The sequence below is a fragment of the Sneathiella sp. genome (assembly GCF_029233945.1).
Classification (GTDB): Bacteria; Pseudomonadota; Alphaproteobacteria; order Sneathiellales; family Sneathiellaceae; genus Sneathiella.
Genome location: NZ_JARGOQ010000003.1, coordinates 1 through 56,487, shown reverse-complemented (window position 1 = coordinate 56,487; position 56,487 = coordinate 1). Strand labels below are relative to the sequence as shown.

The 56,487-nt window shown below is 54.7% G+C and carries 58 protein-coding genes and 1 tRNA gene (1 of these 59 only partly in view); 27 read left to right on the top strand and 32 right to left on the bottom strand.

What is annotated here, in order from left to right; all coding sequences use genetic code 11:
• The 6 genes from P1U71_RS02120 to dndA form a co-directional block, all read right to left on the bottom strand.
• Positions 1–723, bottom strand: the 5' portion of a protein-coding gene (locus P1U71_RS02120; protein WP_301103899.1) for a DUF262 domain-containing HNH endonuclease family protein. The gene continues 1,116 nt to the left of window position 1, outside the view; 723 of the gene's 1,839 nt are visible here — the first part of the coding sequence; its start codon is at positions 721–723; the stop codon falls past the left edge of the window.
• Positions 720–1,208 carry a hypothetical protein gene (locus tag P1U71_RS02115; protein WP_301103898.1) on the bottom strand — a complete coding sequence of 163 codons (489 nt, stop codon included), beginning with the start codon at positions 1,206–1,208 and terminating at the stop codon, positions 720–722. Before P1U71_RS02115 ends, P1U71_RS02120 begins: the two co-directional genes overlap by 4 nt.
• Positions 1,208–3,187 (bottom strand): AAA family ATPase, encoded by a 1,980-nt coding sequence (locus tag P1U71_RS02110; RefSeq protein ID WP_301103897.1) that lies wholly within the window; start codon positions 3,185–3,187, stop codon positions 1,208–1,210. The genes P1U71_RS02115 and P1U71_RS02110 overlap by 1 nt, the downstream gene beginning before the upstream one ends.
• Positions 3,187–3,399 carry a CxC ATPase DNA modification system associated small protein gene (locus tag P1U71_RS02105; RefSeq protein ID WP_301103896.1) on the bottom strand — a complete coding sequence of 71 codons (213 nt, stop codon included), beginning with the start codon at positions 3,397–3,399 and terminating at the stop codon, positions 3,187–3,189. Before P1U71_RS02105 ends, P1U71_RS02110 begins: the two co-directional genes overlap by 1 nt.
• Positions 3,389–5,290: a DEAD/DEAH box helicase family protein gene (locus P1U71_RS02100; RefSeq protein WP_301103895.1), complete on the bottom strand. Its 1,902-nt coding sequence runs from the start codon at positions 5,288–5,290 to the stop codon at positions 3,389–3,391. Before P1U71_RS02100 ends, P1U71_RS02105 begins: the two co-directional genes overlap by 11 nt.
• 199 nt (positions 5,291–5,489) lie before the next feature.
• Positions 5,490–6,659 carry a cysteine desulfurase DndA gene (gene dndA / locus P1U71_RS02095; RefSeq protein WP_301103894.1) on the bottom strand — a complete coding sequence of 390 codons (1,170 nt, stop codon included), beginning with the start codon at positions 6,657–6,659 and terminating at the stop codon, positions 5,490–5,492.
• Positions 6,660–6,728: 69 nt separating this feature from the next.
• On the opposite strand from dndA, the gene dndB reads away from it, so the two are divergent.
• From dndB to P1U71_RS02035, 12 genes are all read left to right on the top strand, one after another.
• Entirely contained in the window at positions 6,729–7,841 is a 1,113-nt protein-coding gene (gene dndB / locus P1U71_RS02090; protein WP_301103893.1) for a DNA sulfur modification protein DndB, read from the top strand.
• Positions 7,816–9,348: a DNA phosphorothioation system sulfurtransferase DndC gene (gene dndC, locus P1U71_RS02085; protein WP_301103892.1), complete on the top strand. Its 1,533-nt coding sequence runs from the start codon at positions 7,816–7,818 to the stop codon at positions 9,346–9,348. Before dndB ends, dndC begins: the two co-directional genes overlap by 26 nt.
• Complete coding sequence (gene dndD, locus P1U71_RS02080; RefSeq protein WP_301103891.1) at positions 9,345–10,409, top strand: DNA sulfur modification protein DndD; 1,065 nt, start codon at positions 9,345–9,347, stop codon at positions 10,407–10,409. The genes dndC and dndD (P1U71_RS02080) overlap by 4 nt, the downstream gene beginning before the upstream one ends.
• A 23-nt stretch (positions 10,410–10,432) precedes the next feature.
• On the top strand, positions 10,433–11,308 hold the full coding sequence (dndD, locus tag P1U71_RS02075) for a DNA sulfur modification protein DndD (RefSeq protein ID WP_301103890.1): 876 nt from the start codon (positions 10,433–10,435) through the stop codon (positions 11,306–11,308).
• Positions 11,308–11,682 carry a DNA sulfur modification protein DndE gene (gene dndE / locus P1U71_RS02070; RefSeq protein WP_301103889.1) on the top strand — a complete coding sequence of 125 codons (375 nt, stop codon included), beginning with the start codon at positions 11,308–11,310 and terminating at the stop codon, positions 11,680–11,682. The genes dndD (P1U71_RS02075) and dndE overlap by 1 nt, the downstream gene beginning before the upstream one ends.
• A gap of 694 nt (positions 11,683–12,376) precedes the next feature.
• Complete coding sequence (locus P1U71_RS02065) at positions 12,377–13,744, top strand: DNA methyltransferase (protein WP_301103888.1); 1,368 nt, start codon at positions 12,377–12,379, stop codon at positions 13,742–13,744.
• The gene (locus P1U71_RS02060) at positions 13,741–14,145 is read left to right on the top strand and encodes a DUF5681 domain-containing protein (RefSeq protein WP_301103887.1); all 405 of its coding nucleotides are present in this window, start codon (positions 13,741–13,743) and stop codon (positions 14,143–14,145) included. The genes P1U71_RS02065 and P1U71_RS02060 overlap by 4 nt, the downstream gene beginning before the upstream one ends.
• On the top strand, positions 14,135–14,539 hold the full coding sequence (locus P1U71_RS02055; protein ID WP_301103886.1) for a hypothetical protein: 405 nt from the start codon (positions 14,135–14,137) through the stop codon (positions 14,537–14,539). Before P1U71_RS02060 ends, P1U71_RS02055 begins: the two co-directional genes overlap by 11 nt.
• 320 nt (positions 14,540–14,859) lie before the next feature.
• Positions 14,860–15,798 (top strand): hypothetical protein, encoded by a 939-nt coding sequence (locus tag P1U71_RS02050; RefSeq protein ID WP_301103885.1) that lies wholly within the window; start codon positions 14,860–14,862, stop codon positions 15,796–15,798.
• A gap of 187 nt (positions 15,799–15,985) precedes the next feature.
• Entirely contained in the window at positions 15,986–16,324 is a 339-nt protein-coding gene (locus P1U71_RS02045) for a DUF3489 domain-containing protein (protein ID WP_301103884.1), read from the top strand.
• Positions 16,321–16,812: a DUF2924 domain-containing protein gene (locus P1U71_RS02040; protein ID WP_301103883.1), complete on the top strand. Its 492-nt coding sequence runs from the start codon at positions 16,321–16,323 to the stop codon at positions 16,810–16,812. The genes P1U71_RS02045 and P1U71_RS02040 overlap by 4 nt, the downstream gene beginning before the upstream one ends.
• Positions 16,805–18,547 (top strand): recombinase family protein, encoded by a 1,743-nt coding sequence (locus P1U71_RS02035; protein ID WP_301103882.1) that lies wholly within the window; start codon positions 16,805–16,807, stop codon positions 18,545–18,547. The genes P1U71_RS02040 and P1U71_RS02035 overlap by 8 nt, the downstream gene beginning before the upstream one ends.
• A gap of 264 nt (positions 18,548–18,811) precedes the next feature.
• Here the strand turns inward: P1U71_RS02035 and P1U71_RS02030 are convergent.
• The 12 genes from P1U71_RS02030 to folK all read right to left on the bottom strand — a co-directional run bounded on the left by P1U71_RS02030 (position 18,812) and on the right by folK (position 27,701).
• Positions 18,812–18,904: transfer RNA gene (locus P1U71_RS02030), tRNA-Ser, on the bottom strand.
• 80 nt (positions 18,905–18,984) lie between these two features.
• Positions 18,985–19,254 carry a hypothetical protein gene (locus tag P1U71_RS02025; protein ID WP_301103881.1) on the bottom strand — a complete coding sequence of 90 codons (270 nt, stop codon included), beginning with the start codon at positions 19,252–19,254 and terminating at the stop codon, positions 18,985–18,987.
• A 207-nt stretch (positions 19,255–19,461) separates the two neighbouring features.
• On the bottom strand, positions 19,462–20,382 hold the full coding sequence (gene era / locus P1U71_RS02020; RefSeq protein ID WP_301103880.1) for a GTPase Era: 921 nt from the start codon (positions 20,380–20,382) through the stop codon (positions 19,462–19,464).
• Positions 20,375–21,076, bottom strand: coding sequence for a ribonuclease III (rnc, locus tag P1U71_RS02015; protein ID WP_301103879.1), 702 nt, complete (start codon positions 21,074–21,076; stop codon positions 20,375–20,377). Before rnc ends, era begins: the two co-directional genes overlap by 8 nt.
• Positions 21,076–21,825, bottom strand: coding sequence for a signal peptidase I (gene lepB / locus P1U71_RS02010; protein WP_301103878.1), 750 nt, complete (start codon positions 21,823–21,825; stop codon positions 21,076–21,078). Before lepB ends, rnc begins: the two co-directional genes overlap by 1 nt.
• Positions 21,826–21,920: 95 nt before the next feature.
• The gene (gene acpS, locus P1U71_RS02005) at positions 21,921–22,331 is read right to left on the bottom strand and encodes a holo-ACP synthase (protein WP_301103877.1); all 411 of its coding nucleotides are present in this window, start codon (positions 22,329–22,331) and stop codon (positions 21,921–21,923) included.
• A gap of 16 nt (positions 22,332–22,347) precedes the next feature.
• A complete protein-coding gene (locus P1U71_RS02000) occupies positions 22,348–23,088 on the bottom strand; it encodes a pyridoxine 5'-phosphate synthase (protein ID WP_301103876.1) in 741 nt (246 codons plus the stop codon).
• Entirely contained in the window at positions 23,085–23,675 is a 591-nt protein-coding gene (locus tag P1U71_RS01995; RefSeq protein WP_301103875.1) for a DUF2062 domain-containing protein, read from the bottom strand. The genes P1U71_RS02000 and P1U71_RS01995 overlap by 4 nt, the downstream gene beginning before the upstream one ends.
• A 51-nt stretch (positions 23,676–23,726) precedes the next feature.
• On the bottom strand, positions 23,727–24,314 hold the full coding sequence (gene pyrE, locus P1U71_RS01990) for an orotate phosphoribosyltransferase (RefSeq protein ID WP_301103874.1): 588 nt from the start codon (positions 24,312–24,314) through the stop codon (positions 23,727–23,729).
• A gap of 29 nt (positions 24,315–24,343) precedes the next feature.
• Positions 24,344–26,497, bottom strand: coding sequence for a bifunctional (p)ppGpp synthetase/guanosine-3',5'-bis(diphosphate) 3'-pyrophosphohydrolase (locus P1U71_RS01985; RefSeq protein ID WP_301103873.1), 2,154 nt, complete (start codon positions 26,495–26,497; stop codon positions 24,344–24,346).
• A gap of 153 nt (positions 26,498–26,650) precedes the next feature.
• Positions 26,651–27,055 carry a DNA-directed RNA polymerase subunit omega gene (gene rpoZ, locus P1U71_RS01980; protein WP_301103872.1) on the bottom strand — a complete coding sequence of 135 codons (405 nt, stop codon included), beginning with the start codon at positions 27,053–27,055 and terminating at the stop codon, positions 26,651–26,653.
• 127 nt (positions 27,056–27,182) lie between these two features.
• Positions 27,183–27,701: a 2-amino-4-hydroxy-6-hydroxymethyldihydropteridine diphosphokinase gene (folK, locus tag P1U71_RS01975; protein WP_301103871.1), complete on the bottom strand. Its 519-nt coding sequence runs from the start codon at positions 27,699–27,701 to the stop codon at positions 27,183–27,185.
• A 181-nt stretch (positions 27,702–27,882) separates the two neighbouring features.
• Here folK and P1U71_RS01970 point away from each other — a divergent pair, with 181 nt between their 5' ends.
• Entirely contained in the window at positions 27,883–28,488 is a 606-nt protein-coding gene (locus tag P1U71_RS01970) for an NYN domain-containing protein (protein ID WP_301103870.1), read from the top strand.
• Positions 28,489–28,781: 293 nt separating this feature from the next.
• Positions 28,782–30,134, top strand: a complete 1,353-nt coding sequence (locus P1U71_RS01965; RefSeq protein WP_301103869.1) for a DUF2235 domain-containing protein — start codon at positions 28,782–28,784, stop codon at positions 30,132–30,134.
• Between the two features lie 5 nt (positions 30,135–30,139).
• On the opposite strand, the gene smpB is transcribed toward P1U71_RS01965, so the two are convergent.
• Both smpB and dapA read right to left on the bottom strand, forming a co-directional pair.
• Complete coding sequence (gene smpB / locus P1U71_RS01960) at positions 30,140–30,592, bottom strand: SsrA-binding protein SmpB (RefSeq protein WP_301103868.1); 453 nt, start codon at positions 30,590–30,592, stop codon at positions 30,140–30,142.
• A gap of 17 nt (positions 30,593–30,609) precedes the next feature.
• Complete coding sequence (gene dapA, locus P1U71_RS01955) at positions 30,610–31,488, bottom strand: 4-hydroxy-tetrahydrodipicolinate synthase (RefSeq protein WP_301103867.1); 879 nt, start codon at positions 31,486–31,488, stop codon at positions 30,610–30,612.
• 268 nt (positions 31,489–31,756) lie between these two features.
• Between dapA and pepN the strand changes: the two genes are divergently transcribed.
• From pepN to P1U71_RS01930, 5 genes are all read left to right on the top strand, one after another.
• Positions 31,757–34,387, top strand: coding sequence for an aminopeptidase N (gene pepN, locus P1U71_RS01950; protein WP_301103866.1), 2,631 nt, complete (start codon positions 31,757–31,759; stop codon positions 34,385–34,387).
• 93 nt (positions 34,388–34,480) lie between these two features.
• Positions 34,481–36,670, top strand: a complete 2,190-nt coding sequence (locus P1U71_RS01945; RefSeq protein ID WP_301103865.1) for a lytic transglycosylase domain-containing protein — start codon at positions 34,481–34,483, stop codon at positions 36,668–36,670.
• Positions 36,671–36,751: 81 nt separating this feature from the next.
• The gene (locus P1U71_RS01940; protein WP_301103863.1) at positions 36,752–37,441 is read left to right on the top strand and encodes a haloacid dehalogenase type II; all 690 of its coding nucleotides are present in this window, start codon (positions 36,752–36,754) and stop codon (positions 37,439–37,441) included.
• A 21-nt stretch (positions 37,442–37,462) separates the two neighbouring features.
• Positions 37,463–38,323 (top strand): alpha/beta hydrolase, encoded by an 861-nt coding sequence (locus P1U71_RS01935; RefSeq protein WP_301103862.1) that lies wholly within the window; start codon positions 37,463–37,465, stop codon positions 38,321–38,323.
• Entirely contained in the window at positions 38,298–39,302 is a 1,005-nt protein-coding gene (locus P1U71_RS01930) for a threonine/serine dehydratase (protein ID WP_301103861.1), read from the top strand. The genes P1U71_RS01935 and P1U71_RS01930 overlap by 26 nt, the downstream gene beginning before the upstream one ends.
• Here the strand turns inward: P1U71_RS01930 and P1U71_RS01925 are convergent.
• The 8 genes from P1U71_RS01925 to P1U71_RS01890 all read right to left on the bottom strand — a co-directional run bounded on the left by P1U71_RS01925 (position 39,296) and on the right by P1U71_RS01890 (position 47,769).
• A complete protein-coding gene (locus P1U71_RS01925; protein ID WP_301103860.1) occupies positions 39,296–42,970 on the bottom strand; it encodes a hypothetical protein in 3,675 nt (1,224 codons plus the stop codon). The genes P1U71_RS01930 and P1U71_RS01925 overlap by 7 nt on opposite strands.
• Before the next feature lie 4 nt (positions 42,971–42,974).
• Positions 42,975–43,703 (bottom strand): flagellar motor protein MotB, encoded by a 729-nt coding sequence (locus P1U71_RS01920; protein WP_301103859.1) that lies wholly within the window; start codon positions 43,701–43,703, stop codon positions 42,975–42,977.
• Positions 43,700–44,374, bottom strand: a complete 675-nt coding sequence (locus P1U71_RS01915; protein ID WP_301103858.1) for a hypothetical protein — start codon at positions 44,372–44,374, stop codon at positions 43,700–43,702. The genes P1U71_RS01920 and P1U71_RS01915 overlap by 4 nt, the downstream gene beginning before the upstream one ends.
• A gap of 182 nt (positions 44,375–44,556) precedes the next feature.
• Positions 44,557–45,258 carry a hypothetical protein gene (locus tag P1U71_RS01910; RefSeq protein WP_301103857.1) on the bottom strand — a complete coding sequence of 234 codons (702 nt, stop codon included), beginning with the start codon at positions 45,256–45,258 and terminating at the stop codon, positions 44,557–44,559.
• A gap of 14 nt (positions 45,259–45,272) precedes the next feature.
• The gene (locus P1U71_RS01905) at positions 45,273–45,752 is read right to left on the bottom strand and encodes a DUF6468 domain-containing protein (RefSeq protein ID WP_301103856.1); all 480 of its coding nucleotides are present in this window, start codon (positions 45,750–45,752) and stop codon (positions 45,273–45,275) included.
• A gap of 7 nt (positions 45,753–45,759) precedes the next feature.
• Positions 45,760–46,767 (bottom strand): flagellar motor switch protein FliM, encoded by a 1,008-nt coding sequence (fliM, locus tag P1U71_RS01900; RefSeq protein WP_367281101.1) that lies wholly within the window; start codon positions 46,765–46,767, stop codon positions 45,760–45,762.
• A gap of 212 nt (positions 46,768–46,979) precedes the next feature.
• Positions 46,980–47,507, bottom strand: a complete 528-nt coding sequence (locus P1U71_RS01895) for a flagellar basal body-associated FliL family protein (RefSeq protein ID WP_301103854.1) — start codon at positions 47,505–47,507, stop codon at positions 46,980–46,982.
• Positions 47,508–47,538: 31 nt separating this feature from the next.
• Entirely contained in the window at positions 47,539–47,769 is a 231-nt protein-coding gene (locus P1U71_RS01890; protein WP_301103853.1) for a hypothetical protein, read from the bottom strand.
• Between the two features lie 50 nt (positions 47,770–47,819).
• Here P1U71_RS01890 and flgF point away from each other — a divergent pair, with 50 nt between their 5' ends.
• From flgF to flgH, 4 genes are read left to right on the top strand one after another with little or no spacing between them, the layout of a single operon-like run.
• Positions 47,820–48,542 (top strand): flagellar basal-body rod protein FlgF, encoded by a 723-nt coding sequence (gene flgF / locus P1U71_RS01885; protein ID WP_301103852.1) that lies wholly within the window; start codon positions 47,820–47,822, stop codon positions 48,540–48,542.
• 15 nt (positions 48,543–48,557) lie between these two features.
• Positions 48,558–49,346 (top strand): flagellar basal-body rod protein FlgG, encoded by a 789-nt coding sequence (gene flgG, locus P1U71_RS01880; protein WP_301103851.1) that lies wholly within the window; start codon positions 48,558–48,560, stop codon positions 49,344–49,346.
• Between the two features lie 27 nt (positions 49,347–49,373).
• On the top strand, positions 49,374–50,345 hold the full coding sequence (flgA, locus tag P1U71_RS01875) for a flagellar basal body P-ring formation chaperone FlgA (RefSeq protein WP_301103850.1): 972 nt from the start codon (positions 49,374–49,376) through the stop codon (positions 50,343–50,345).
• Positions 50,346–50,356: 11 nt separating this feature from the next.
• Complete coding sequence (flgH, locus tag P1U71_RS01870; RefSeq protein ID WP_301103849.1) at positions 50,357–51,115, top strand: flagellar basal body L-ring protein FlgH; 759 nt, start codon at positions 50,357–50,359, stop codon at positions 51,113–51,115.
• Between the two features lie 74 nt (positions 51,116–51,189).
• Here the strand turns inward: flgH and dksA are convergent, their stop codons facing one another.
• Together dksA and P1U71_RS01860 are read right to left on the bottom strand one after the other, a co-directional pair.
• On the bottom strand, positions 51,190–51,606 hold the full coding sequence (gene dksA / locus P1U71_RS01865; protein WP_301103848.1) for an RNA polymerase-binding protein DksA: 417 nt from the start codon (positions 51,604–51,606) through the stop codon (positions 51,190–51,192).
• A gap of 185 nt (positions 51,607–51,791) precedes the next feature.
• On the bottom strand, positions 51,792–52,211 hold the full coding sequence (locus tag P1U71_RS01860) for a flagellar assembly protein FliX (protein WP_301103847.1): 420 nt from the start codon (positions 52,209–52,211) through the stop codon (positions 51,792–51,794).
• Positions 52,212–52,506: 295 nt separating this feature from the next.
• On the opposite strand from P1U71_RS01860, the gene P1U71_RS01855 reads away from it, so the two are divergent.
• From P1U71_RS01855 to P1U71_RS01845, 3 genes are read left to right on the top strand one after another with little or no spacing between them, the layout of a single operon-like run.
• Positions 52,507–53,607, top strand: a complete 1,101-nt coding sequence (locus tag P1U71_RS01855) for a flagellar basal body P-ring protein FlgI (RefSeq protein ID WP_367281100.1) — start codon at positions 52,507–52,509, stop codon at positions 53,605–53,607.
• A complete protein-coding gene (locus P1U71_RS01850; protein WP_301103845.1) occupies positions 53,607–53,918 on the top strand; it encodes a rod-binding protein in 312 nt (103 codons plus the stop codon). The genes P1U71_RS01855 and P1U71_RS01850 overlap by 1 nt, the downstream gene beginning before the upstream one ends.
• Complete coding sequence (locus tag P1U71_RS01845) at positions 53,919–54,392, top strand: hypothetical protein (RefSeq protein WP_301103843.1); 474 nt, start codon at positions 53,919–53,921, stop codon at positions 54,390–54,392.
• A gap of 24 nt (positions 54,393–54,416) precedes the next feature.
• Here the strand turns inward: P1U71_RS01845 and P1U71_RS01840 are convergent, their stop codons facing one another.
• Together P1U71_RS01840 and P1U71_RS01835 are read right to left on the bottom strand one after the other, a co-directional pair.
• Complete coding sequence (locus P1U71_RS01840) at positions 54,417–54,785, bottom strand: flagellar protein FlaG (protein WP_301103842.1); 369 nt, start codon at positions 54,783–54,785, stop codon at positions 54,417–54,419.
• Positions 54,786–54,968: 183 nt separating this feature from the next.
• Positions 54,969–55,421 (bottom strand): winged helix DNA-binding protein, encoded by a 453-nt coding sequence (locus P1U71_RS01835; RefSeq protein ID WP_301103841.1) that lies wholly within the window; start codon positions 55,419–55,421, stop codon positions 54,969–54,971.
• Between the two features lie 444 nt (positions 55,422–55,865).
• On the opposite strand from P1U71_RS01835, the gene P1U71_RS01830 reads away from it, so the two are divergent.
• A partial coding sequence (locus P1U71_RS01830) for a DUF2336 domain-containing protein (RefSeq protein WP_301103840.1) occupies positions 55,866–56,487 on the top strand: 622 nt, incomplete at its 3' end.

Here is a 56,487-nt window from a genome sequence, read left to right as displayed (position 1 = left end):
CACCTGGAAAATGCGGTAGGCTTCTGAGCGATTGTCGGACCACATGAAGATAACCGTGCAGTCCTCGGCGAGCACATGGTCAATCAGGTATTGAAGCTTGGTCGCCTGCCCCGAAGCAGTCTTCTCGCCTTCGAGTTCAGATGACAGAAATGCTTTCAAACGCTTCCAGGCAAATTTGATCCGCTCGTGAGAGGGGCGCTCGGTCGCAGGATCGCCTCCTGTCAGAATCGCCTGGAAAAACGTATTGTCCGCCTTCGAAAGCGTAAGCTTAGGAACGACTTTATACTCAAGCCCCACCGCATAGCGGTGAGTCAGATATAAGGATTCGATCTTGGCGATGGTTTGCTGTAGATAGCCGAGTGCTTTCCCATCTTCTTCAGAAGACTCCTCGTCGTCCTCAATACCAGCCGATATCTCCTTCATCGAAAACACAACGGCCGCGGCCAGCATAACAAAGGACGATATTCTTTGCTGTCCGTCGATTACCTCGTAACTCGGGCGGCTTGAGCCGGGGACGTTCAACCGGGCGCTCACAATCCCACCAAAAAAATGATTTCTCTTTTCTCCCTGATGTCTTGCACTCACACATTTGCCGAGGTCTTCCACGAAGTCCTCAATTGCATCAGCATCCCATGCATACTCGCGCTGATATTTTGGCACTTCGAATGTCTGGTTCTGTTCGAAGAGTACGGTGATGGATTGATGAGCCGTTTCGATTGTCATGAATGTGCCAATTCGCTATCTGCGCCGTTCAGTGCAGCGTCTACTCGTCGCTTATAGGAGCGCAGGAATGTTTCCAGCGAGCGGGGACGGTCTTCAAACCACTCGATAAGTTGCTCGTACCCGCCATGCGCGTATTTATTGAACTCCCGGACACCTTCATCGCTCAAAAAATTAGGAGCTTCCGGAGTGACTAGATGCGCGATTGCCGAATGCACTTCGCGGCGTTCATCCATCGACACGCCAAGAACCTCAAGTTCCGATTTGAGGAACAATCCGACGAGCAACTTGCCGCGCGAGCTGTACCTGTCAGGAAAGTACGCCACAAGTTCGGCGGTTTCATCCAGCGGGACGGCTTCTTTGCGTTTGACTGTCACGCCCGCGACGAAGCAGAAATAGAACGCATCGAAATCCGTCTTAAACACCCTCTGGTCGCGGAGGTCCTTGAACCACTGACGTGCATCCAAACGTAGCCGGAACGGTAGCATCAGACAGCCTCCTCTTCTTCGAGCTGAAACGCATTGAAGAAGTCTTCGCCCGTAACGTTCAGCCCGTCGCCCGTCTCCAGAACGTTCCCTTTCTCATGGGCCGCCCGTTGAAGCTCGTCCGAGCCTTTGCGGAATAATGTGATGAACTGAATATCGGTGTTACTGGCGCGCTTAAGCGGCGCGATGAAGCGGGCGCGTTCCGAGGAAATCGTGAAGGCGATGAACTGGCCCGTCAAATTAGGGATAAGCTCTCCGATTTTCGGGCGGACGGCGAGATCGATTGGGCCAGCCGGGCTATCTACAACGAAAGGAAGTTGATGGTCGGATCGATGAAATAGCGTCGCGAGGAACGCATATGCAATGGAAAGCGTTTCGCCCACACTGCCGCCTTCCTGGCCTTCTAGGATCAGGTTTTGTTCGATCCGATCAATCGAAATGTTGTTGTCGGGCATCAACTCGGATATGCGTGCGTTGGCCTGGTCGCATAGTTCCGAAGTAATCCCGGCGCGGGCCTTCTTGTGCGCACTGTTGATAATGACCGTCAGGGCGTCACGCCTGGCCTTCTCCGTAAGCGTATGTGTGATCTCCGCAAGCTTCCTTTCCGCGTCATCTATCCGCTTTTCGAGAATTTCGATCCCGTATGTTCGTTCGTCGTTTTGCGTTTGATCCTTGCTCTCAAACTTTTCCAGATCATCATCAACACTCTCGATCTGGCTCCGCAAACTCTCGATGTCATCCCGGGCGCTCTTGACGGCGGGGTCAGCTTGCTCGGCTTCAAGCCTCAGGGAGTCCCTATCATTGCGGGCTTCGTGCTCTTCTTCTACGGCTGATCCCAGACCTGCTATTCGCGTGTTCAGGTCTTTCTCACCTTCATCCGGTTCGTCACCAATGGCGTCCTTTATTGACGTCTTCATGGAATTCAGGAGCGCAACATCCTCGGTGCCAAGATATCGAGCTGCGCGGGTACGGATCGTCGCGGCGATTTCGGCATCAATCGGTCTGCCGCAGACGCATTCCGTCTCACTTGCCAGGTCTTCAAAGAATTCCCGCGCTGCACTTTCGGGCAGCTTTACTCTGTCGAGCCCGTCCTTGAGGGCCAGCATGGAGGTTGCAAACGAGGAAGAAAGAGCATGTGGATCACGCATCCGGTCAAGCACGTCCAGCGCCTCTTCGCGGACCTTTCCCTTGAGTCGCTCAACCTTTGTTTCCGCATCGTTCAATGCCTGAAAGCGTGCGTCTTCCTTTTTGATTTCCTGTTGATAGGCATCTTCCTTCTTCTGAAGCTGGGCAGAGATGTCCGCTCGCTTTTCCTGTACCTGCTGCTGTTCGCGCTTACATTTGGCTAGATGACTTCTGAGAGTGGTCAAGCGATTTTGCCGCCGGGCCAGTCCGCGTTCCTCGGTCGCGCTGACGTTTTGCGTTTTACTGTCCCAGTACTCACCGACTTTGCGCGCCATCGCATCAAAGGCGTTCATCTGGAACAGGTTTTCCACGACGACTTGAGCATCCGTGTATTCCCTGTCGAGGAGGTGCTGCGCCAACTCACCGTCAAAGACATAGAAATTGACGAAATTCTCATTCATGAAGCGCCTGAAATCAGACGGCGGATGAAATCCGTCGCGTCGCCCTGGTCCGTGCGTAGTCTTGTAAGCCACACGGCCATTCTCGAAATCGAACTCCATAACGATAGTCGCGCGCCTGTCGTTAAGAAGTAGACGTACCTCAAAAGACCCGTCAGGCGCATCGCTGTTTCTCTTTCGAAACTCCGCTATCGTATGCCGGTCCCAACCGGGAGCGGCGGCGGCACCTGATAAGGCCGCCCGCAACAATGCCAGCGTTGTCGTCTTGCCGGTGCCGTTCGGCATCTGGATGAGAGATACGGGAAAGGGCTGGCCATCTGAATCCGCGCAACTGATTTCATGGTCGGGACACCGGAGGCCCTGGGCCTTCCAACCGAGAATGCGCATGACGGCTGGCATCAGTCTTCGTCCTCTATATCGGTGTTTTCTACAATGGTGCCTTCGAACAGGACTTCCAAATGCCGGGCCGTTGTGGCCTGGTCATTGATGTCTTCGTTCCCTGACGTCACGGCTTCGAACCACGCGATCAGGCGGCGGGCCAATGTTTCTGGTTGTCCCGCTTCCTTGACAGCTTCGTTAATGGCTTGTGTGATCCGAATATCAATTGCCACTTATCGTCTCCCCCGCACGCACCATGGAGAGATTTATCAGCCACTCCGCGCGTTCCTCATCAGCATTCTGTTCGCCGCCCTCATCCGATTGTCGGATGAAATCGACGATGTTTGCGATCTTTTCCGGATTGTCCGGATCGGTTCGCAGGCAGCGGCCCATACGCTGGATTGTTTCAAGCCGAGCGCGGGCCGAAGAGAACAAGATCACTGAATTCAGGGATCGAATATCGATTCCTTCCGATACACGATGACAGGTGATCAAGCATTCCAGCTCGCCGCGCGCAAAGCGCTTCAAGGTCTCGGACTCTTCCCCCGAAAAATAAGTATGGAAGTCTGATCGGTATTTGTGAATGATCTCCAGTACTTCATCCCCATATTCTTTTGTCTCGACAAACACGATACACCGCTCAAGCAGATGCTGGTTCTCGCGTATGAAGCTGTCGAATATCGGCAGTTTGGCTCGGGAAGTCTTGTAGACGCGGGCGATCTCTATCCAGACTTCCTCATCACTCATTGGATTACCGGCGGCTGCGCGCGCCGCCTGCCGCTTGTAAACGTCGCGGACGCGCTGCCGGTCTTCCGCCGTCAGTTCATAGGGCAATGGAAAATAATCGAATGGGGCTAGGATTTCGCGGCGGATCGCGTCGTCCAGCTCGAACCGCATCAGTTCCGGGCCGATATGCGTTGAGAGGAAGGCGTTCCCTTCATCGTCGTACTCGCGCTCCGGCGTCGCGCTTAAGCCCAGCCTGAAGCGGATGTTATCCGACATCCCGTCGAGCCTGTTCCGGTTCGCAGGGCTACCTAATCCGTGGACTTCATCATGGATAAGCAGTGTCCTCTGCCCGAGTTCGGCAGGCAACTGGCGCAGAGCCGATGCCAGAGGTTGGCGTGAAACGAGGAGGATCGCACTCTTCGGCTTAAGCAGAAAACCCTCGACTTCGCGGGAAGATTTGTAATGGCGGAACACTTTCGCGCCAATGTCTTTGCGTACGTTGAGTAGTTCTGCATACCATTGGTCGAGCAGGTCATTACCGTCCGTGCTGACAATCACCGTGTCAATGCTGTCGCGTTCGTATAGCGCGCGCAGAATTTTGAGGGAGGTGCGGGTCTTACCCGTTCCGGTGGCCATGTTAAGGATTCCGCGCTCGGCCGCAAGGAACTCATCGAGCGCATCGTCCTGGTGACGCCACTTGTTTTGTTTTTCTTGATGCTTGCGCTGTCTGTGGCCAGCTTCCCATTCGCCGCAAGCTCTTATCAGTTGCTGACGGGCCGCATCAGGAAAGCTATAAACGTCTACGCCTTTATCGTTATCCTCCCAAAGGTCTTCAAAATGCTGTCTTTTGCGGGGCGCGCGGACGGTACTGATCCATGAAGGGTAAACATCCACGCATTCTCGATTGTTTTCGAATGCGTTGCGGCTTTCGTTCGATGATCCGGTAAAAGCCACATAGTCTTCGCCGTCGAAAAACAGCCCGATCTTTTCGTGATAGATGCCGGTTCCGGTCTTTGGCACCGCAATCTGAATCTCCAGGCGACCCAGTCCCAGCAATCGGATCAAACGTGCCGTTCCGTCGCCGACTCCGTCCGCAAAGTCCGTTTCTATGATCTGCTCAAGACGCTGTGCGCAGATATCCTGCTTAGGTATGCCGTTCCGGATCGCCTCGAGATCGTTATGGGAAAGTTCGACCGATGTTATCAGTCTGATATGGCCGCCGTTCTTGATGAATTCTCCCAAGGGAGCACCGAATGATTCCAACGCACTGCTGGAGAAATAACCAACGGCACGCCAATAAGCTTCGGCCTGAGCAAGCGACGGGCGGAAGAAAGCTTCAACGATGCTATCGTATCCGGACCGGTAGTCTTCCTGATATTTAATATCGCGCAACCTCATTGGTCGTGACAGTGCCCCCCTTGAATTGATCTCTTCCCTCGATCCATACGATCCCCATCGTCATACCACCTTGCGCAACATCGTTCGTAGCGGGAGACCAGAATCTCGTTTTTGTTCATAAAAAAGTTTGCTTTGCAAAAAGTTGCAGAGCGACCTTTCCTGCCTCTTCTGCCATAGCTCATTCGTACCTGCCTCGTCATCATCGGAGAGTTTCGATCCGCGCGGCCAGCAAGGGCCAGTCAACGTCGGGGGTCAGGTGTGACCAGGACACGCGGATCGCACCGGAAATTGCTTCTTTCGGCAGCCCCATGGCCTCAAGGACATGGCTGGGTGAATAGCTTTGCGAGGTGCAGGCGGAACCGTTAGAGACAGCCGCGACATCCTTGAGCGTAACCATAATGGCCTCGGAATCGATACCGGGAACAGAAAAATTCAAAACATGCGATAATGTGTGATCCGGGGCGGAGTGCGTCCGGATTCCCAGCGGCTCCAAGGCGGCCAATGCTTCCTTACGGATAACGCGACACCGTTCTTGTCGAGCTGCCAGTTCCTTTAGCGCGGTTTCCGCCGCCACGCCAAGCCCGACAATCAAAGGAACCGGAAGGGTGCCGGGCCGCAAACCACGCTCCTGACCGCCGCCATAGGCGAGCGGCTTGAGCGGCGGACGCTTGAAGCCACGCCGTCGTGCAACGAGTGCACCAACGCCGAGCGGCCCATAAATCTTGTGGCCGCTTATACTGATCAGATCGATTCTCTTGCTGCGCAGAGGCTCAAGGTCTTTGCCATAGCCCTGTGCGGCATCGACATGAAAATAGACGCCATCGTCATCCAAAATGTCTGCGATTTCCCGGAGCGGTTGGATCGAGCCTGTTTCGTTGTTCGCATGCATCACCGACACAAGTAAGGTGTCGGGGCGCAGCGCATCCTTGATCGAATCAGCTGAAATGAGACCGTTCTTATCCGGTCGCACCAGCGTCACCGAAAAACCTCTGGCCTCCAAAGCCTCCAGCGGCTCCAGAACCGCCTTGTGTTCAATGGCCGTCGAAATAATGTGACGGCGGTTCGTTTCTTCGCCAAAGACTGCCAAACCGAGGGACGCGAGGTTGTTGCTTTCCGTCGCTCCGCTCGTGAATATAATTTCGTCACCGGCGGCTTCAACAACCGCCGCCACTTGTTCACGAGCCTGCTGGACAGCTCGCTTGGCGCGAAGCCCGTACTCGTGAGTACGGCTCCCCGCATTACCCAATTCGTCCGACATCCACTGAATTACCGCGTCCCGAACCTTCGGCTCGATAGGGGATGTAGCGTTGCAGTCTAGATAAACTGGACCGCCATCTTGTTTGTATGTAGATGCAAACGTATGTTTCATATTTGACAAACTTCGGTTACTGTGATTCAGTATATCTGTATCCTATAACCTTTCGGTTTGAAAAGAAATATGAGCGACGGTTTTGAGTATCAATTTCCCGCCATTAGGGGCATTCAGGCGCAACGGGAATACTATGTTTCCATGTGCCCAATGCGGCTTTTACCCAAACTGTTCCAGTTCGACGAGGACGAACTCGCACCCGAGCTACGGGCGCAGCGACAGCTTAACAGAGCACGGATTCCAGAACTTTCCCGTTACATCACGGAAAATGAAGATAACTACGTTTTTTCGGCCATTACCGTCTCCATAGATGCCGATATCGCGTTCGCCCCTTTCGCTGGAGAGGGGAAAGCCAATCGAATCGGCATATTGAAAATTCCTATGTCAGCGCGTTTCATCATCAATGACGGTCAGCATCGCCGCGCAGCCATCGACCTTGCCTTACGCAACCATCCCGAGCTAGGCGATGAGACCATCGCTGTTGTCTTTTTTCTCGATAAAGGGCTGGAACGCTGCCAGCAGATGTTTGCAGACCTCAATCGCTATGCCATCAGGCCATCCACATCACTCAGCATTCTCTATGACTATCGTGATGAAACGGCCCGGTTTGTGAAGTCGCTGATTGCGGGTTCCAATATATTTGGTGATGTAGTTGAGCTGGAAAAAACCAGCCTTGCACAACGTTCCCGTCGGCTCTTTACCCTGAGTGCAATTTACCATGCAACGACCGAGCTGTTGAACGGCATGCAGGAGTCCACTCCTGAAGAGGCGGCCCGGCTTGCGCTTGAATTCTGGGAGACTGTAGCGGCGCAGATGGATGAGTGGGAGCAGGTTCGCAGCGGCGATCTGACCGCTGGTGAAGTGCGTACGGATTTTATCCACACTCATGGCGTGGTGCTGCAAGCATTGGCGCGGGCAGGTCGAACGCTCATCTCCAAATATCCCAAGACGTGGCAAACGAAGATCGTAAAGCTAAAGACTATAGACTGGCGACGTGCGAACAGTCCATTGTGGGAAGGCCGCGCCCTAGTCGGCGGGCAGCTTTCAAAAGCACATCAAAACGTCGTCCTAACTGCAAACGCTATCAAGACCCATCTGGGCCTTGAGCTATCGGATGATGAACTGCGTGTTGAAGACGCGTACAAGCGGGGGGCAAATGGCATCAAAAAAGCCACAGCGTAATTCGGCATTTTCAGCCGTCGGGTTTAAGAAGACGATTGAAGCGCTCAAGCAGGAAATCGTTGATCTTTATTTGTCGGACGAGATCCCATGGGTGGTTGGCTACAGCGGTGGGAAAGATTCTACAGCTGTTTTGCAGCTTGTCTGGCTGACGCTTGCCGACTTGCCAAAGAACAAGCGCTCCAAGCCGGTATATGTCATTAGCACCGATACGCTGGTTGAAAATCCCGTCGTCTCTCTGTGGGTTTCGAAGTCGCTTGACCGTATGAGCCAGCAGGCTGCCAATCAGGGCCTTCCGCTGACTGCACACAAGCTGACGCCCGCGCCGGAAAACACGTTCTGGGTAAACCTCATCGGGCGCGGATATCCAGCACCCCGACCGAAATTCAGATGGTGTACCGAACGTCTGAAAATCAACCCATCAACGCAATTCATTAATTCGGTCGTCCAGAAGCACGGAGAAGCCATCCTTGTTCTCGGAACGCGGAAAGCCGAAAGTGCGGCGCGCGCGAAGGTGATGGAACGTTTCGAGCAAAAAAGGGTCCGCAACCGTTTAAGCCCGAACGGCAGTCTGCCCAACTCCTACGTCTATTCACCAATCGAAGACTGGTCGAACGACGATGTTTGGCTGTTTCTCATGCAGGTGGGAAATCCCTGGGGCTACAATAACAAAGACTTGCTGACAATGTATCAGGGTGCTTCGGCCGACGGCGAATGCCCGCTTGTCGTCGATACAACCACGCCGAGCTGTGGCGACAGTCGTTTCGGATGCTGGGTATGTACGCTTGTCGAAAAAGACAAGTCGATGCACGCAATGATTCAGAACGATGAGGAAAAGGAGTGGATGTTACCGCTTCTTGAGCTGCGAAATCGGCTCGATCCTCCAAAAACACCGGACGGTGACCGTCCATTGCGGGATTTTCGACGCATGAACGGTGCGGTCCAACTATATAATGACAGGCCGATTCCCGGGCCTTACAAGCAAAAAGCCCGTGAAATGTGGCTGCGTCAGGTGCTCGAAGCCCAGCAGCATATCCGCGAAAACGGGCCCGACGAAGTTCGCGATATCGAACTGATCACACTCGAAGAGCTTGAGGAAATTCGGCGCGTCTGGGTCGTCGAAAAGCACGAAATCGAAGACGACCTGCCGCGCGTTTATGAAGACACCACTGGAAATAGATATCCGGGCGGCAGCCTGGATGATAATCTCGTCATAGGTGCGATGGAAATGGAATTATTGCGTGAGCTATGTAGTAGTGATGAACTGCACTTCCAGCTCGTACGTGAACTGCTCTCGATTGAGAAGCGGCACAAATCCATGCTACGCCGCGCGGGTCTATACGACGCTCTTGAATCCTCATTTTACAGAAATTTCTACGAAGACGAGGGCGATGCTGTCCAAAGAGCACGAGTTAGACGCGATGCGCTCGGTGAAGCACGAGAACGCGCCAAGGATGAACTTACGCCTGTAGAAGCCCCCTCATCTTTGTTCGATGAGGCCTGCAAATGATCCTAGACGAAATCATACTCCATAATTTTGGACTTTATCGGGGCACGCAGCGTGTTGGCTTGACACCTCCAGCTCCCAACAAACCCATTGTCCTGATCGGCGGGTTGAACGGCGGAGGGAAAACAACGTTCCTTGACGCTCTACAATTGGTTTTGTTCGGACCTCATGCAAAGTGCTCCAATCGAGGCTCACTTGCTTATTCAGAGTATCTTTCCCGCTGCATACACAGAAGGTCAGGCAACACTGAATCCGGAATTGAAATCAGCTTTCGCCATACAGTCGAAGGGTCAGAGGAGCACTATCACCTGCGTCGCTTCTGGAAACTATCAAGCAGCGGCTGCAAAGAGAGATTTGAGGTACTAAAAAACGGTCAACCCGAACCGACTTTGGCGGATAACTGGGCTACCCAGGTTGAAGAATTCTTCCCTGCCAATATCGCCCATCTGTTCCTATTCGACGGTGAGCAAGTTGAAGCCTATGCCTCGCAAACCGACTCTTCGACCCTGATTGGTGCGGCTATCCAGAACCTGTTGGGACTGGATATGGTTGACCAGCTTGAAAAGGATTTGCTGGTCTATGAGCGCCGCAAACGTTCGGAAAACAAAGATACGCCACGGCACGCTGAAATCACATCAGCACAGGACGCGGTGCGGGAACTGCGGCGCCGCCTTGATGCCCTGAAACAAGAACGCGCGGCGTTGCAGACACATCGGATCGATAAGCAGCAGCGCGCATTGAAGAAAGTGGAGGAAAAATACCGCAAAATTGGCGGCACTCTCTACGACCACCGGGGCGCAATTGAAAGCAAATGGTCGGATTCCGTTCAGCGGGTCGAGGACGGCGAGGCTGCATTGCGGGATTTTGCCGGTGGCGCCTCTCCCCTGCTTCTGGTGCGTGTTCTTCTCGACTCAGCAGAATTGAGAGATCAGCATGAGGAAGATTGCCGCCGTGCCCGCGAACTTGCGGATGCACTTAACGATAGAGACAAAGCCGTGCTTAAACATATGCGTGTGCAGAAAACGGCGAAAAAAACAATCGATGCTCTCAAGACTTTCTTTTAGGCCAAAAAGATACTGTCCTTGGCATGACACCGGAGGTGCGTAGCGATCTTCACGCATTACTGCGGGGAGATTTGGACCAACTCGGTAATGATGCAGGCAGGCTTGTTACCCAACAGCGCAGTCGGCGCGCCCATGAAGAGCAGACGCGGGTTGAATACGAAAGTATTCCCAGCCCGGATGCGGTAGAGCAAATAGCCAAAGAACGCGAAGAGCTTCGCGCCGAGATTGCCGAACTCGAAGCCACGTATGCGGCTATGGAGCAGGATATTGAGCGTCAGCAGCGCGAACTGGAGCGCCGCGAACAAGCACTTGCGCGGCTGTTGGAGGCCGATGTGAAAGACCAAGGCCACCGCGACGATCGTTCACGAATCTTGCGCCATTCTGGAAAGGTTCGCAAAACCCTGGAAATTTTCCGTCGTGCCGTGATCGCCCGTCATGTGAGACGCATTGAGCAATTGGTCCTGGAAAGCTACCAGCAACTTTTGCGCAAGAGCGCCCTTGTCACGCGTCTTTCAATTAATCCAGAAGATTACGCTCTCACTCTTTACGGTCGTGACGAAGAACCGTTGAGCGCCGAAAGGCTGTCTGCGGGTGAGCGCCAGCTCCTTGCTATTGCGCTGCTTTGGGGTCTTGCTAAGGCGTCCGGACGCCCATTGCCGACCGCTATCGATACCCCGCTGGGGCGGCTCGATTCCGTTCACCGGATGCACCTGGTTGAACGTTATCTACCTTTTGCCAGTCATCAGATATTGCTGCTTTCAACTGATGAGGAAATAGCAGGCGAATATCATGAGCGCCTGCGTCCGTGGATCGGGCACACCTATCAACTCGCCTATGATGACAAGACTGGAGCAACGCATATCGCCCCTGGCTACCTTCCAAAGAAGGAGGCGGCGTAGTGGCCATAGAGCATATACGCCTCTCACAGCAGGCGAAAGACCAACTCATCAAACTCAAGCGGGTTACCGGTATCGAGCACTGGAACGTTCTGGCCCGCTGGGCACTTTGCTTATCGCTCGCCGAGCAGAGTATGCCTCCGCAATCAAAGATCCCGGCCGATAGTAACGTTGAGATGAGCTGGAAGGTTTTCGGCGGACGCTACGCGGACCTATACCTTGCCTTGGTAAAGGAGCGATGTGTCCGGGATGGCCTTGGAACGGACCCTGATACAGTCGCGCAGCAATTCAGACTACATCTGCATAGAGGCATATCCTACCTCTTTGGAAACAAGGGCTTGCGCAAGATAGACGATCTCATCGCACTCATCGCCTGAAACCGTGCTTGATGTATACGGTAAACTCCACAATTGGACAATAATAACCAACGGACGAGTCGAATCTTCACGACCGCTAAAGTGTATCCTCATTGACTTGAATCTCCAGATCGATATGCGCTCGTATATCTGAGGCTTGGGGCTGAAGCTTTGCGCTAGGGTTTAAATGCAATCTCCAATTTGGCATCAGTATTGGCAGCGCGATATTAGGCTCGGTTTTTTTTGAAAGCGTATTGATTTTGCCCAGTTCTTCGACCATCTCTGCTATTATTTAAGCCAAACCTTTGCCAGCGTCCGCAGAGTGATTGCTCTAAACTTGCGCGGGATAACAGCATAACGCTTCTTGGACCAATTTCATAAATCGCATAATCAAAAGTGGAAAAATAATAAATCCCTTCTGAAATATCCTCTCGTAATTACAAACAAACCCGAGTTGTCATTTGTTGCGCAAGGACTTAGCCGATATTTCCCCTTGCAATTGTTGCGTGTTTATCCTATGTTTAGGTTGCCTTAGAAGGAGGCAAACGTCAGGCATGGCCCTGCCGGGACCTTTCTTCGGTGGATGGGAAAGCGGAGCATGGTCTTGCGCGTCGTCCTGAACGGTCCATAGCTTTCCATGGTGTGAGCGTGGTTTTCGGTAACTTCCGGAACTGCGCTTTTTTTATGGCTGGTTCCGATTTTATAGGAGCCAAACATGCTCATAAAACATATGGAAATAAAACTTCAGCGCCTTGATGCGCTCACGCCCTATGCGCGCAATGCCCGCACCCATTCAAAAAAGCAGATCCGGCAGATCGCCGACAGCATAGAAGAGTTCGGCTTTACCAACCCGGTCCTGGTCGATGGAACGGGCGGTGTCATCGCTGGTCACGGCCGGATCGAGGCGGCGCGGTTTCTTAAGCTCGAGACCGTGCCGACGCTCTGCCTTGCGGATCTGACAGAAGAACAGATCAAGGCCTATATCATTGCCGACAACCGCCTTGCGGAGCTTGCCGGCTGGAACCCCGAGATCCTCGCCATCGAGCTGCAGGAACTTCTCACGATCGATCTTGACTTCGATATTACCCTCACCGGGTTCGAGACCCCCGAGATCGATATTCTCATCGGTGAACTCAATGCGGAGACGTCAGATGATCCTGAAGAGAACATCCCTCTCGTTGATAACGGACCGGCCATCACGCAGGTCGGCGATATCTGGCAGATCGGAAAACACCGGTTGATCTGCGGCGATGCCACCGATGCGAATGTCTATGCTGCCCTTCTGGGAAAGGACAAGGCGCAACTGGTCTTCACCGACCCACCCTATAACGTACCCGTCGACGGCCATGTCTGCGGCCTCGGCAAGGTCCGCCACCGTGAGTTCGCCATGGCGACGGGGGAAATGGACGAGGAGGGCTTTACTGGCTTCCTCGGCACCGTCTTCAAAAACCTCGCCTGCTTCAGTCAGGACGGCGCGGTCCAGTTCATCTGCATGGACTGGCGCCATATCGGCGAGATGCATGCGGCGGGCAAGCTCTCCTACTCTTCATTGATGAATATCTGCGTCTGGGCCAAGACCAACGGCGGCATGGGATCGCTCTACCGGTCACAGCATGAACTGGTCTTTGTCTTCAAGGCCGGGACGGGCAAACATATCAACAATGTCGAGCTCGGCAAACATGGTCGCAACCGCACCAATCTCTGGACATACGCCGGGATCAACAGCTTCGGCAAGACCCGCGATGCGGATCTTGCCCTGCACCCGACAGTAAAGCCTGTCGCCCTGGTTGCCGATGCCATTCTCGACTGCTCGAAGCGGAACGGCATTGTGCTGGATGCCTTCGCCGGTAGCGGTACCACGCTGATAGCGGCGGAGAAAACCGGACGGCGTGGCTATGGCATCGAGCTTGATCCCCGGTACTGCGATGTCATTGTCAGACGGCTCGCAGAGGCCACCGGCGTTCCGGCGGTCCATAAAGAGACCGGCCAGACATTTGACGCGATAGCTGCGGAACGAACAGAAAACTCCGGTGAGAGCTCTCTCCCCGGCACGGTCATCAATCGAGAAGGGAGAGCGTCATGACGGACAGGAAAAAGCCTGATGGCGACTATGAGGTCGGTCATGGCCGGCCGCCGAAAGACACCCGCTGGAAGAAAGGCCAGTCGGGCAATCCGAAGGGGCGGCCGAAGAGCAGGAAGACCGGCCCGGTCGATATCTCGGCCTTTCTTGATGAGCCGGTAGCTATGAAAATTAACGGCAAAGCCAGAAAGATACATCCCTTTGAAGCCATGGTCTGGCGAATGGTTCAGCAGATGATGAAAGGAGAAATCACCCCCCTGATCCGGCTTGTCGAGCTCTGCGAGGATCATGGCCTTATTGATACCCCGCCTCCGGAAAGCGACGGCGGAGTGATGGTCGCGCCGAAAGGAATAACGCCTGAACAATATGTGAAACAATATGGAGAGATCATCGATGACGAATAACGGCCAGACAGGAGGAAGAACCCAGAAAGACGGCGTCAATCCGGGTGGACGGCCAATGGGGTCGAAAAACCTTAAAACGATGCTGCGGGATATCATGCTGCAGGAATATGTCGTGATGGAGGATGGCAGGAAAAAGCGGCGGACGCTACTGGACATCACCCTGCTCAATCTCCGCAAGGCGGCCCTGGACGACGCCCGCCCCCGGGCAATGAAGAAATTCGGACAAATACTGGAAAGGTACCGCCCCGGCATCATCAACGAGGGTTCCGGGGTTCTGCTTGCCCCCGCCGAGATGACACCGGAAGAGTGGATGGCGGACCAAATAGAGAAAAACAAGACCCGTAAGCCGCCGCCTGGCGCCTTTGACGACGATGAAGACTGGAAAAACCGCTAACATCAATGCCACAGTCCGCCCCGGTTCTGCGGAAACCGGACCAGCCATCACCTGATCCGCTTGAACTCGGCGGCCCGGCAAGCTAACGTCCGGGTCGCGGGTATGGTTTTACCCGCCGGGGCTTAAGAACCCTGCACACAGCGGCTGGCATCAGCCGGAATGATGCCGCCTTTCGGTCCTCTATGGCCGGGAGGCGGCGATGTATGTCCAGGCTTCACGGCTAAAGATCGTCGCGGTTGTCACGTTGCAACTTCTTAACTCCCGGTCACCAGAGCGGCAACGCTCCGGTGACCTTTTAGTTTTATAAGGAGTTCGGAGCAATGACACGGAAGACATTTACAAAGGCACGCTATATCAAACTCGGTGTGCGGGGCGGATGGGAACAGCATTGCCTGGAAGAGGGCATTGCTCCCCTCGCCTATTATGATGTCCCCCACGAGATGGCCCGTTCCGGTGATCGGGAGGCCATCAGAAATGTTTTTCTCGATCAGGGGAAAGCCGCAGGGACCGCCACCGGACATGCCAGTCAGATCCTCGGCTTTTACGATCCCGATCCCGATGTTGTCTGGGTCACCTTCTCCGGCGGATCACTCTGGTGGGCGGAACTTGCCCCCGACGTCGAGTATCTCGGCAGTGACCCGAAACAATATCCGCAAGGAAGCCGCTTCCGCCGCACGATATCGGGCTGGCAGAAGGTCTCGTTCTCGGGCACGCCGCTGCTGATCGGCGAGCTGAGCGGCAATCTCACCAAAGTTGCCGCGTACCAGGGAACCATCTGCACCCTGAAGCCGGATCAGTTTGACTATCTGCTGCGCAAACTGCAGGACGAGGACCTGCCCGAGATCACGGCAGCGCAGGACGCCCGCAGGCAGTTGCTGGCGACAACCGAAGTGATCATCCGGCTTCTCACCTGGCAGGATTTTGAACTCTTTACCGAGCTCCTGTTCAGCCGGAGCGGCTGGCAGCGCATCAGTTCTCTTGGTGGCACCCAGAAGACCCTTGATCTGGAGCTCCTGCTGCCGACTACCGGAGAGCGGGCGATCGTCCAGGTCAAGTCCGCGACCAGGCAGGCCCAGATTGATGACTATATAGAGCAGTTTAATGCGATGGCGGCGGATAAATATTTTTACGTCTATCATTCCAGCAAGCAAAGTCTTGATGCCCGGGACAGCGACATCATCCTGATGGACGCCGCTGCGCTCGCCGGTCAGGCGCTGAAGGCAGGTCTCATAGACTGGCTGATCAAGAAGGCGGCGTGAACAAACCGGCTGATGTTCACCCGGTGCAGAAAGGACTGGACTTCCGCCGCCAACAGAGCGGTACTGTGACGGCGATATAAGGATGCCTGAACGCCTCCCCTCGCCAGCCCGGCCTCCTCCCTCAGGTGCCGGGCTCGCCTCGGTGCAAGCCCTGGTGTACCGCCGAGGCAAAACCACGGAGGTCGATATGACAGTAACAGAGACAGAACCGAAACCGGAGGCAATTGAAGCAAAGGCGAAAATGCCGCCATCAAACGCAGGGCCCGCCAAAGCGGCGGCCAAGCAGGCATCCTCTTCCAATGCCCGGAAGCCGGTAAAACCCTCCCCTACAAAGCCCAATATCATTCTGAAGCTCATCAAACGTCCAAAAGGCGCACGGATGCAGGACCTGCAGAAGGCGACCGGATGGCAGGCGCACAGTATCCGGGCCGCTCTGACGGGTTTGCGCAAGAAAGGGGTGCCCGTTGAGCGGCAGAAAGGCAAGGATGGCATCAGCCGCTACTCCCTCTCCGGAGACCTGGAATGAGGGCCGACAGATCACTACCAAGTGCCGGCGCGGTTGATAGAAGTAATATTGATATCGAACAGGAAATCGCGTCCCTTCGAAGCGCGCCGACGAAAGACCTGCATAAAAAATGGCAGCGACTGTTCAATACACCGGTTCCGCGGAGGTTCAGCCGCGACCTCGTCATCCGGCGTCTTGCGCATACCCTGCAGGAAAGGGCCTTTGGCGGTCTGGCGCCTACGCATCGACGGAGACTGGTGACCCTTTCCCGGCAGCTCGCAGAGAACAATCTCGCTGCTCTTGATACCAGGTTCGGCCCCAGGCCGGGTTCAAGACTGATCCGCGAGTGGCAGGGCCGGACTTATATGGTCAATGTCCTCGAGAACGGGTTTGAGTATGAGGGAAAACGTTATGGCTCCCTGTCACAACTGGCCCGGGAGATTACCCGCACCCGCTGGTCGGGGCCGCGCTTCTTCGGCCTGAAGAAGACGAAGGCAGATCATGGGTAAACAGCCTGTCAAACGGGCAAAGCCCTCGTCCGAAACCCGCTGCGCCATCTATACCCGCAAGTCCCATGAAGAAGGGCTGGAGCAGGAATTCAACTCCCTTGATGCCCAGCGCGAGGCCTGTGAAGCCTATATCGCCAGCCAGAAGCATGAGGGCTGGAAAATGCTCTCCGACTACTATGATGATGGCGGCATCTCCGGCGCCACCATGGACCGTCCTGCCCTGCAAAGACTGCTCGCTGATATCGCCGCGGGCAGGATTGATGTGGTGGTTGTCTACAAGGTCGACCGGCTGACCCGTGCCCTTTCCGACTTTGCCAGGATCGTCGATATCTTCGATGCAGCAAAAGTCTCCTTTGTCTCGGTAACTCAGGCGTTCAACACCACCACTTCCATGGGACGACTGACCCTTAATGTGCTGCTCTCCTTCGCGCAGTTCGAGCGCGAGGTGACGGCCGAGCGCATTCGTGACAAGATCGCCGCCTCAAAGAAGAAGGGCATGTGGATGGGCGGCAACCTGCCACTCGGCTACGACACCCTGGATCGCAAGCTCGTCATCAACAAGGCCGAGGCGGAAAAGGTGCGCCATATCTTCCGGCGCTATGTCGAGCTCGGCTCCGTCGCCATCCTTCGTGAGAAACTCAAATCAGACGGCATTGTCAGCAAGGTCCGGACGTCCGCGAAGGGCCAGCGGAAGGGTGGTAATCCCTTTGCTCGCGGGGCGCTCTATCATCTGTTGCAGAACCGTATTTACATCGGCGAGATACCCCATAAAGGTACTAGCTATCCCGGGGAGCATCAGGCGATTGTGGGCCAGGGCTTGTGGGATCAGGTGCAGACGCGACTGGCGGCGAACAGGCGCCCGCGACAAACGGGAAGCAAGACTAAAAGCCCGAGCCTGCTGACCGGACTATTGTTTGATGGCAACGGGCAGCGGATGACCCCCAGCCATTCGAATAAAAAGGGGCAGCGCTACCGTTATTATGTCTCCCGCACCCTGATATCCGGACCCCGCACGGCAAAAGACAGGGGACGGCGACTGCCGGCCCGCGAAATTGAAACACTGGTAACAGACAGGCTGTATCGGTATCTCGAAGATGAGGCCTCGATGCTGGATGCCGTTACAGCAGAGATCAGGGATCCAGACAGCCAGCAACAGTTCCTTGGCAAAATCCGGCATTTACGGCAATGCTGGGCCAAGCTTGAGCTTACAAGGATGCGGCAGATCCTCCTGTTGCTGATTGACCGGGTCGATGTGTTTGGGGAGCATGTCGATATCCGGATTGACAGGAATGCCCTTACCTTGCTCGACGGTGAGATCACATCAGCCCGGAAAGTGCAGAGAGTTGGCAAGGATGTAAATATCGAGATCCTTCATATCCCGGCGAAGCTGAAACGCACCGGTATGGAAATGCGGATGCTTGTCAATGGAACTTCCACGCGAGACGGGGCTCAAATACCGGACCGCAGTCTGGTCCGGTTACTGGCGCAGGCAAAAATGTTCCAGGATCGTGCCCTGCAGAATGAGGCCTGTACCATCGGACAGCTCGCAAAAGAGGCGGGTATCAGTGACAGTTACTTTACCCGCATTCTCAGGCTGAATTATCTAGCGCCGGAAATTGTCCGCGCAATTCTCACCGGAACACAGCCACCGGAACTGACTGCAAAAAAGCTTGTCTCGGCTTCCCGCCTGCCTGTGCTCTGGCAGGACCAGCGCAAGCTGTTTGGCATCATCTGAACCTGACTGGAACAGCTGCGACCCTTCATCTTTCCTCGGCCTTTTTTATGCCAAACTTGAAGTTATCTGCATCTTAAATCTCTCCCTTCCGTACCAGAAAACAGGGTCAGGGAGATAATCGGCCATTAGGCCCGTGGGTTATTGCGGAAAACTGTCTCCGGAGCTGGCGCCGCGATGCTGCCAATGCGCTAACTTACGGGAATTTAGGGACGAATTCGGCTATACAGGAAAACAGGAGTTTGAGGAATTATCCTGTCTGTGAAGTGGCGGTGAGCGAGGGATTCGAACCCTCGATGGAGCTATAAACCCCATACTCCCTTAGCAGGGGAGCGCCTTCAGCCACTCGGCCAGCTCACCGGAGGCGGCAATATGGCAGATTTTGGCTGTCTGTCAAAGAGTTTAGTTGCAATTTTTTATACGTTTCGTGGATTGAGGGCCTATCGGCCCATGATCCATTCGCGGGCCATTTTCTGCGCCTTGGATATTTCCTGCGACGACATATCCATGGAAATCTCGGCGCGAATTTCACGGGCTTCCTCAATGCCGTTCATCGCCGCCAGATTAAACCATTTATGCGCGGTCACCAGATCCTGTGGCACCCCGTTTCCGGTCGAGAAAATCAGACCCGCCCGAAACTGTTCATCAGGAATACCCGCATCTGCACTTTTCAGATGTTTTTCAATATAATTCTTGCTGCCTTTAGCCATTTCCAAATCCCCATATTCAAGCGACTAACCGGACAAAAATACACTCACGGAAAGAATTAAATTCTTTTCAAGTCGCATGATGGAAGGGATTTGGTTAATATTTTGTTTCACTCTTCAACTTTTTAACCATGGTCATTAAAGCTTCATAATCGCGAAACCCGCGCTATCGTGACCTGTAAATGAAGAATCCACGGCGTTAAAGGGCGATCAGTCTTTCGGAAAGTCGAGGCCCATCTCGCGATAGCGTTCCGGATCGTCGAGCCATTTTTCCCGAACCTTGACGAACAGGAACAGATGCACCCGGCGCTCAAGCATCTCCTCCAGCTCCTCGCGAGCAAGTTCCCCGACCTTCTTGATGGCCTGCCCGCCCTTGCCAAGAACAATCGGCTTGTGATTAGCGCGAGACACATAGACCACCTGCTGGATCTTGACGGAGCCGTCTTTTCGCTCTTCCCAGCTTTCCGTCTCGACGGTCAGGGAATAGGGAAGCTCCTGATTGAGGCGCATGAAGAGCTTTTCGCGCGTCACCTCTGCCGCAAGTTGGCGCATCGGGGCGATAGCAAGCTGATCCTCAGGGTAGAGCCAGGGCCCTTCTGGCATTTCCGTCGCAAGAGCGGCCCGCAAATCCGCGACCCCGTCTCCGGTCAACGCGGAGATCATGTATATTTCATCGAAGATGCCCCGCTCGGAGAGGGACTGCGCAAGCGCGAGAAGACTATCCCGTTTCAGGATATCAATCTTGTTGAGGATGACATGCGCGCGCCGCCCATTTTTTTCAAGGCCCGCGATAATGCGCTCCACATCCGCCGAAATGCCCTTCGCGGCATCTATGATCAGGACGACGCGGTCCGCATCCTCAGCCCCACTCCAGGCCGCATCAACCATTGCCTTCTCCAACCGGCGGGATGGCTTGAAGATGCCCGGCGTATCAACAAAGATGATCTGGCTATTGGCTTCGATGGCAATTGCGGTGACGCGGGTGCGGGTCGTCTGCACCTTTGGCGTGACAATGGCGATTTTCGCGCCCACCAGTTGATTGAGCAGGGTCGATTTTCCGGCATTCGGCGCACCGACAAGAGCGACATAGCCGCACCGCGTCGATCCCTCGCCCGTCTGTTGATCACTCACCTTTTAATTCCTTTAGCATTTGCGCCGCCGCTCTTTGCTCTGCGGCTCGTTTTGACGACCCGGACCCGGTTGCAGGACTATGGTCTGTTACCTCCACCATCACCTTGAAGCGGCGGTCATGATCCGGCCCTGTTTCTTCCACCACAGAGTAACAGGGAAGTGCCCTGCCCGTCTTGGCGAGAAATTCCTGAAGCGCCGATTTCGCGTCTTTTTTTGACGCATCCTTAAAATCGAAGCGCGGCCACCATTTCGATTTTATAAATTTACGTGCGGCGCGAAATCCACCATCCAGATAGAGTGCGGCGATCACTGCCTCCATCACATCTTCCAGGATGGACGGATTTTCCCGCCCGCCTGCGGCGGCAAGATCACCGGCCATGTGGATATAGTCCTGAAGGCCTATTTCCAAGGCGATCTCCGCCAGGGTTTCGCGGCGGACTTGCGCATTATAGCGGCGGGACAGCTGCCCGGCCTCCGCCGTCTCGAACCGTCGGAAAAGCTCTTCACTGATCACCAGGCCGAGGACACGATCCCCTAGGAATTCAAGTCTGTCGTAATCCTCGCCCTCTGTCTTTTTTCCTTTTCCCTTGATCAGGGAGGAATGGGTCACCGCTGCCTTCAGAAGGGCAATATCCTTGAACTCATGGCCGAGCAAGGCCGCCAGTTCTTGAGGATTTTTTGCCGGGCCGGACATCAGCTAAGGGAGTTGAAAATCCGGTTCCAGCGAATGGCCGTGGGATATTTCCATATCTCGTACCACTCAGCGGAACCATCAAGCGACATAAAGATGATCTCGGCCCGGCCAACAAGATTTTCCACCGGCACATAGCCGACATGAGTCAAAAACCGGCTGTCCGTGGAATTATCGCGGTTGTCGCCCATGGCAAAGAGATGGTTTTCGGGCACCGTATAGACGTCCGTATTGTCCATGATGCCCTGCACCGTCTCATCCAATGTAAGGTAGGTTCGCCCGCTTGGCAGGGTTTCGCGATATTGGGCGATCCGACGGGCATTGCCGAAGCGATCCCGATCGACGAAATCCTCCACCCGCTCGCGCTTGACCGGCGTACCATTAATATAGAGGACGCCGTTGATCATCTGCAGCTGATCTCCCGGTAATCCCATGATCCGCTTGATATAATCAACCTGTTCGCCAATCGGCTTTTTAAAAACCGCAACATCCCCGCGCTTTGGCAATTCCTCGAAAATGCGGCCGGAAATCGGCGCGAGGCTGAAGGGGAAGGAATGGCGGCTATAGCCGTATGAGTATTTGGAGACAAACAGATAATCGCCGATCATCAGGGTCGGCAGCATCGATTCAGAAGGAATCTTGAACGGCTCATAAGCAAAGGTCCGGATCACGACCGCAATCAGCACCGCATAAATAATCGTGCGGATAGTTTCCCCGATTCCGCCCTTGGCCTTCACCGCTTCTTCCTTCATAAATACTCTTCCAAAAAAATTACCAATAAAAAACATTCAATTGCACGATCAAGGCGCGCAGGCAACCGATTTTCCGCGCTTTTCCGTGTTTATCCCTATTCCTCTTGCGGGATCGCCGTAATCAGGACAATGGCCTGCGCCTGCGGCGGCTCATCTGTGATCGTCAGATGGATTTCAGTTACCATGCCCGGCGGTGTAATGCGTATGAGCTGCGCCAGCGCGCCACCCGTCAGCGCAATTGTCGGCTTTCCCGACGGCAGGTTGACAACCCCCATATCCTTCCAGAAGACACCCCGGCGAAATCCGGTACCGAGGGCTTTGGAGCAGGCCTCCTTCGCGGCGTATCTTTTGGCGTAGGATTCCACCCGGTTGAGCCGCCGTTCCGATTTGGCGATTTCCACTTCGGTATAGATGCGCCTGATGAAACGCTCCCCGAACCGGTCCAGCGTTTTTTCGATCCGCCGAATGTCGATGATATCATTGCCAAGGCCGATTATTCGGGACATCTCTCCCTGCCTTACCCTAGGCCACGGCCTGACGGGCGTCGTCCATCAGTTTGCGCATCTTTAACATGGCCGGTTCCAGACCGGAAAAAATCGCTTCACCAATGAGGAAATGCCCGATGTTCAACTCAACAATCGTCGGGATCGCGGCTATCGGGCTCACGGTGCCATAGGTCAGGCCGTGACCTGCATGGCATTCAAGGCCAAATTCCTCGGCCAGCGCCGCTGCCTTCTGGATACGATCGAACTCTGCCTGCCGCTGTGCGGGGTCGTCCGCATCACAATAGGCGCCCGTGTGAATTTCAACGATATCGGCGCCGAGTCTATGTGAAGCCTCAATCTGTCTTGGATCTGCTTCAATAAACAGGGAAACGCGAATGCCGGATCCCTTCAGGCTCTCCACATAATATTGCAATGTGTTATGCCCGCCCGCCACATCGAGGCCACCCTCCGTCGTCCGTTCCTCGCGCTTTTCCGGCACGAGGCAGCTTGCGTGCGGTTTATGGCTGAGGGCTATGTCCAGCATCTCTTTCGTCGCGGCCATTTCAAAGTTAAGCGGGATCGTCAATTCTTTTGCAAGGCGAGTGATATCCCCATCACTGATATGACGGCGATCCTCCCGCAGATGCGCGGTAATGCCGTCCGCACCCGCAGCCTCCGCAATCCGCGCTGCCCGCAGCGGGTCGGGATGAACGCCGCCGCGCGCATTGCGGATGGTTGCCACATGATCAATATTTATGCCTAATCTTAACTTTTTCATTTCTCCGTTACTCCCAACTTCTTCCCGCTTGCAATCTGCCTGTTTGCCTTTCGGGCCCGTGCCTTCAGGATTAACTGCGCCCGTTTCTCTTGAAATCTACGGATCAATCCCTGCAATGGATAGAAAAAAATGATCCAGACAAATATGGAGATCGGCAGGAAGGAAAACAGCATCGGATGAATAATTTCATAGAAAATATGCGAAACCTGGCCCCAATGGCCCGCCAGGACGCCGTCAAAGAAGGCCTTGAAGCTGGCATCGGAAAGCTCCGCATTGCCGGGTTCATTTCCTAAAATCCAGCGCCCGGTCTGATACAGCATGGTCCAGATAAAGGGAAAGGTCCAGGGATTGCCGACCGCTGTTCCAAGGGCGGAAGCCAGTATGCTCGCCCGGAAGATCCATGCCAGAAGCGCACTTAAAACGAAATGCAGCCCGACAAAGGGCGTGAAGGAAACCGCCGCCCCGAAGGCAAAACCGGCCGCCAGGCTATAAGGGGAGCCATTCAGGCGAACAAGTCGATAGCCGACATATTTGGACGAGCGGCGGAACCCGATCGCCGGCCAGACAAAATCAGTTAGCTGTTTCATTCTTGTTGTTTTCTGGCGTCGGCGGAACATTCAGGTGGCACTCACGTTAGACTATTTGAGATTGCGGCTACCCGGTTTTATGGCCGGTGTCGCGGCAAGCTCCGGCGGTATTTTATCGGCCTCAAAAGTTTTCACATCCATTTTCATCAAAGAAACCAGCGGAACCCCGACATCGGCACTTCCGTTGGAGCGGTCGATCAGGCAGGTTGCCCCAACCACCTCCCCGCCTGCCGCGCGGATTGCCTCAATGCATTCACGGCTGGATTTACCTGTCGTGACAATATCCTCAGACATGATCACCCGCGCACCCGGCGCGAGATGAAACCCGCGGCGCAGCGTAAACTCGCCGTTCTCCCGTTCGGTAAAGATACCGGGCACGCCCAGTTGTCGCGCCAGTTCATATCCGACGATAATCCCGCCCATGGCCGGCGCGACCACAATGTCCGCCGCCTTCTCACCAAGAGCCGCCTCAACCTTATCCGCCAGCGCCCGGCAGAGTGCTGCCGCCCGGTCCGGATACATCAGCACCTTGGCACATTGCAGGTAACGATCCGAATGCAAGCCTGAGCTCAGCAGGAAATGCCCTTCCAGTAAAGCATCCGTTTCCCGGAAATGGGACAGGATTTCTTCCTCTTTCATAGTTCCCTCTTCTCTTTGGCCCAATCAGACTAGCCGGCCGATCTTTCCACGGAGCTGATCACCGGATCAGCCCGCAGCGCCGCAATAATATTGGTCAGATGGCGGACATCCTTGACCTGAATATCGATCAGCATTTCGAAAAAATCCTGACTCCGGTTGACGATAGATAAATTGTTTATGTTGCCGTTATTAGACGCAATCGTCGAGGTGATCCCGGAAAGTGCACCGGGCTCGTTCGCCATAATAATCGAAATTCGGCCAACGGGAAGGGCGGCCTGCTGATTTTCCTCATCCCAGCTCACATCGAGCCAGCGCTCCGGCACCTCGGCGAACTGCTCCAGCGTATCGCAATCGATGGTATGGATTGTCACGCCGCGCCCCGTACTCACAATCCCGACAATGCGATCACCGGGAAGCGGATGACAACAGCCCGCAAGATGCATGGCCATGCCGGGGATCAGGCCGCGAATGGGAATGGAATGCTGCTTCTTGCCGCGCTCCGACTTTGATTTGCCCCGGTTGAGCGGAACGACATTATCTTCCTCGCGCTTGCGGGTCTCGCCGGGAAAGATAACATCTATCAACTGCCTGCCGGTATGGGAGCCATCGCCGAGCATATAATAGACATCGGCAGTACTTTCCTGATTCCAGACTTTAACAGCGGTCTGTAATGCCTTCTCTGCAAATCGTTTTCCTTCGACACGAAATGCCTTTTCCGCAATCGCCTTACCAAGCTCGATATACTGGCCGCGCTGCTTCATCCGGGTAAAACGACGAATGGCGGAACGTGCCTTGCCGCTCACCACAAAACTTTCCCAAGTTGGTGACGGCGTCTGGTTTTTGGACCGTAGTATCTCGACCTGATCGCCGTTCCTGAGCGGTGTCCGGAGCGGTGCCTGACGGCTGTTGATCTTCGCACCGACGCAGGTATTGCCGACATCCGTATGCACCGCATAGGCAAAATCGACGGGGCTACTGCCCTGCGGCAACGATATCAAATCGCCCTTGGGCGTGAAGCAGAACACCTGATCCTGGAACATACTGAGTTTCGTGTGTTCCAGGAACTCGTCCGGATCGACCGTATTTTCCAGAATTTCCAGCAATTCGCGAAGCCAGCGGTACTGCTTGCCCTCCTTTACATTCTGGAGGCTTTCCTTGTACTGCCAGTGTGCCGCAACACCATACTCATTGGTCTCATGCATCTCTCTTGTACGGATCTGTACTTCGATGCGCTGTTTTTCCGGCCCGATAACCGTTGTATGGAGGGAGCGGTAATTATTGCGCTTCGGGATGGAGATATAATCCTTGAAGCGCCCCGGCACCATGGAATATTTCGCATGCAGGATACCGAGCACATGGTAGCATTCCTCCACCGTCTCCACGACGATACGAAAGGCGATGATATCGGCCAGTTGCTCGAAGGAGACATTGTTTTTCTCCATCTTGCGCCAGATCGAGTAAAACCGTTTTTCCCGACCGTAGATTTCCGCGACAACATTGTCCGACCTGACATCCTTTTCCAGCTCCTCGACGATCCGCTCGACCAGATCCTCGCCTTCCTCGCGCAAATATTCCAGCCGCCGCTTGATCGAGTTCCGGGCCTCGTTATTCAGCTCGATAAAGGCAAGGTCTTCCAGATCATCGCGGAAACCCTGCATGCCGATCCGCTCAGCCAGCGGCGCATAAATCTCCATCGTCTCGGTGGCGATCCGCTTGCGCTTTTCCGGGTTCTTGATGAAATGCAGGGTCCGCATGTTATGCAGCCGGTCGGCCAGCTTGACCAGAAGCACGCGAATGTCGTTGGACATCGCCAGAAGGAGTTTGCGGAAATTCTCCCCCTGCTTGGTCTGGTCCGACTGCAGCTCAATCTGCGAGAGCTTGGTCACCCCATCGACGAGCCCGGCAATCTCGCTGCCGAACGTCTCTTCGATCTGCTCTTTGGTGGCGACCGTATCCTCAATCGTGTCATGCAAAAGGGCGGTCACAATGGTTGCCGTGTCGAGCTTCAGCTCGGTCAGGATACCGGCGACTTCGATGGGATGGGAAAAATAGGGATCGCCCGACGCGCGCACCTGGCTGCCATGCGCCTTGATGGTGAAAATATACGCCCGATTGAGAAGATCCTCATCGGCTTGCGGATCATAACTTAAAACGCGATCAACAAGTTCAACCTGGCGAAGCATCAGCGATTACGGGATCGGCAACTGCCGCTCCCCTCCTGCTGACATATAATACTGAAAAATCCAGTGTGGTCTGCTTTGATACTCAAACTCGCCGATCCCGGCATTTTTGTCTCATATACGAGTTGTAAATGCCGGGTTTTACCTGTGTTGCAATCAGTCCTCAGCTTGGGGTTCATCGGCATTCGTTTCTGCTGCCGGCGCATCCCCATCCGTTGCCCCGACTTCATCGGCTGAAAAAGTATCAACGGCGGTATTCTCCTGAATAACACCGGCCCATTCGTTACTGGCGCTCATCAGGGCGGCCATGTTGTCTTCTTCAGGCTCATCAACCTCAACGCGGCGCTGCAGCGAATGCACAAGACTATCCTTCAGTTCATCCAGTTCAATCGTGCCATCGCCGATCTCGCGAAGGGAAACGACCGGGTTCTTGTCATTGTCCCGGTCGACAGTCAGCATCGAACCCGCAGCGATTTCCCGTGCCCGGCGGGCCGCCAGCAGAACGATCTCGAAACGGTTCGGAACTCTTTCAACGCAATCTTCAACAGTGACGCGTGCCATTTACAGTAACTCCAATTGTCTGTGATTTGTTTATTACATATGCGTTTGCGCCGCGGATAGCAAGTTAAACTGACATAAAAAGCCGCCAGAATATGGCACTTTCAAGCCATTTCGTCGCTTTTACGCATCAGCAGGAGATATCGTCCGGCCCGACAATGTCAAACGGCTGCTCCGAGGGGAGCATTTTGAGTAATTCCGACGCCCGCAAACCACTCACCGGATGGCGCCAGCCCGGCGCGATTTCATGAATCGGCGCGAGAACGAATGCCCGCTCCTGCATATGGGGATGTGGCAGAACCGGACCGGCGAGTTGGTCCTGATTCTCCGTGATCCGGTCATGATAGGCGAGCAGATCAAGATCGAGGACCCGCGCCTCCCATCGCTGCCGACGGATGCGACCGAAATCCCGCTCTATCTTGTGCAGCATTTGAAGCAGATCATCTTCGGACATGTCTGTTTCAACGGCGAGCACCGCGTTTACAAACCACGGTTGATCGGAGGCCGGCACCGGGGCGGAGCGATACCAGCTGGACTGCCGCGCGACATGAAGGACACCGCGAAAACGGCGCACCACCTCTGTCAGCGTATTTAGCGGATCGCTATAGTCCGGATGTGGCATATTTGCCCCTAAACCAATCAATATCACCTAAAATTTTCCTCAAAAACCATGAAAACGCCTCGGTTTTCGCTTTATTTCATCACAATCACCACGATGACATACAATTCTTATCTAGAGAATTTCAAATAATTTTGCTATTGATGAAAGGTTAGAGAGCGAAAGCGAACACACGAAGAACTAATTTATAGTACTAAATGCGGAAGTCGTAATGCCTTTTTACTCCGAAGAGCGAATTGCTCTTTTCATCGATGGCTCCAATTTGTATGCGGCCGCCCGGGCGCTCGGTTTTGACATCGATTATAAAAGATTACTCGGCGAATTCGCCGCAGAAGGTCGTCTGGTCCGTGCTTTCTATTATACCGCACTGATTGAAGATCAGGAATATTCCCCTATTCGCCCCCTCGTCGACTGGCTCGACTATAACGGCTATACCATGGTGACGAAGCCGACCAAGGAATTCACGGATTCGACAGGTCGGCGCAAATACAAGGGAAATATGGATATCGAGCTGGCCATCGACATGATGGAACTGGCGAAGCATATCGACCATGCGGTGCTGTTCTCCGGCGATGGCGACTTCCGCCGGCTGGTTGAATCGATCCAGCGGCAAGGCGTCCGTGTCACTGTCGTCAGCACGGTAAAATCACAACCCCCCATGATCGCCGATGAGCTGCGCCGCCAGGCTGATTTCTTCATTGAGCTGAAAGACCTTGAGAAAAAAGTTGGCCGGGCCGGCGGTCAAAAACCCGACCGTGACTATGAGGACTATCCGGGCGACTTCGAACCCTATGAAGACGCCGAGGAAATCGCCTGACCGGAAATTTCCTCAATGAAGTCAATCCACTACTGAGATTTCTTTAACTCTTCAGCGACTTTCTCCGAGATTTCCCTCATCCCTGTCACGGCACTTCCCTGCCAATCAGCTTCGCAAATAACGCATTTTTTCATAGAACGAAGCACCGAAATACGTTTACAATGTTTCTGGCATTTAAGGCAGGGAGTGCCGCTGTATAATCTGAAAATGTATGATTTCGTTGCGGACATTGACGATAAGGCTGCCCGTGACACTCGCCATGCTATAATTATATGGCTGACAGAGGGAAGGTTATGGCTCGAAAACTAGTGGTCTTAAGTGACGGCAGCTGGATCGCCCCGCAATTCCGGAGCAGGAACAGGCGCGTGCCGGGCAATGCCACTCTCGCCTTCCACTCGATCGCCGAGAGTAATGAGGCCGGCGAGGAGCAACTCCGCCATCTCCATGATCTGGATGCAAAACCCGCCATTCACAAACGGCTGATGCAGCGCACATTCGGCGTCGGCATGAAGGCTGAAATTTTCAACAACTATAAGTTCCTCTCACAAAATTATCACAGCGAGCAGGACGAGATTTACCTTTTCGGCGCCGGGCTTGGTGCCTGTAATATCCGGCGGCTGACGGATCTGCTGGATAAGGTTGGCATATTACCGCCGGATCAGCTGCATCTCCTGCCGGAGGCCTATGAATACAGCCAGATACCGGAAGAGGCACTGGATACGCCAGGCGCAAAGTCACTGGCCGGGCATCTCCCCTCCCAACCGGTGCAAATTCGCTTTCTCGGCTGCTGGGATACGGTCGGCAGCCAGGGCCTGCCCCTGCCCGGCCTACATCGGGTTTCGCAAAGCTGGATGACATTTCACGATCACAAACTCAATGCCAATGTCGAGAGTGCATTTCAGGCCCTCGCCCTTGATGAGCGGCGCAGCCGGTTCAAGCCGGGCCTCTGGACCGGCGTGCATTCACCAACAACAAAGGCCGTTGAGCAGGTCTGGTTCCCCGGCTCCCATGAGAATATTGTGGGGGGCCGTCGAGATAGCCGCCTCTCAGACATTTCGCTTCGCTGGATGCTTGACCGCGCCGCCGAGCAGGGCCTTCATATAGACATCGGAAAACTGGATGAGATGACCACGCCGGACGTGCTGGGGAAAATCGCCATGAACCGGCGAAAGGTTTTCGGCGTCCGCATCCCGTTCAAGAAACAGTTTAACCGTCCCGTCGGGCTGACGGGCAAGGGGTTCCCGCCCGAGTTTGAGGCGGAGAAACTGCATGAATCCGTTCTGAAACGCCGGGAACTGGACAAGAAATACCGGCCCCGGCAGCTCGCGAGCCTCTCCGACAGCGATATTCCCGTCTATCGTGAGCATATGGATGCGACGAGCAACAAACGGCGCCACCCACGGGTGAAGATCGACTGGCCGGGCTTTATCATCACCAACGAGACAAAGATGAACGTCAGCCTGGTGGATTATAGCCGTTCTGGCGCGAAAGTCTGGGTGCAGGGCAAACTGCCAAAAGGCACAGAACTTGTCCTGCAATCTTCCCGCGCCTTTTCAGAGGGGCTTAAAAGCCGGGTTGTCTGGGTGCAGGATAATTTTCTCGGCCTTGAATTCGTGAGCCCACTCCCCGCGGAGGCGTCGGCCTAGAAAAATCAGACGCTGCTTTTTAACAGCCGCTGTTTTTCACGGCCCCAGTCGCGGTCACGCTCCGTCGCGCGCTTGTCATGCTGCTTCTTGCCCGAGGCAAGACCCACCTTCACCTTTGCAATGCCGCGATCGTTGAAATACATCGAGAGCGGCACAAGCGTCTTGCCTGCCTTCTGAATCTGGCCCGCAATCTTCTTGATTTCCTTTTTATGCATCAGAAGCTGACGCGGACGGAGCGGATCATGGTTATTGCGGTTACCGTGGCCATATTCGGAGATATGCGCATTGATCAGATACAGGCCGTCATTTTCAAAAGACGCATAAGCATCCTGAATGTTCGCCCGCCCGGCGCGGAGGCTCTTCACCTCCGTCCCGAGCAGGATCATCCCCGCCTCGAACTCTTCATGAATGAAGTAGTTATAGCGGGCCTTCCGGTTTTCCGCGATTGTGCGGCCCATATCTGTATCTGCCTTTGTTAGTTCAGGATGCCCGCATGGCGCATCGCTGCCTCAATTTCCCGCTTGGTTTCATCCTTAACCACAGGAATGATCGGCATCCGCACATCCGGTTTGCATTTACCAAGCAGTGACAAGGCATATTTGGTGGGTGCCGGGCTCGATTCAAGGAACAGCGCCCGGTGCAGCGGCATCAGGCGATCCTGCAGCTCAATCGCTTTTGCATTGTCGCCCGCAAGGCTCGCTTCCTGCATCTGGGAGGCAAGTTCCGGCGCGACATTCGCGGACACCGAAATACAGCCATTTCCGCCATGGGCATTAAACCCGATGGCCGAGCCATCTTCACCGGAAAGCTGGTTAAAGTCCGTGCCGCAATGAAGGCGCTGCAAGGAAACGCGCGCCACATCGCCCGTCGCATCCTTGACGCCAACAATGTTTTTAAGCTTTGCGAGGCGTCCCATGGTCTCCGGCGTCATGTCGACGATCGATCGGCCGGGGATGTTGTAGATATAAATCGGGATATCCACGGCGTTATTAATCGCCTCATAATGCGCATACATGCCTTCCTGCGTCGGCTTGTTGTAATATGGCATCGCGATCAGGGCAGCATCGGCCCCGGCATCCTTGGCGTGCTTCGTCAGGCGGATTGCCTCCAACGTGTTGTTGGAGCCTGCGCCCGCCATTACCGGCACGCGCCCCTTTGCAACTTCGATACAAAGTTCCACCACACGGTCATGCTCCGGATGGCTCAAGGTCGGGGACTCACCCGTGGTACCGACAGGAACGAGTGCCTTGGTTCCGGATTTTATTTGCCAGTCACAGAATGATTGAAACGATTTCTCGTCCAGGCGCGCTCCATCAAAGGGAGTGACAAGCGCTGTAATCGATCCTCTAAACATGACAAAAATCCTCAAGTAAGTTTAAGTTGTTATATTCGCCTCGCGTATCATTACGCCCGTATCATTCAGGCATTCCTTTCATTATCGCGGCGAACCGCCTGATTTACAGGCATGATACGGGGCATGGCAAGCAGTAACTGCACTTCCTATGTGCTTGCATCCACATTTTGGCGATTTATCGCAACATTGGTTTACCATCTGCTCTTGATCAAAGTGATAAGCGGGTTATCTTAAATTTATTGTCTTTTCCATGTAGAAGGTGTTCCCCTTGTCCAAATCCTCCGCGAAGCCCGCCACAATCTATCTTAAAGATTACAAAGAGCCGGATTTCCTGATCAAGACCGTCGATCTGACCGTCGAACTCGGGGAAGAGGATACTGTCGTCACCTCGCGGCTGGCGTTCCACCGCAATGACGCAGGTGCCACGAAACTCAGCCTGAACGGGGAGCATCTGACCCTGCAATCGGTCAAGATGGACGGGCACGCGCTCACGCCTGACGAATACAACATGACCGATGAATGGCTTCATCTGCCAATTGCGACGGTAACGACCGAGTTCACCCTGGAGATCGTCACCCGGATCAAGCCCCAGGAAAATACCGCCCTGGAAGGACTTTATAAGTCGAGCGGAAATTTCTGCACCCAATGCGAGGCGGAAGGCTTCCGCCGGATCACCTATTTCCTCGACCGGCCGGACGTCATGGCGGTCTTCTCCACCACCATCATCGGGGATGGCGACAAGTACCCCGTCATGCTCTCCAACGGCAACCTGACAGAGGATAAGACGCTGCCCGACGGACGGAAATCTGTCACCTGGAACGACCCACATCCAAAACCCGCTTATCTTTTTGCGCTGGTCGCGGGAGATCTCGCGGTAGTGGAGGATAGCTTCACCACCCAATCAGGTCGGGACGTCAAGCTGCAGATCTTCGTTGAAAAGGGCAACGAGGAGAAATGCGATCACGCGATGACGTCCCTCAAGAAATCGATGAAATGGGACGAGGAGAAATACGGACGCGAATATGATCTCGATATCTTCATGATCGTCGCGGTCAGCGATTTCAACATGGGCGCGATGGAGAACAAGGGCCTTAATGTCTTCAACTCCAAATATGTGCTGGCCTCCCCCGAGACAGCGACGGATGCGGATTTTGACGGGATAGAGAGCGTCATCGCCCATGAATATTTCCATAACTGGACCGGCAACCGCATCACCTGCCGCGACTGGTTCCAGCTCACGCTGAAGGAAGGCTTGACCGTTTTCCGGGACCAGCAATTCTCCGCCGATATGAACTCCGCCTCCGTTCAGCGCATCAGCGATGTGCAGCGGCTCCGCGCGGCACAATTCCCGGAGGATGGCGGCCCCCTCGCCCATCCGATCCAGCCGCAAAGCTATGTGGAGATCAATAACTTTTACACCGCCACCGTCTATGAAAAGGGCGCCGAGGTCATCCGCATGATTCATACGCTCCTGGGCGAAGAAAAATTCCGCAAAGGTATGGATCTTTATTTCGAACGCCATGACGGACAGGCGGTGACAACGGAGGAATTCGTCTCCGCGCTTGAAGACGGTTCCGGCGTCGATCTCACCCAGTTCCGTCGCTGGTACGTCACCCCCGGCACGCCGGAAGTCGCGGTGGACGAGAAGTTCGATGCCGAGACCGGTCAGTACAAGCTCACGCTGGAGCAGAAAAACGCCAAGGCAGGAGAAAATTTCGAGCCTCTGCATATTCCACTCCAGATGGGCCTTCTGGATGAAAACGGAAAAGCGCTTTCCTTCCCCGAAGGACCATTCAAGGGCGAGACGGAAGGCGTTTTCGATTTCACCACAGCGCGTCAGAGTTTTACTTTTTCGGGGCTCGCGAGCAAACCGAAAGCCTCCCTGTTCCGGGAATTTTCCGCCCCTGTTATCATCCGGCAGGAGATGAGCGACGACGCGCTCGCCTTCTTCTTCGCGAAAGATGAGGATTTATTCAATCGCTGGGACGCCGGACAACGCCTCGCCAGTAACATCATACTGAAGGAAATTGACGGCGGCGGGGATGGCGGGACGCTTCCTGAAGCCTTTCTGGATGCCTTTGCCGAAACTTTGGCCGCCAAGGATCTTGACCGTGCCTTTACCGCCTCTGCCCTCACCCTGCCGGGAGAGCAGGATATTGCGCAGAAAATGCCGATTGTCGATGTCGATGCGCTTCATACGGTTCGCGAAGCGGCGCGGCGGCAGATCGGCCTTACCTTTGAGACGGAGTGGCGCAAACTCTATGACGACTGCACAACCGCACGGGCCCCCGCCAATCAGCCCGAAAGCAGCAGCCGCAAGCTCAAAAACACGGCGCTAAGTTACCTCATTGCCACGGGGAAGGAGGAGTATGTCACTCTCGCCGAAACCCAATACCGCAAAGCCACGAATATGACCGATACTGTCGCGGCACTCGCCAGTCTTAAGGATACGGCCCATCCGGTGCGCGATGAATTATTCGCGGATTATTATGAAAAATGGCAAAAAGACGCCCTTATCGTCGACAAATGGTTCACATTGCAGGCGATGGCGGTGCGGGACAGCACGCTCTCCGATATCAAGGCCCTGATGAAGCATCCGGCCTTCGCGTTACCCAACCCGAATCGCCTGCGCTCCCTGATCGGAGCGTTCGCATCGGGTAACCCGGTGTATTTCCATGATAAATCAGGCGAAGGGTATCGTATCCTGTCCGGTGTCATTGCCTCCCTCAACAAGACGAACCCGCAGATCGCCGCACGGCTGGTCGTGCCGCTCGGTCAATGGCGACGGTATGACAAGGATCGGCAGGGCCTGATGACAGCCGAACTTGAGAAAATCCTTAAATTGCCTGATTTATCTGATCATGTTTACGAAATGGCAAACAAAAGCCTGCATAATTAGCAAAATTATCCGCTAATCTGATAATATGCATCTATTGCCGTTACAGATTGAGGAGTAGCTTTTACATCGTCGTTTAAATGATCGGTTAGGGTAATGCGAAAAGAGTTCGCCCTTGTGGCGCTAATGACCAGTACAATGCTTATCCCCCTGTCTGCCATTGCGGCGGGCAAGGCGGCGCTCGGGGACGGCCCGGCGCTTGAAGTAACCGTGACAGACGTTCCCCTGCCCTCCGCCTCCCTGCCCGAGGGTGAGTTTGTACCCGTTCCCATGTCAAAGCTGGAAATCGGGCCGATTGCCCTTCTGACGGCTGATCGGCCTCCGCTCCCGCAGACACGCCCGATTGGCATTGAATTACCGCCACATCCGTTATCAACCGGACTCTTGAGCGCGCGGGATATGAAGCTTTACAAGGAAGCCTTTGCCGCCGCCGACAAACAGCAATGGAACCGCGCCATCGAAATTGCCGGACGGGCCAAATACAGGTTACCCGCGGACATTATCGACTGGCGGTATTTCAGCGCCTATCGCAATCACGCGAGCTTCGCGCAAATCACCCGGTTTATTGAGGCGCATCCGGATTGGCCGGGTCAACGCACCCTTCGCCGCCGCGCGGAGCAGGCGCTGGATGACACGGTCGGTCAGGCGCGCATTCTCAAATGGTTTGCCGGACATGAACCCGTGACCGGAATCGGCATGTATCGCTACGGCGATGCCCTGATTAGCAGCGGCAAGCAAGCTGACGGCACAGACTGGCTCCGCAAGGCGTGGCTTCTCGGTGAGTTCTCCAAACAGACCGAGCAGGAAATCCTGCGGCGTTATGGCGGATTATTCACAACAGAGGATCATCAAAAACGCCTCGATCATCTTCTGTGGGAACGGGAGACGGACGCCGCCGTCCGCCTTTTCCCCTTCCTCAGCGAGGATATGAAAAAACTGGCGACCGCCCGTATTCGCCTGATCCGGAATTCGTGGAATGTGGATCAGGCCATCCGCGCCGTTCCCGCCGAGCTTCAGAATGATCCGGGATTGATCTTCGAGCGCGCGAAATGGCGCCGCCGCAAAGCATTGGACGAAGAATCCCGCGAATTGCTATTCGAGATGGATGACAGCGCGCCGCGCGCCGATAAATGGTGGCCGGAACGCCATGTCCATGCGCGCAAGCTGCTCGCCAAGGGACATATTACCGAGGCCTATAACCTCTCAAGTCAGCACGGCCTGACGGATGGGGAGGATTTTGCGGCCGCAGAATGGCTCTCCGGCTGGATAACGCTGCGCTTTCTCGACGATGCGGAGCAGGCCCTCAAGCATTTCACCCGGCTCTATGAAAATGTCAGCTATCCGATAAGCCGGGCCCGCGGGGCCTACTGGATCGGTCGCGCAAAAGAAAATCTCGGCGACAACGTCATGGCCGACTACTGGTACAAGGTCGCCGCGCAATATTACACCACCTATTATGGCCAGATGGCCCTGCATGAGCTGGGGCAGAAGAAACTGCCCGCCATCCCGCAGATAACCTCCGCCAAAAAGCTGATCGGCACCGAGAACAGCAAGGATGAGAAAATCCTGATCGTTCGCCATCTTGCTGAAATCGGTGCGACGAAATGGACGAAACCCTTCCTGCTGTCGATGGCCGAAAAGGCCGTGAGTGAATCGGACTATGTTACCGTCGCCGAGCTTGCCATCAATATCGGCCGCCCGGATTACGCCATTGCGGTGGCCAAGCGCGCGTCGCAACTTGGCACGGAACTTACCGAAATAAACTGGCCGACCCCAACCCTCGCCATCCAGAACCCGCCGATTGAACCGGCGCTGATGCTGGCCATCACGCGGCAGGAAAGCGCTTTCGCCAGCGATGCCATCTCCTGGGCGGGCGCACGTGGCCTGATGCAGTTGATGCCGGGCACGGCGAAGCTGGTTTCCCGCCAGTTGAATGTCCAATATTCGAAGGCTTTGCTCACGACCGATCCCGCCTATAACGCGAGACTGGGCAGCGCCTATCTCGCCAGCCTGATCGAGAGATTCAACGGCTCCTACGTGCTGGCCATTGCGTCCTATAACGCCGGGCCTGCAAATGTCCGCCGCTGGCTCAAGGAATGGGGCGATCCACGTTCGGGCGAGATCGATATGATCGACTGGATCGAATTTATCCCCTTCTCCGAAACCCGGAATTATGTCCAGCGCGTCATTGAAAATCTTCAGGTTTATCGCGAACGGCTGGCGCAGGAAGATGGCAGCATCCTTAAAATCAGCTATGACATCAACCGGGGCAGCGCGACCCACTAAAGCCTCCCTAATTCTTTACTTGCATTGGCGCGCCACATGACCAACATTCGGATAGGCGCACATTTGTGGAAAGAATGACCCATGGCAGCTTTAAGACTTGAGAATATCAAGGCCTGTGTCTTTGATGCCTATGGCACCCTGTTCGATGTCAACGCCGCCGCCCGCGCGGAACAGGCCGCGCTTGGTGATAAATGGCTGGAAATTGCCGATATCTGGCGCCTCAAGCAGCTTCAATATACCTGGCTCCGTAGTCTGCAAAAGCGTCATGCGGATTTCTGGCAGGTAACAGGTGAGGCGCTCGATTTTGCCCTGGCCAGCGCCCATGTATCGGACCCGGCGCTCCGCGAGCGCTTAATGAACCTCTATCTCACCCTCTCCGCCTATCCCGAAGTGAAAGCCACGCTGGAGCGGCTTAAATCCGCCGGGATCAAATGCGCGATCCTCTCGAACGGCACGCCGAAGATGCTCGCCGCAGCTGTCGAGAATGCTGGTATCACCTCACTCCTTGACGGCGTCTATTCAATCGAGGAAGTCGGGGTGTATAAACCGGACCCCTCCAGCTATCAAATGGCCGTCGATCAGCTCGGGCTTGAGCCCGCCGAGATTTCCTTTCAGTCGTCCAACGGATGGGATGCCTATGGCGCAAAGGCCTTCGGATTTAATGTTGTCTGGTGCAACCGTTTCGATCAGGCGGATGAGCGGCTTCCCGGCACGCCAGATGGCCAGATAAAAACACTTGATGAACTCCCGGCCATTATCGGCGCGAAATGACAGACAGGATATCTTGAACCTATGCCATTCAAAGAAAATTACTATCCGTCGCCGGACGGCCTGAAATTATATTACAGGGAATATGGATCGGACGAGACCGCCGTCCCTCTCCTCTGCCTCTCCGGCCTGACCCGCTCTTCCCTTGACTTTCATGACTTCGCCGAGCGCTACTCGAAAACACGTAAAGTCTACACCCTCGATTATCGCGGGCGCGGCAGGTCCGCCTATGACACGGACTATAAAAACTATAACCCGCAAACCTATCTCGGCGATATCTTTGCCTTCCTCACCGCAAAAGGCATTGAAAAGGCGCTGTTTGTCGGCACTTCCTTAGGGGGTCTGCTGACCATCGCGATGGCGGGTCTTGCAAAGAATTTCATTGCCGGCGCTATCCTGAACGACGTCGGGCCGGAGGTCGATAAATCGGGCAGCAGCCGTATCCTTGACTATGTTGGAAAAGATGTGCGATTTGTCTCCCTTGAAGAGGCGGCGGCCGAGCAGAAAAGGATCTATGGCGGCGCTCTTCCGGATATCTCGGATGAGGATTGGCTCGGCCAGTCGGAAACAACCTTCATCTATGATGAGGCCGCGAAGAATTATCGCTTTAACTATGACCTGAGCCTTGCCCGTGCGCTGGCGGACCAGCTCAACTCCGAAGAGCAGGTCGATCTCTGGCCCTTCTTCAAGGAGCTTGGAGATTTGCCGGTCCTCGCGATCCGCGGGGCGCTCTCGGATGTGCTGAGCGCGGAAGTTTTTGCCCGCATGCAAGAGGAGGACCCGGATATGGAAGCCCTGACCCTCGAAAACCGGGGGCATGTCCCGCTCCTCAATGAACCGGAAGCCCTCGCAAAACTGGATGAATTCATTGCTCGAGTTCGATAAAACCCCGTCCTATCAATCCGTCCGGGATGCGGCGGCGCGGCTGCGCGGCATTGTCGTGCGCACACCTCTTCTGGAATCCAAGGCACTTAACGAGCGGCTGGGGGCGCGGCTGTTCCTCAAATGCGAAACATTACAGCATACCGGTTCCTTCAAGTTTCGCGGCGCCTATAACACGCTGAGCCGTCTGTCGACAGAGCAGAAAACAGCCGGAGTCATTGCCTATTCAAGCGGCAATCACGCGCAAGGCGTCGCGCTGTCGGCGAAAATGCTCAATATCCCGGCAACCATTCTCATGCCCGAAGACTCCCCCGCCATCAAACTCAACAACACCCGCGGCTATGGCGCGAGAGTTATCACCTATGATCGCTATAACGAGTCGCGGGAAGAAATTGGTGAGAAAATAGCGAAGGACGGCAAGCTTACCCTTGTAAAGCCTTATGACAACTATTTCGTGATTTCCGGGCAGGGAACAACCGGGATCGAGATTGCCGAACAGTTGAAAGAGAAAAATATTCATGCCGATATCTGCGCCGGCCCGGCAGGTGGCGGTGGGCTGATTGCCGGGACCTCCCTCGCCCTTCGTGAGCTGAGCCCCAGAACGAAAATCTACGCGGCGGAGCCAGAAAATTTCGATGATACAAGCCGGTCCCTGGCCGCAGGCGAACCTGTCCAGAATGAAACGAGACAACAGAGTATCTGTGATGCCATCGTGACGCCGACGCCCGGCAAGATCACCTTCGCGATCAACAAGCTAACTCTTTCGGGCGGACTGGTGGTGACGGATGATGAAACCCGCGCCGCCATGCGCGACGCCTTTCACTACTTTAAATGCGTGATCGAACCCGGGGGGGCGGTTGCCCTCGCGGCACTTCTCACCGGCAAGGTCGATATCAAGGGCAAGACGGTTGTCGCCATCGCCTCCGGCGGCAATGTCGATCCGGCGCTCTATAGCGATATCCTGAAAGAGGGCAATCAGTAGGTCGCCCAGAAATTCCCGTTTTGCAGCTTCTCGCGATAACCCGCCATGAAGGATTCCAACTGGCCCACTCTGGCAATCACCGTTGCCCGCTCCCGGAACTCGGTTTCTGACGGATCATTTTGTTCCGTGATCAGATCGAAGGCGGCCTGATCGGGCGTCCCTTCCATCAAGCCCGCATATTTCTGGCGTAAGTTACGGATACCATTCTTATCGTTAGACAGATTATGCGCAACGGCAATCTGCATGACCCGCTGCCGGTCGAGCCGGGCGACCTCTTCATCCGTGCTGTCCCCGCTTCTTCCGATCAGCTTTTCAATTGCCGGGATGGCCCGCGCCCAGTTACGCGACTTCCAATGAACTTCAGCACGAAGCTCGTCCGCTTCCACGCTGCTGTCACTCGCGATCAGCTGCAGAGCCTCTTTGTAATGCTGCAACCCCGCCTGCGCCCGCGCTTCGATATGGATGCGCTCCTTCCTCTCCTCAGGCGACAGCTGACGCCAGCGCGTATCATAGAGAACACGCATGGCTTCTTCCGGCTTGTCATTCCAGAGATGGACAATGGCTAGCTTCGTTCCCGCCTGGGCTTTCGCCAGCCCCTTGAGACGGAAATTGACCTGATGCTCCAGCAGCTGTGCCGCCTGCTCCAGAAGATCGACCCGCGTCAGGCGGTCGGCCAGAATCTGGATCATCTTGTCCCCGCGATCCCCAACCGGCGTCAGTTCGCGATACTGATAATAGATCGCCAGCGCCTTGACCGGCGGGAGCTCATCGGCAGCCCCTTCCAGGAACAGTTCCGCGAAGAGATTATTCATCTTACGCCCGAGGTCCCGTGAATAGGGCGACTCCGGGAAATGCCGGACAATCCGCTTATAGGTTTCAAGCCCGTTACCGATCTGGCCGGTCGCGACATAGAGATCGCCAAGGCGTTTTTGCACCTCAACCTCCTGCTCATCCCCGCGCCAGGCGAAATCGAGCTTTTCAAGCTCGGCAATCGCCTGTTCCGGCGTGATCAGCTTGGCCACAAGCTCGACGTTGACCTTGTTAAAGCGCGCCCTCTCCGACACCGGACGGTAGTCGAGCTTCACCGCGTCGGTAAATTTCGCCGCTGCCGTCGGAAAATCGCTAAGTTGCAAGGCCAGAACCCCTTCCAGATACGCCTTTTCGGCCTTCTGTTCCTTCTCATCAGGTGCTTTCACAAGATCGAGCACTTGCTTTGCCTTATTTACATCGACATTCTCGAGGGCCGCGCGCGCCTGAAGCAGGCGGAAATGATCGCGCCATTTTGGCTCATACACATCGAAGGCAGGGGCGGAATAGTTGAGTTCCTGCGACGCCCGCTCCCAATTTCCAAGACCGGCAGAAACCATTCCGCGCCAGGGGGCAACCTCGACATCGCCTTCAAAATCATCATGATAAAGATTACGCGCTGCCGCCTCATAGCGATGCATTCCAAGTTCGGCAAGACCGGTCAGGAGCCGGTATTCCCGATCCTTCTCAATCTTCGGATAGCTCCGGATCAGCTCGGCCAGCACACCGAATGCCTCGGCATGGTGGTCATGCGCGACGTAAAATTTCGCGAGCGCCATTTTGGCCCGGCGCTTGTCCTTTTTCTCTGCTGTCGTCGCGGTATTCTGCAGTTCCTGCTTGCGGATCGTGAAAAGGAGCGGATTCACTTGCCGCCACTCCTTCAGACGTACAAACTGTGCCGCGCCAATTGCGGGCGTCGGATAGATTTCCTCGCCTGGTTTTTTCGGAACCTCCTTTGGCTCCTGCGGTGCCGCGAATTCATTGGAAACGGCCGTGACCGCAAGTCCGTTCTGTTCATGGCCGATCCGGATATCCGCAGTCGTGGATTTAAGCGCTACCCCCTGAATAGTGGACAGGACGGTAATGCTGTTGAAGATATGCTCCGCCTCAACTCCCCAGCCCGAGCCGTGCAATGGCATCGCCACAAGCTCTTCGTCTCCGGTGGGATCCTTGAAGCGAATTTCCTTGCCATTATTCACGGCCGGAATAAAGGCGCGAAATTCAGACGCCGAGATGCCCTGCGTCTGTACGCCGAGTGGATGAGTTATGACCGGCGTCGCATCAAGCTGGAAATCCACGTACCATTCTTCGTTTACCTTATGAACCTTCGGGGCATATCCATCACGGAAGTTGAAGCGGAGCAATGTCGCACTGTCATGATCAACTTGCCGCGCACTGGAGACCAGAAACTTGTAGGGGCCGGAAAGGCTCTTGAAATCCGCCTTGGATATCTGGTCAAAAACGACCCAATGGGCGCCACCGGATTCAAACATGGCCATGGCCGCCGGTTTGTCCCACGGAAAGATAAGACGGAAGCCATCCTTTAGATTGGCAATTTTGATTTTCAAGCGGGGCCCTTCCGGCACGCCAAGGGGCTCGGAGATAACCTGCTTTGCTTCGACTATTTCGACCGGTTCTTCCCCGGCATCCTTGATGACGAGAGGTTCTGCTTTTGGAACTTCAACTTTCGCAGCTTCTTCTTTTTCCTCGACTTCCGGATCCAGCACGATGGTCGGGCTGATGGCGACGATAGCCGAGCCTGATCCTTGTCCCGAGGCGGGCGATACATTGCTGAGAGACTCATCGCTGTCCGGCGTCGTCAGTTTGACCACATTCGAGTCGGCAATCGGTTTTGGCGCGGGCAGTTCCCGCGCGGTGTCTTCCACCGGCTTTTGCACAGATTTTTTCACGGGTGCAAGCGTCGCTTTTGCTTTTCTTGGCTCCAGGTTGACGACAGGCAATTCGATAACAGGCCCTTTCAAGACAGCTTTTGCCTCTTTTGCGGGGCTTACGGTTTCCGTTGCAGCCGTGTCGATTTTCGCGGGGTGTTTTTCCTTTACCGGCTCGCTGACCTTCGCGGTTTTAACGTTCTCAGGCGCGGGCACTACTTTTTCCGGTGCAGGCTTCGCCGTCACCTCGCCTTTTTTGATGTCAAAAACGATACTTTTCTCATTTCGAAAATTGCTCGCGGTGCTACCAGGAGACATCTGGACGGAGACTTCCGTCTTACCATCCGCATTTGAAAGAGAAATAGATTTCGCAAAATTAAGCGGGTCGTTGTTGAATGCTTTTACGTCCATCTTCGCCAGTGCATCAAAAGTGACTATTAACCGATCACCGCTTGTGCGGCTGCTATAACCAGTCGTCGCTGTTGGCCAGTCAAAGACGAGACGGCTAAAATCCGCGTGATCGCCTGCCCGCAAGCGGACCGGCACGGCGCCGCTTGGCGTCTTTTCAATGGCGGCTGCCGCCGTTTTTTCAAGCTCGACAATAACCGCGTTATCCTCCAACCGGGAGGCGACGCGCACCGCGTTTTTGAGCGGGAAACGAACGGATTGCTTCCCTTCCAGAAGCTCGCCTTGACCGACATACTGCGCGAGCGCCGCAGAGGCCGCGGAAAGATCCGTATCAAAAGGCTTCGTGAAACGGATATAGAGATATCCCTCTTCCTGCTCAGTGGTGAATTCCGGTGCCGCGTCCCAGTTGAAAACCAGTCGCCCGACATTTTCCTTGTCAGCTGCCGTCACCGTAACCGGCGCGGCGGCAACCACATCGCTGATCAGAAGCGCGATAACCAGCGCCGCCAGTAATAGCGATTGCCCCAGACGATGCCTAAACCCATGATTGATAACGCGGTTCATACTCTTACTTCCCTCGACCCTCAGCCTCACGCACGACGATGTCCACCCGTCGCGCCAAAGCATATTTTCTATCCTTGTCGTCCACAAAAATCAGTTCGCTAAAGCGGGAATCCGCCATGCCGTAAACCCGGATCGGATAGTCATATCCCGAGTGTTCCAGCTCATTCGCCACCGACAGCGCACGGGCAAGCGACAGCGCCCAGTTATTCGGATATTTCGCCGTCGGAGAGGTGATCGGGTCCGGGTCCGTATGACCATAAACCTCCACCCGGTTATTGATATGACGAAGCGTATTGCCGATCATGTCGATCACCTCGACAACTTCGCCGCCTTCTTTCTCCGTTCCCGGCTTGAAGAAATCCCATCCGGCAAGGGAAATGACGAGGCGGTCGTCGGCGCGGAAAATATCGACATTCGCGAGAAGCTCGCTCTGCTGTTTCTTGCCGTTCAGAATATGCTCCAGATAGGCGAGATCGATGGCTTTCGGCTCATTGATCATCGCCATGTTTTTCTCTGCTTCGCCCGTCTTGGTGACCAGATCGGTGATATCGCTCATCTTGTTGCCGAAAGTTTCGGTCAGGGTCTGCCAACGATCCACCTTGATCTCGCTCATCGAAAAGAGAAGCACGAAAAAGGCAAGCAACAGCGCCAGCAAATCGGCGAGCGACGTCATCCAGGCTGTACTGGTCCCGGTGTTCGGCGATTTTTCGTAGCTCAAGCCGAGAATGCTCATGGCGCAGCTACCTCCGGGCGAAACTGGAAGGTAAGTGACGGACGCAGGAAGAAGCTGAAATGAATAAGCCCGGCATCCCCCGCGGCCACACCAATCGAAATATTGCGTGACGGCACGCCCGCCTCCATCAGAAGCTGCGAAAGATAGCTGATCCGCTGCGCCGCAATATCATCGGAGATATTCGTGAGCTCAGGCAGCTCAATCCCGGAGCCGATAAGAATTTCAAGGTCGGTTGCAATGTTATTGTTTCGCGCAATCAATGTCGCGGCAACATCCTCAAGGAAAGTGCCAAGTGTGTCACGCAGCTCAAGGCTGCGATAAGCAAACAACTGACGAACCGGGACGGAGAATTGAAGCCGCGTTCCCCCTTGTGTAAAACGGGATTCAACGAGCGGGACTGCGGTTTCAAACACATTTTTGAGTTTTGCATGAAAAGCCTGCGTGCCCTGCTCCTCTCCGGAGAGTTTTTTCTGCCGGTCCGCCGGGGTATCCCGGGAAAGGCCGGCAAAGGCGATATTCACACTGCCAAGAACCGTCCGGACACGCTCCTCCTGCAAAACGGAGACGGAATGCAGGAAAATGAAGAAGGCAAGCAGCAGCAGATAGAGCGAGACAAAGACAACGGCATTGGCGTTTTTCTCAATCGCCGGGCCTGCCATGGGCGCACTCATGTCGATTTCCACCGATATTTTATTGTCCGTTCCAGTCACCCGGTTACCTGCCTATCCATACAGCTGCGCATCGTCAGCACTCCAAGATAGGCAAATTTTACCCGGCATTGGTTAATCAGCGGTAAAGAAGAGATTTAATTTCCGCGAATTTCAATAATGATAAAAAGAGCTTAGCCGGTGGCTTAGCTCTTGTCGTCTTCCTCCCCGGGAAGCTGGCGGCGGGTGGCCAGTTCAACAGTCAGCATATTCGCCCGCTTGCTGTTCATCGCCGCAAGGATGGGCGCCATTTTCGATTCCTTGATGCTGCTCGCAACATCGATCAGGATGTCCATTTCAAGCTCATTGAAAATGCGCGCCGCATCTTTGGGCTTCATCTTCTCATAGATCTTGACCAGGCTCTCCATTTGAGCTTTTTCCTGCTCATCATGCATTTTAAGAAGAGATTTAAGAGTTGCCTCCATCTCTTTTAATTTGCTGATCTTTTCGTCAATACGCGATTCTGTCGCCTTGAGCAGATTATCCCGCATATCTATCTCTTCACCGCGACGATCCAACTCCGCCCGGCGGTCAACCAGACGCTCCAGAACCTCAATCTCGCTCTTTGAGAACTGTCGTGTGCCATTCGGATCCACCGAAGCAACTGCCGTTTCCTTGACGGCTTCAACAGCCGGGGCGCTGTCTTTCGCCGCGTCCATTTCCCCCTCTTCGGTTGCGGCCGCTTCTTCCGGTTCGGCTTCCTCAGTCTTGCTGCTGGCCTGCGCCGTCGCCACATCGACATCAAAAAGAACACCCTGCGCGTCCGTCCAGACGGCGCTCAGCTTGAGGCCGAATATCAGAACCAGCGCAACGACTGTTATTGGCAAAATGCGAATATGTTTCATCATGAAAGGACCCTGTCTCAGCTCGATTTAGTCAGCATGTCAAAAAGCTCTTTTTCCGCCTCGGTGCGAAACTTCGCCGGTTCATCTGTCGGACGTGCGGGCACGACGTCTTCATCGTCGAAAAGACCGGCAGGATCATCATCATAAATGCCCGTTATTTCCCGCTTAGACGAGGATTCCACCCCCTTCTGGAGCCGATCCGCAATGCGCGTGCTGGACGCGTTGATAAGTTGCAGCTCTTCGATAAGTTCCTTGGCCTGCTTGATTTCGGCGTTGAACTGTTTCCCGGTTGTCGCCGCCAGCAGTTTCAGCTCATCCACGCCGCTTTTCGAGCGAATGAGTGCCTTGTCGAATTCTTCCGTCAACTGGCGCAACTCCGCATGGGCATCGCGCATGGTGGACAATCGCTTGTTCAATACTGCGCAATAACCGATCGTCGCCAACAGCAAACCGACAAGAAACAAGTTAAGTAAAAAATCGAGGGGGAAGTTTTCCATATTTATTCTAACCCATTGGTCTGAGTGACTTATCAACCTTAACGGCGATATTCTGGCCGGAGCGTCCCATCTTGCCGGAAACCATCGAGATTCCCCCGCAGCGCAGGATCGTCGGACTGTCCGGCGAGGCGTTGAACATGACCGTATCGCCGATGCCGAGGTTCAAAACCTCATCGAGAGACATCTTTTTCTCGTCAAGGACGGCTTGTATATCCACTTCAGTTGACCAGAGTTCGGTCGCCAGATGGTTTTCCCAGATGCTGTCACGGCCGAATTTTTCGCCCATGAACATCTGCAGGAGCAACTCGCGCACCGGTTCGAGCGTGGCGTAAGGTAAGAGCATTTCAATGCGGCCACCACGATCTTCCATATCGATACGGAGCTTGATCAGGATTGCCGCATTGGCCGGTCGCGCAATCGTCGCAAAGCGCGGATTGGTCTCGATCCGCTCATGACGGAAGGTGACCGGGCTCAAAGGCTCAAACGCGCTGGTCATGTCATTGAGAACGACAGATATCATCCGCTCCACCAGATTGCGCTCAATTGTGGTATAGGGGCGGCCTTCAATGCGCATCGCGGCCGTACCGCGGCGTCCGCCGAGCAGAACGTCCACGATCGAGTAAATCAGGGAACTTTCGACCATGATCAGGCCAAAGTTATCCCACTCTTCGGCGCGGAAAACGCTCAAGATCGCGGGCAGCGGAATGGAGTTGAGATAATCGCCAAACCGAATTGAGGTAATGTTATCGAGGCTGACCTCCACATTATCGGAGGTAAAATTGCGCAGCGACGTCGTCATCATCCGGACAAGGCGGTCGAACACGACCTCCAGCATGGGAAGACGTTCATAATTGACCAGCGCGGAGTTGATGATGGCCTTGATGCCGGAGTTTTCGCCCCCCTCACCACCGTCCATGTCAAAGCCGAGCAGGCTGTCGATTTCATCCTGGTTGAGAACGCGCGTGCTGTGGCCGCTCATCTCGGCAGCGGAAGCTTCGGCGTCTCCGCCCTCCATCGCGGCGGCCATATCGTCATCACCTTCAGCGCCCATTGCTGCGGCCATATCCATTTCGCCGTCGTCTTCAGCAGCCATTGCGGCGGCCATATCATCATCGCCACCGTCGCCGTCAGCGGCCATCGCCGCCGCCATGTCCATCTCACCGTCGTCTTCGGCGGCCATCGCAGCGGCCATATCCATTTCGTCGTCTTGATCAGACATAAATTTTCCTACTGCACCAGCATTTCTTTAAACAACACGTCATTCACCTTGACGGGCGCGACCGAGCTATTGATCCGCATCAGCAACTCTTCTTTGAGACGGAAGACACCCTGGGAGCCATTCAGGTCTTCTTTCCGGAGTTCGCGCAAATAAACCTGAAAATTATCCATGATCCGCGGGATCAGAAGTTCCAGATCCGTAATCGTGGCTTCATCTTCCAGCTCCAGCGAAACGCCAAGCTTCAAAAAGCTGCTTGAGGAACTCCCGGAATTGAGATTGACCAGCATTTCCGGCAGGTCATAGAAAACAACTTTCTTGTTGACCTCTGCGGCTTCCGCGGCGATTTCCTCTTCTGTTGGCTCGGGCGTATCGAACACACCGGCGAAATAAGCTCCACCCGCGCCGCCGCCCACGACAAGCAAGGGAAGCAGTACAAACAGAACCAGAACCTTACCGCTAAGCTTTTTCTTTTTCTTCTGCTCGCCGTCTTCTTCCTGATCGGCGTCCAGCGCCTCGTCTTCTGTCTCGTCAACCATTGTTCGTTCGTACCCTCAACGAATTGGACCTTTAACAATAGGCCACAGAGTAGGCCGCTTTGGTTAACAAGAGGTTGAGAACAACCAATTCTTTTTGCGGAAAGCCGCAATTTATTTGGGAAAATGGCAATCCGCCGGTGCCCTGCCCAAACCAGGTGGGAAAAAATTGCCGCCGGCGGCCGTATTTACACCCTCGGCTTCCTGATATTTCCGCCATCCGAACAATCAATCCATTGTTTTTATTGATATTTTTTTCTGGCATGGGGTCTGCATATAACAGGGCAGATCAATTTGTGCCAGAAAGGCAGAGATATGGAAAACGCAGTTTTTATTGGATTGTCACAGCAGATGGCGCTGAAACGGCGCCTCGACATGACCGCAAACAACCTTGCAAACGTCAATACGACGGCCTTCAAGAGCGAGCATCCCTTGTTCGAGGAATTTCTGGTTGAACGTGCGAACCAGGATGACGTCTCCTATGTTCAGGATTACGGCAGCTATCGCGATCTGCGCGAGGGCGAGTTCACACATACGGGACGGCCGCTTGATCTTGCCATCAGCGGCGAGGGTTATTTCTCCATCGAAACAGACGAAGGCATTCGCTATACGCGCAACGGCAGCTTCCGCCTCGATCCTGACGGAAATGTTGTCACCATCAATAACGAAGCCCTGCTGGACGAGAACAACCGGAAAATCACCATAGACCTCCAGTTCCAGGAAGTTTCCATCGCACCGGATGGCACGGTTACGACAGCCCCGGGACAGACGGCAAAGATCGGTCTGGTCAAATTTGAAAATCCGCAAATTCTGAAGCAGGTCGGTAACGGCCTTTATGATGCCGAAGATTTCCGGCCCGAGGCTGCGGTTGATGTCAACATCATGCAACGCACGTTGGAAAAATCGAATGTCCAGCCAATTCTGGAAATGACGGCGATGATCGACATCATGCGGGCCTATCAGTCGGCCCAGCAACTGCTGGATTCAGAACATGACCTGCAGATGAAGTCCATCGAAGAAATGCCAACACTACAGTAAAGAAGGAATAAGTTAATGCGAGCACTCGGTATTGCCGCCACAGGTATGTTGGCCCAGCAGCTTAACGTGGATGTTATCTCCAATAACATCGCGAACATGACCACGACCGCCTTTAAGCGCCAGCGCGCGGAGTTTCAGGACCTACTCTATCAGGATATGGAACGGGCCGGCGCGGCCTCTTCGGATGCGGGTACGATTGTCCCCGCCGGTATCCAGATCGGTGTCGGCGTGAAAACCGCTTCCGTCTACCGCATCACGGAACAGGGTGGCCTGGAAGCGACGGGCAACACCTATGATCTCGCGGTTCAGGGCGAAGGTTATTTTCGTGTTCTCCTCCCGAGCGGGGATGAAGCCTACAGCCGGGCAGGTTCATTTCAGTTGAGCCCGACAGGTGAAATCGTGACGCAGGACGGCTTTACGGTCATTCCGAGTGTCACCATCCCGCAGGACGCGATCAGCGTAACCATTAACCCGAGCGGGGAAGTGGAAGTCCAGATCGACGGTCAGGTCGATCTGCAGACCGTGGGACAGCTTGATCTTGCCATCTTCTTCAACGAAGGCGGCCTGCAGCCTCTCGGCGACAGCCTTTACCAGGAAAGCACAGCCTCCGGCGCGCCGACCATCGGCGTTCCCGGCTCCACCGGCTTTGGCACCCTGCGTCAGGGATATCTTGAAATGTCCAACGTGAATGCGGTTCAGGAAATCACCCAGCTGATCAGTGCCCAGCGCGCCTATGAGATGAATTCGAAAACCATTACCGCCGCCGATGAAATGATGTCGGTTACCAACCAGCTTGGTCGATAGAAACTTTCTAGAATGAAAGAGATTGCTATGAAATACATTGCCCTCATACTCACCCTGGTGATCGCCCTCACCGCACCGGCAATTTCGGTCGCCGGCGAGACGATCACTCTCCGCCGCGATATCACGGTCGAAGGGGAACAGATTACCTTGGGCGATCTGTTCGTCGGGGCCGGCGACAAAGCCGGGCAAGTCATCGCACCCGCGCCCGCGCCCGGCAAGTCAACGGTGTTCAAGGCTGTCTCCGTCGCGCGCTATATTCATGCGGAAGGGCTTGACTGGCGCCCGGCAACCCCGATCCGGCGGATTTCGGTGCGCCGCGTGGGTTCCAGCATCCCGCCGCAGGTCATAACCGATCAAATTCGCGCGGCGCTGGAGTATGAGCTGGATCTCGACATGTTCGAAATGAACCTCGCCACGCAAAATCTGAATATCCAGATCGCTGCGAACCAGCCGCAAACAGTTTCGGTTGAAAATCTTTTCATCAATCGCGAAAGCGGTCAGTTTGTTGCCGAAATTCTCGCCCCGGCCAATTCAGAAAATGGACAGCGTGTCCGACTGAGCGGACAGGTGCATGCGCAGATGATGATACCGGTCCTCAAACGCTTCAAATCCGCAGGCGAGGAAATCCGTGAGAGCGACATCGACTATAAGGCCGAGCGCAGTAGCAAGGTCGGTCGCCAGGTCGTGACCGATGCCGCGCTGCTGATTGGCAAGAGCCCCCGGCGCTCCGTCCGCTCCGGCCTGCCGATCAATATGAGCAACCTCGGTGATCCGGTGCTGGTCGAGAAAGGCAAGCTGGTCGCCGTTATCCTGGAACAGGGAGGTATGTATCTTTCGGTTACGGGCCGCACCCTGGAATCCGGCGGCGAGGACGATGTCATCCGGGTTGAAAACATCAACAGCCGTAAAGTCATTCAGGCGCAGGTGATCAGTGCACAGGAAGTGCGTATCCTCACCCGGCAGCCGCAGCTGGCATCCGCCAGCGATATCAAGAATTAGAGGAGCTTTCCATGACGAACCGTCTTACATCCATTACCCGTCTCCTGATGGTGGTCGGACTTGGGGTTGCTCTGTCGGGCTGTAACTTCTTTACCCGCCTTGCCAATGTCGGCAGCGAACCGCCGCTATCCCAGATCGAGAATCCGGTTGCCCAGAAAGGCTACCAGCCGGTGTCCATGCCAATGCCGCGCCCTGAACCCGTGCTGCAGCAGGCAAACTCACTCTGGCGGCCGGGCTCCAAGGCCTTCTTCAAGGACCAGCGGGCAAACCAGGTCGGTGATATCGTAACCGTGCTTGTCGAGATTGAAGACAAGGCCACGCTGAATAACTCCACCGATACGACGCGGGCCTCCTCTGAATCCGCCGGTTTCGCCGGATTGCTCGGGCTGGAAACCCAGGTCACCAAGGTCCTGCCGGAAGGAACGAGCGCCGATGCCCTTATCGATCTTGGCAGTGATCACAGCGTCAGCGGATCCGGTGCCGTCAACCGTAATGAGACCATCAATATGGAGATTGCCGCCATCGTCACCCAGATTCTCCCCAACGGGAATATGGTCATCGTTGGCCGTCAGGAAGTCCGGGTGAACTTTGAAAGCCGTGATCTCTCGGTCACCGGCGTTGTCCGGCCGGAGGATATTACCTCCTCCAACACGATTGAATCGGCGAAGATTGCCGAAGCCCGCATCGCCTACGGTGGCCGTGGTCATCTCACCGATGTCCAGCAGGGCCGCTACGGTCAGCAGCTCTTCGACATCATCTTCCCCTTCTAGGGAAAGCCCAAAACAGAAAAGCCGGTTCATAATCGAACCGGCTTTTTTATTGTCTTATCTCAGCGTAAAAAGGCTTAGTCGTCGCGGTAGCTTTTCTCGCGGCGTTCATGCCGCTCCTGCGCTTCCAGGCTGAGCGTCGCGACCGGGCGGGCTTCCAGCCGCTTGAGGGAGATCGGCTCCCCCGTCTCCACGCAATAGCCATACTGACCTTCATCAATTCGGCGCAGCGCCGAGTCAATCTTGCCGATCAGCTTGCGCTGCCGGTCCCGGGTACGGAGTTCCAGCGTCCGCTCCGACTCGGTCGAAGCACGATCCGCAATGTCCGGTTCTTTCACTGTTTCTTCCTGCAAACTCAGGATTGTCTGGCTCGCATCGGCAAGTATTTCGCTCCGCCATTTCAATAATTTGGCGCGAAAATATTCTTGCTGGCGAGAGTTCATAAAGGGCTCGTCCTCGGACGGGCAATAGTCATCAGGAATTTGAACGTTCATTAAGCGACTCCAGTTCCCACATATCGAATGTCTCAATACGGACATCCAAAAAATTAACGGCAATAAATATAAGATCGCGGCTTTATTGGCAACAACCTATTCCAATATGAGAAGATATTTATGAAGGCCTTATGAAAATCAACGGGTTATAAGGGGGAAATACGTCGCCTGACGGGCGAAATCCGTCAATAGCCGAATTTAGCGAGCTCAACGGCGGCCCGCACCTCGATATCCTTGACAATCTGCTGCAGCGCCGGATCGGCCCCTGACACATTATAGCCCGACAAGGTTTGCTGTAGCTGCTTGAGCTTGTCCACAGACAAGGACCCCATCAGTAGTCCATCGCGGATTCCCTCCAGTTTTTCAAGAAGGTCATGCCCCTTGTCCAGCGCCCGCTTGTTGCCTTTCGGCAATCTGTCATCCACCCCCTGCAAGGCGACCAGCGCATCGATCGAGCCAATGGGAGAGGAAGAAGAGACGCCACCGCCAGCCGTGGATTCCACCGCGTCGCTTTCGACGGAAAATTTTGCGCCGGATTTTTGCGACGACTTGCCGCCTTTGCTGCCGGATGCCGCAGTTGCCCGGCCTGATCCGCCCACTTTCATATTAGAACCGTTACCCCGTCACATCTGAAATGACAAATATTGCCGAATTCCATTCTCAAGGGACATTCTTTCCCGGTCAAGGGGGAAGATATTGCCTTCTTTTCCTGAATTCCAGCGGTTTTCATTATTTTTTCTATATATATCAATACATTAAACGGCAAATAAACTGGCACGTTTTTCGCTTTATATTTATCGAAATTAGAAAATTTTGGATATCGAAGAACGGAATTTATTGATGGCCTTGAAATTAGTCCAACATATCGCGCGGCAATCGAAGGCAAAGGCACGGCATCTGATGGCGGCATTTGTCGCGCTCAGCTGCCTGTTCTGGTCGTTTGACGCAGCCAACGCCGCCTCTCGCGTGAAGGATATTGCCGAGTTCGAAGGTATTCGGGATAATATTCTGGTTGGCTATGGCCTTGTCGTCGGGTTGAACGGCACCGGCGACTCCCTGCCCAACTCCCCCTTTACCGAACAAAGCCTGACCGCCATGCTGGAACGCCTTGGCGTGAACACCAGCGGTGAAACGCTGAAGACGAAAAACGTCGCGGCGGTGGTTGTTACGGCCACCCTGCCCCCGTTTCAGCGCCAGGGCACAAAAATCGATATCGTTGTGAGTTCCTTAGGCGACGCCACCAACCTGATGGGCGGCACGCTGATCGTGACCCCCCTGATGGCAGCGGACGGTGAAGTCTATGCGGTCGCACAAGGCACGCTCACGGTGGCCGGATTTGCGGCTGGCGGCGCCGCGGAAAGCATTACCCGCGGTGTTCCGACAACGGCCCGCATCGTAAACGGCGCGATTGTCGAGCGGGAACTCGGCTTTGATCTCGCATCTCTTACAAGCCTCAGGATTTCCCTTCGTAATCCGGATCTGACAACCTCCCGCCGGATCGCCGGTGCCATTAACAAATATATCGGCCAGCCGGTTGCGGAACCGACCGATCCATCCACTGTTGTTCTTAACCTGGCGGGCAGCGAGCGCGACAATATGGTCGATCTATTGGCGGATATTGAGCAGTTGCAGGTCAACCCCGACCAGACAGCGCGCGTCGTCATTGACGAACAGTCCGGCATTATCGTGATCGGCAGCGAGGTCAAGGTGGACACAGTCGCCATTGCCCAGGGCAATCTGACGGTGCGCATTACCGAGACACCGCAAGTCTCGCAACCCGCTCCCTTCTCCGAGAACGGGGAAACCGTTGTTGTCCCGCGCACGAATATCGAGGTGGATGACGACAGCGACAAGAAGCTGACCATCCTGAAAGAGGGTGTGCGTCTTCAGGATCTGGTGGACGGGCTGAATGCCCTCGGCATCGGTCCCCGGGACATGATCTCCATCCTTCAGGCAATCAAGGCCGCAGGTGCCCTGCAGGCAGATATCGAGTTAATGTAATGAACAATATTCAACCGACAAACCCTAACTTTATCGTCGATCCCGGCGCGACCGGCAAGAATGGCCGCGCAGGTGAAGACGAGAAAATCAGGCAAACCGCCATCGAGTTCGAGGCCTTCTTCCTCAGCCAGGTCCTGAATTCCATGTCATCCGGCCTGGAGGTCGACAAGACCTTCGGCGGCGGCGAATCCGAGAAGATGTTCCGCTCCATGCTCAACGATGAACATGCCAAGGCCATGAGCCGCAATAACAGCGTCGGCATTGCCGATGCGGTGTATCGCGAAATGCTGGCACTGCAGGAGGTAAAATAGATGACCGTAGAAACCGAGAAAAATGGCCCTGTCCTGATGGGTCCGGATGCCCTCGCCCGATTGATCGCGCGATTGAGCGACATTCTTGAGCAGGAAAACAAGCTCCTCCATGAGAATGACCCGGAAGGATTCAAGGCGACTCTGAACGAGAAAACCCGCCTGATCGCGACCTATAACCAGCAGATGTCCTTGATGAAAAAGAACCCGGATGCCTTCAAAAGCTTTCCCAAGCCGGAAATCGACCATCTGAAACAGACGAGCGAGAACTTCTACGCCGTTCTTGATCGCCATTTCCGAAAGCTGTCCACCGCGAGAACGGTGACGGAAGGCCTGGTGAAATCTGTCGCTGACGAGATCGCAAAAAAGAAAGCGCCACCGAGCGCCTATACATCCCGCGCGGCCGTTGCCAATCCTTTATCGAACAGGAATACGCGCGCGGTAAACGGCGCCATTGCCATCAATCAGGTCATTTAGGAAAATTAAGGGTGGGCGCGGCTGTCAGACTTCGCTGTTGACGGCCAGACCCTGAAGTTCGCGATAGTAAGCAACACGCCGCAGGACATAATCGCCGGGGAACTGTTTCAGCACTTCGTCCGTATTACGATCAATAAGACGATAGACATATCTGCCGCTGTCTTTGTCCTGATCGATTGAAAAGCGGCCGGAAGGATAATTCGAATCAGTAAAGAAACCGCCAATGGCCTCCTCCGCGCGCTTTATTGGATCGGCAAAATCTGCGTCCGGCCCAGTCGATACGGAAGTATCCTCACGCGTGTATTTGACCACATTGCTCCGGTTCACAGCCGGCGTGCCGGTCTGTGACGTGGAAGGTATCGCGGTTTGTTTTCCGAATGGGGTTACGTCCATAACGCAACTCCTCTCCTTCAGGGCTTAAGTAACGTCAAATATCTTTTTGCGGCGAATCACAAGCCAAAAAGCTAGCTTAAAATTATTAACAGAAAGTAAACTCCGCAACTCATCCCACCTTGGGTAGATTTGTTGCACAGAAATACTGGGTTTTTTGGCCTGGATGGGGAAAGATTGAGACTGCTATTGCGTGCCGTACTGGATATAATCCGTCCAGATTCGCTCAATCTGTCGTAAATGCTTGCGGGTCTCGGCAACATCGGGCGCCGGATTGGAGCGCGCCAGAAGGTCCGACTGCTTCTGTTCCACCACAGCCAGTTTTTCGACCATATCAAGCCCCTTTTCAGAGAGCTTGATCATCGTTGCGCGCCGATCGCGTTCCGATTTCTCCTGAAGAAGATAGCCCATTTCGACAAGCTTTTTCAGATTGTAGGACGCATTCGACCCCTGATAATATCCACGGGACATAAGCTCACGGACATTAATCTCCTCATCACCGATATTGGCAAGCAATAGCGCCTGAACGGCGTTGATGTCTGTAATCTCCATAAGTGTCAGCTCGGTCCGCAAAACATCGAGAAAACGGCGATGGAGCCGCTCAATCAACCGGGTGAGCTCATGATAATCTTCAGTCACATTATTTCCTTAAAATCAACGGGTACACGCGTTATTGAAAAATTATACTCTCGGAAATTCGCCTCATTCTGACCTGACAATCTTAACGAATTGTAAAATGTTAAAAATTCTTGGCGAACAATAAGAGATATCGACATAAATCCTTCGAAAATCGTCGCATTCATGACGGTTTCTTTAATTGCACGGCTTTCCTCCATACCATACTAAGGTAGAATAGTGCACCCATTCGCGGCAAAAATATGGAGCCCGCCACAGCTTTAGAGCAGAACAGGCTTCACAATTAACGGGAATTTAATGTCACTGTATCATGTTGAGGCGTTAATATCGACTTGTACGGGCAGAGAAATCGTCTTTACGGTTTTGCCGGACCTGTCTGAATTGACCGCTATGAAGGAAGCCGGTTATCACAATAAGCCGCTATGGTAAGATGGAAACGGAAGTGACATGACTGAAGGTCAAGATGACGAACTCGCCAGACTGATTGCCCTGTCGAAAGACAGTAGCAAGCGTGGCCGCCGTCAGCTCTTCAATAACATCAGCGATCTGTTCCTGCAGGACGAAGAGCGCCTGAGCCAACAGGAACACGCCCTTATTGTCAGTATCCTGACCAAACTTCTCTCTGAGATTGAAACGACGCTGCGCCAGAATTTGGCGGAAGAACTGGCGGACCATGAAAATGTTCCCCATGGGTTGATTACGCTGCTTGCCAATGACGAGATTGAAGTCGCGCGCCCCATTCTGTTCAAGAGCCATCTGCTCGCGGAACCCGATCTGATCGAAATTATCCAGAACCGCGGGAAAGAGCATATGCTCGCCATCGCTGAACGGGACGATCTGAACACGACGCTCAGCGATATGCTGATCAGTCATGGCGACGAGGATGTGATCTCGCATCTGATCGAAAACGGCGACGCCAAGATATCCCGCAATAGCATGGAGTATCTGGTTGAGGAATCCCGCCGCATCGACCGCTTTCAGGAACCGCTGATCGCGCGGCACGACATTCCTTCTGATCTTGCCCATAAGATGTTCTGGTGGGTATCCGCGGCGTTGCGCCGCCATATTC

Excerpts from the sequence above, each read along its gene's own strand:
- P1U71_RS02115 (WP_301103898.1), bottom strand. The coding sequence starts at position 1,208 with ATGCTACCGTTCCGGCTACGTTTGGATGCACGTCAGTGGTTCAAGGAC.
- P1U71_RS02110 (WP_301103897.1), bottom strand. The coding sequence starts at position 3,187 with ATGCCAGCCGTCATGCGCATTCTCGGTTGGAAGGCCCAGGGCCTCCGG.
- P1U71_RS02100 (WP_301103895.1), bottom strand. The coding sequence starts at position 5,290 with ATGAGGTTGCGCGATATTAAATATCAGGAAGACTACCGGTCCGGATAC.
- dndA (WP_301103894.1), bottom strand. The coding sequence starts at position 6,659 with ATGAAACATACGTTTGCATCTACATACAAACAAGATGGCGGTCCAGTT.
- dndB (WP_301103893.1), top strand. The coding sequence starts at position 6,729 with ATGAGCGACGGTTTTGAGTATCAATTTCCCGCCATTAGGGGCATTCAG.
- dndC (WP_301103892.1), top strand. The coding sequence starts at position 7,816 with ATGGCATCAAAAAAGCCACAGCGTAATTCGGCATTTTCAGCCGTCGGG.
- dndD (WP_301103891.1), top strand. The coding sequence starts at position 9,345 with ATGATCCTAGACGAAATCATACTCCATAATTTTGGACTTTATCGGGGC.
- dndD (WP_301103890.1), top strand. The coding sequence starts at position 10,433 with ATGACACCGGAGGTGCGTAGCGATCTTCACGCATTACTGCGGGGAGAT.
- P1U71_RS02065 (WP_301103888.1), top strand. The coding sequence starts at position 12,377 with ATGCTCATAAAACATATGGAAATAAAACTTCAGCGCCTTGATGCGCTC.
- P1U71_RS02060 (WP_301103887.1), top strand. The coding sequence starts at position 13,741 with ATGACGGACAGGAAAAAGCCTGATGGCGACTATGAGGTCGGTCATGGC.
- P1U71_RS02055 (WP_301103886.1), top strand. The coding sequence starts at position 14,135 with ATGACGAATAACGGCCAGACAGGAGGAAGAACCCAGAAAGACGGCGTC.
- P1U71_RS02050 (WP_301103885.1), top strand. The coding sequence starts at position 14,860 with ATGACACGGAAGACATTTACAAAGGCACGCTATATCAAACTCGGTGTG.
- P1U71_RS02045 (WP_301103884.1), top strand. The coding sequence starts at position 15,986 with ATGACAGTAACAGAGACAGAACCGAAACCGGAGGCAATTGAAGCAAAG.
- P1U71_RS02040 (WP_301103883.1), top strand. The coding sequence starts at position 16,321 with ATGAGGGCCGACAGATCACTACCAAGTGCCGGCGCGGTTGATAGAAGT.
- P1U71_RS02035 (WP_301103882.1), top strand. The coding sequence starts at position 16,805 with ATGGGTAAACAGCCTGTCAAACGGGCAAAGCCCTCGTCCGAAACCCGC.
- P1U71_RS02025 (WP_301103881.1), bottom strand. The coding sequence starts at position 19,254 with ATGGCTAAAGGCAGCAAGAATTATATTGAAAAACATCTGAAAAGTGCA.
- rnc (WP_301103879.1), bottom strand. The coding sequence starts at position 21,076 with ATGTCCGGCCCGGCAAAAAATCCTCAAGAACTGGCGGCCTTGCTCGGC.
- lepB (WP_301103878.1), bottom strand. The coding sequence starts at position 21,825 with ATGAAGGAAGAAGCGGTGAAGGCCAAGGGCGGAATCGGGGAAACTATC.
- acpS (WP_301103877.1), bottom strand. The coding sequence starts at position 22,331 with ATGTCCCGAATAATCGGCCTTGGCAATGATATCATCGACATTCGGCGG.
- P1U71_RS02000 (WP_301103876.1), bottom strand. The coding sequence starts at position 23,088 with ATGAAAAAGTTAAGATTAGGCATAAATATTGATCATGTGGCAACCATC.
- P1U71_RS01995 (WP_301103875.1), bottom strand. The coding sequence starts at position 23,675 with ATGAAACAGCTAACTGATTTTGTCTGGCCGGCGATCGGGTTCCGCCGC.
- pyrE (WP_301103874.1), bottom strand. The coding sequence starts at position 24,314 with ATGAAAGAGGAAGAAATCCTGTCCCATTTCCGGGAAACGGATGCTTTA.
- P1U71_RS01985 (WP_301103873.1), bottom strand. The coding sequence starts at position 26,497 with ATGCTTCGCCAGGTTGAACTTGTTGATCGCGTTTTAAGTTATGATCCG.
- rpoZ (WP_301103872.1), bottom strand. The coding sequence starts at position 27,055 with ATGGCACGCGTCACTGTTGAAGATTGCGTTGAAAGAGTTCCGAACCGT.
- P1U71_RS01970 (WP_301103870.1), top strand. The coding sequence starts at position 27,883 with ATGCCTTTTTACTCCGAAGAGCGAATTGCTCTTTTCATCGATGGCTCC.
- P1U71_RS01965 (WP_301103869.1), top strand. The coding sequence starts at position 28,782 with ATGGCTCGAAAACTAGTGGTCTTAAGTGACGGCAGCTGGATCGCCCCG.
- smpB (WP_301103868.1), bottom strand. The coding sequence starts at position 30,592 with ATGGGCCGCACAATCGCGGAAAACCGGAAGGCCCGCTATAACTACTTC.
- dapA (WP_301103867.1), bottom strand. The coding sequence starts at position 31,488 with ATGTTTAGAGGATCGATTACAGCGCTTGTCACTCCCTTTGATGGAGCG.
- P1U71_RS01945 (WP_301103865.1), top strand. The coding sequence starts at position 34,481 with ATGCGAAAAGAGTTCGCCCTTGTGGCGCTAATGACCAGTACAATGCTT.
- P1U71_RS01940 (WP_301103863.1), top strand. The coding sequence starts at position 36,752 with ATGGCAGCTTTAAGACTTGAGAATATCAAGGCCTGTGTCTTTGATGCC.
- P1U71_RS01935 (WP_301103862.1), top strand. The coding sequence starts at position 37,463 with ATGCCATTCAAAGAAAATTACTATCCGTCGCCGGACGGCCTGAAATTA.
- P1U71_RS01930 (WP_301103861.1), top strand. The coding sequence starts at position 38,298 with ATGAATTCATTGCTCGAGTTCGATAAAACCCCGTCCTATCAATCCGTC.
- P1U71_RS01925 (WP_301103860.1), bottom strand. The coding sequence starts at position 42,970 with ATGAACCGCGTTATCAATCATGGGTTTAGGCATCGTCTGGGGCAATCG.
- P1U71_RS01920 (WP_301103859.1), bottom strand. The coding sequence starts at position 43,703 with ATGAGCATTCTCGGCTTGAGCTACGAAAAATCGCCGAACACCGGGACC.
- P1U71_RS01915 (WP_301103858.1), bottom strand. The coding sequence starts at position 44,374 with ATGAGTGCGCCCATGGCAGGCCCGGCGATTGAGAAAAACGCCAATGCC.
- P1U71_RS01910 (WP_301103857.1), bottom strand. The coding sequence starts at position 45,258 with ATGATGAAACATATTCGCATTTTGCCAATAACAGTCGTTGCGCTGGTT.
- P1U71_RS01905 (WP_301103856.1), bottom strand. The coding sequence starts at position 45,752 with ATGGAAAACTTCCCCCTCGATTTTTTACTTAACTTGTTTCTTGTCGGT.
- fliM (WP_367281101.1), bottom strand. The coding sequence starts at position 46,767 with ATGGAGGGCGGAGACGCCGAAGCTTCCGCTGCCGAGATGAGCGGCCAC.
- P1U71_RS01895 (WP_301103854.1), bottom strand. The coding sequence starts at position 47,507 with ATGGTTGACGAGACAGAAGACGAGGCGCTGGACGCCGATCAGGAAGAA.
- P1U71_RS01890 (WP_301103853.1), bottom strand. The coding sequence starts at position 47,769 with ATGCCAGAAAAAAATATCAATAAAAACAATGGATTGATTGTTCGGATG.
- flgF (WP_301103852.1), top strand. The coding sequence starts at position 47,820 with ATGGAAAACGCAGTTTTTATTGGATTGTCACAGCAGATGGCGCTGAAA.
- flgG (WP_301103851.1), top strand. The coding sequence starts at position 48,558 with ATGCGAGCACTCGGTATTGCCGCCACAGGTATGTTGGCCCAGCAGCTT.
- flgA (WP_301103850.1), top strand. The coding sequence starts at position 49,374 with ATGAAATACATTGCCCTCATACTCACCCTGGTGATCGCCCTCACCGCA.
- flgH (WP_301103849.1), top strand. The coding sequence starts at position 50,357 with ATGACGAACCGTCTTACATCCATTACCCGTCTCCTGATGGTGGTCGGA.
- dksA (WP_301103848.1), bottom strand. The coding sequence starts at position 51,606 with ATGAACGTTCAAATTCCTGATGACTATTGCCCGTCCGAGGACGAGCCC.
- P1U71_RS01860 (WP_301103847.1), bottom strand. The coding sequence starts at position 52,211 with ATGAAAGTGGGCGGATCAGGCCGGGCAACTGCGGCATCCGGCAGCAAA.
- P1U71_RS01855 (WP_367281100.1), top strand. The coding sequence starts at position 52,507 with ATGGCGGCATTTGTCGCGCTCAGCTGCCTGTTCTGGTCGTTTGACGCA.
- P1U71_RS01850 (WP_301103845.1), top strand. The coding sequence starts at position 53,607 with ATGAACAATATTCAACCGACAAACCCTAACTTTATCGTCGATCCCGGC.
- P1U71_RS01845 (WP_301103843.1), top strand. The coding sequence starts at position 53,919 with ATGACCGTAGAAACCGAGAAAAATGGCCCTGTCCTGATGGGTCCGGAT.
- P1U71_RS01840 (WP_301103842.1), bottom strand. The coding sequence starts at position 54,785 with ATGGACGTAACCCCATTCGGAAAACAAACCGCGATACCTTCCACGTCA.